The organism is Limnohabitans sp. (assembly GCF_034680285.1).
GTDB lineage: Bacteria > Pseudomonadota > Gammaproteobacteria > Burkholderiales > Burkholderiaceae_C > Limnohabitans_A.
The window spans coordinates 1-55,273 of sequence record NZ_JAXITC010000012.1 but is presented as its reverse complement, the minus strand read 5'-3'; the positions used below and the strand labels follow the sequence as shown (position 1 = coordinate 55,273).

Sequence of the window (55,273 nt, the reverse complement as noted above, 5' to 3'; positions counted from 1 at the left end):
GAAGACACCGCCCGGGTCAACCGCTTGCTGGCCGATTGGGTGCGCACCATGCCCGAGCAGTATTACTGGGTGCACAAACGTTTCAAGACCCGGCCCGAAGGCGATCCCGGCTTTTATTGAGACCTTTCAGGCCTGAGTTGGAGAGCCACTTAGATCAAGGGCGGTTGGAGAAAAGCACGGATCTCCGCCATCACCCGGTCGGGTTGTTCATGCACCACCCAGTGGGTGGCTTTCTCGATGGAGACCCGTTTGAGTTGGGCGATGTGCGTATCCAGTCCCTCGGTCAGGCAGGGCAAGAGTGCCACATCGTCGAGCGCCCACAGCAATAAGGTGGGCACATCGATGCGCAAGGCTTCCTGCGGGATCTGGATGGCGCTGGCCCCAGGATCGCTGGCCGTGGCGGGGCGCAAAGGCGAAGCTCGGTAATAGTTGAGTCCACCCTGTAAGCCGTGTTGCCAGACCTCTCGGTATTTCCCTTGGACATCGGCCGTGAGCCAATCAGGCCTTGGTGCCGAGTCTGGCGTGGCCGTGAGCGACGTGAGTGAGGTGTCTTGACCGGTCAAGAAACCCAATAAGCGCTCGAAGTCGTTGGCCGCCAGCAGCGCTGCAGCCTCGGGTTGCACCAGAAAATTCATGTAAGCGCTGGCTGCTTGCTGTGCCGGGTCGTGTTGCAAGGCTTGGAGCAATGGGCCCGGGTGGGGTGAGTTGATGATGACCAACTGTCGAAGCCGTTCTGGGTGTTGGTTGGCCAAGTTCCAAGCCACGGCGCCTCCCCAGTCATGGGCCACCAGCGCGGCCAATGGCGCATGGCCACATTCAACTTCGATCAAAGCCAAGATGTCTTGCACCAGGTATTTGGCCCGGTAGGCCTTGACGTCGTCGGGCGCACTCGAGCGTTCATAACCCCGCAGGTTGGGCGCTACGCAGCGGTAACTTCCGTTTTCTGGCTGAGAGAAATGTGTCAGTAAAGGGTCCCAAACCCAAGCACCCTCTGGAAAGCCATGTAGAAACAGCAGCACCGGGCGACCGGTTTCGCCGCTGGCTCGGCAGCTCAAGGTGATGCCGTGGGGCAGGTTTTCCTGCCAAGTCTGGATGTCGGTGTTCACAACAAGGGGCTTTCTGGTTCAACGGGGCCCCGTGAGTGCCTCACTCGTCCAGGGCTTCAGGCTCTTCTTCGGAGGTTTGTGCAGTCGGGGTGGCCAACAAAGCGCCTGCTGCCGGGTGGGTCCAGTCCCACAACAATTGGGCCACCTCGTCAACGCCTTGTTTCTTCAAGGCCGAAAAGAGTTTCACCTCGCCGCCGCCCGCTTGCAGTCGCGCAATCGACAAAGCCTTGGCCTGTTCAGCGCGGGTGAGCTTGTCAGCTTTGGTGAGGATGATCAAAAACTTCAGGCCCTCTTCGACACGGGGGCGGATCACTTCCAGCAGGATGTCGTCGAGTTCGGTCAAGCCATGACGCGGGTCGCACATCATGACAATGCCCGTCAAGTTCTCGCGGCTGACCAAATAATTGGCCATGACCTGCTGCCAGCGAAGCTTGTCCATTTTGGCCACAGCGGCGTAGCCATAACCGGGTAAATCAGCCAGCACCGCGTCGGTCACGCCCTGTTTGCCCAGTGCAAACAAGTTGATGTGCTGGGTGCGGCCAGGCTTTTTAGAAGCAAAAGCCAGTTGTTTCTTTTGCGTCAAAGTGTTGATGCAAGTCGATTTGCCCGCATTGGAGCGGCCCACAAAGGCGATCTCCGGCGTGTCCATTTCGGGTAGATGGTGCAATTGGGCCGCGGTGGTCAAAAATCGGGCCGTGTGCATCCAGCCCATGGGTGTGACGGCCGCTGGCACGCCAGACGCCTTGCTGGTGGTGCTGCCTGAGGGGGTGGGGCGCTCGGTCGGATCGGCAAGGGATGGTGCCACTGAAGCGGCCTTGGGGCTGGCGATCGGCTTGGCTGGCTGGGTGACTTTGCGGCTTGCAGACGCACGAACGGGGGGGCGGGAGCTCATAAATCAGGGATACCTTGGGTCGTCAGGAAACTGACGCAGACCTCATTGTAGAATCCCTGGGTTTTGCGCTCCCTTCTTCCAACTATTGGACGACGACCATGAAGTCAATTGTTTCTCTCCTGAAGTCTGCCACTTTGGCTGCCACCACGTCTGTTTTCATGGTGGGTACAGCACTGGCGGCAGGTCCTGCCCCCGCTGCTGCCAAGCCTGATCTGGCCAAAGGCGAAGCCTCTTTCGCCATGTGCGTGGCCTGCCACGCCGCCGACGGCAACTCGACCACACCGGTCAATCCCAAACTGTCTCAGCAACACCCTGAATACCTGGTCAAACAGCTGCAGGAATTCAAGTCAGGCAAACGTGCCAATGCTGTGATGAGCGGCATGGTGGCCGGTCTGAGCGACGATGACATGCGCAACATCGCTTACTGGTTGGCTTCCAAACAAGCCAAGCCAGGCTTTGCCAAAGAAAAAGACACCGTGGCTTTGGGTGAGCGCATTTACCGCGGCGGCATTCCAGATCGCCAGATCGCCGCTTGCGCCAGCTGCCATTCGCCCAACGGTGCAGGCATGCCTTCTCAATACCCCCGTTTGTCGGGTCAACACGCCGACTACACCGCTTCTCAGTTGGTGCAGTTCCGTGAAGGCGTTCGCAAGAACAACCTCCAGATGACCCAAGTTGCGGCCAAAATGAACGACCGCGAAATCAAGGCCGTTTCCGACTACATCGCTGGTTTGCGCTGAAATCAAGCCGGGCCGCCTTGACCTGCTCGTTTCAGGGGGTTTTAAGGCAAAGCACATGCCCATGCGGCACAATTCAGCATCGGCTGATATGACTTGATCCAAGGCCGGTTTTCCCGGCCTTGATCGTTTCTGGCGGGGCTTCTCCTGCTACTTACTGTCCCACTGCCTTTTGGGCCCCTTTCTTGAGCACCCCATGACGACTGTTGCCTCCAGCCATGAATCCGAGCGCGGCTCGCCCCGAGGGCAGGCAGTGATCGAATTGCTGTCGTCCATGCGCTTCGCCATTTCGCTGTTGACGATCATTTGCATCGCCTCCGTCATTGGCACGGTGCTCAAGCAAAACGAACCCGGTGTCAATTACGTCAACCAGTTTGGCCCTTTTTGGGCCGAGTTGTTCACCACCCTCAATCTCAATGCCGTCTACAGCGCTTGGTGGTTTTTGCTGATTTTGGCTTTTTTGGTGCTCAGTACCAGTTTGTGCATTGCCCGCAACGCGCCCAAAATCCTGGTGGACCTGAAGAACTACAAGGAAAACATCCGTGAACAAAGCCTCAAAGCCTTTCACCACAAGGCCGAAGGGCACTTGGGTGAATTGCCCGAGGTGGCTGCCAAACGCTTGGGCGCGCTGCTGGCAACAGGCGGTTGGAAAGTCAAACTGCAAGAGCGCGACACACCGGCCGGCAAGGGTTGGATGCTGGCGGCCAAGGCGGGTGCGGCGAACAAGATCGGGTATATCTTGGCGCACTCTGCCATTGTGTTGGTGTGTGTGGGGGGGCTGCTTGACGGCGATTTGATGGTGCGCGCCCAGATGTGGTTTGGCGGCAAAGAAATTTACAACGGCGGCGGCCTGATTGTGGATGTGCCTGAAAAGCACCGTTTGTCGGAGCGCAACCCGGCCTTTCGTGCCAACTTGCTGGTGGCCGAAGACACCGCATCGGGCACCGCCATTTTGAACCAGTCCAATGGTATCTTGCTGCAAGAGCTGCCTTTTGTGATCGAGCTCAAAAAGTTCATCGTTGAGTACTACTCGACGGGCATGCCCAAGCTGTTTGCCAGCGACATCGTCATCCACGACAAAGCCACAGGCGAGAAAAAAGAAGCCCGTGTGGAAGTGAACCATCCCGCCAGTTTCAAAGGCATCAACATTTACCAGTCCAGCTTTGATGACGGCGGCTCGAGTGTCAAACTCCAAGCCGTGCCGATGTCAGCAGCCACCAAATCGTTCGAGGTGGAGGGCACCATTGGCGGCAGCACCGACCTCACCAATGGCAGTGAAAAAATAAGTTTGGAGTTCACCGGGCTTCGCGTCATCAACGTGGAAAACCTGTCCGGTGGTGAAGGTCCTCAAGCCACAGGCGTGGACGTGCGCAAGGTCGATCTGCGCAGCTCGCTGGAGGCGCGCATGGGGGCGGGGAACAAAACCACCCAGACCAAAAACTTGCACAACGTAGGCCCCAGCGTAAGCTACAAGCTGCGCGATGCGGCAGGGCAGGCCCGTGAGTACAACAACTACATGTTGCCCGTGGATGCAGGCGACGGTGTGCCCGTGTTTCTTTTGGGCATGCGCGAAACGCCCAGTGAGCCTTACCGCTACCTGCGCCCTCCAGCCGACGAAAACGGCGAGTTGACCGGCTTCATCCGATTGCGTGCGGCCCTGGAGACGCCAGCCTTGCGCGAGCGTGCGGTACAGCGCTACGCCCGCAAGGCTGTGGACCCGAAGCGCCCCGAACTGACACAACAATTGGCCGATTCAGCAGAGCGGGCCTTGGGCTTGTTCGCGGGTCAAGAGGAAGTCAAAGGCAAAAAAGTGGCGGGCTTGCAGGCCTTGGCCGACTTTTTGGAAGCCAATGTGCCCGAGGCCGAACGCGCCCGTGCGGGTGAGATGTTTGTGCGCATCCTGAACGGGACTTTGTTGGAGTTGGACACGGTGGCTCGCGAGCAGGCCGCCGCCAAACCTTTGCCCGAAGACAAAATTCAGGGCTTCATGTCGCAAGCGGTGCTGGCTTTGTCCGATGCGCCGCTTTATTCCGCCCCCATGACGTTCCTGCTGAAAGATTTCAAGCAAGTGCAAGCCAGCGTGTTCCAAGTGGCCAGAGCGCCTGGCCAGTCCATCGTGTACCTGGGTTGTGCCCTTTTGATCCTGGGTATTTTTGCAATGCTGTATGTTCGAGACCGTCGCTTGTGGGTCTGGCTCTCACCTCAAGGGGAGGGTGCGCAAGCAACCGTGGCTTTGTCGTCCAACCGCAAGACCATGGACGTAGACCGTGAATTTGAACAACTGACCGCCCGATTGCTGGGCCGCTCCGAGAAAACACCATGACGACTGTGACCTTGAACCCGGGCTATTTTTCGAGCCGCTCGGCTTTGGACTGGGGCTTTGCAATGCTTGCGCTGTTGGGCACCGTATTCGCCTTCACCCGCTACCAGCAGTCGATGGACGTGTACGAGCAAGCCATTTTGATCTGCACGCTGCCTGCCGTCATTTGGTTGGCTTGGTTTTGGCGACCCCTGCGCACATTGATGTTGGTGGTCACAGGCTTGTCGCTTTTGGCGATTTACCTCTACCAAGGTGATCTGGCCCGCTCTGAGCAAGTGTTTTTGCTCAAATATTTCCTGTCCAGCCAGTCGGCCATTTTGTGGATGAGCTTGCTGTTTTTCATCAGCACGGTTTTTTACTGGGCAGGCATGTTCGTTCGTGGACAAGGCGACGCCATGGAGTCTTTGGGCTCGCGCATGGCTTGGGTGGCAGTGGGGTTGGCTTTGATCGGCACGATGGTGCGCTGGTACGAAAGTCACCAGTTGGGGCCTGATATTGGGCACATCCCGGTCAGCAATCTGTACGAAGTCTTCATCATGTTCTGCTGGATGACGGCAGCGTTCTACTTGTATTACGAAGCGCAGTACAAAACCCGTGCTTTGGGTGCGTTTGTGATGTTGGTGGTCAGCGCAGCGGTGGGCTTCTTGCTTTGGTACACGCTGGTGCGCGAGGCGCATGCCATCCAACCCTTGGTGCCTGCCCTCAAGAGCTGGTGGATGAAGATCCATGTGCCGGCCAACTTCATCGGTTACGGCACCTTCGCCTTGGCGGCCATGGTGGCGTTTGCCTACCTGATCAAGCAAACTGCGGGTGAGACCCGTTGGTACAAGCTCGCTCCCTTGTGGTTGTTGGGCATTGTGTTGTGCTTCGAGCCAGTGGTTTTCCGCAAATCGCCGACAGACGGGGGCAGCGGCTATTGGATGGTTTATTTCGGTATTTCGGCGCTGATCGTGGCCGCTATTTTGTGGGGTCGTCGTCGCATTGCCGAGCGCTTGCCGTCGTTCGAAATCCTCGACGATGTGATGTACAAAGCCATCGCCGTGGGTTTTGCCTTTTTCACCATCGCCACCGTCTTGGGGGCCTTGTGGGCAGCTGAGGCTTGGGGTGGCTACTGGAGCTGGGACCCGAAAGAAACCTGGGCTTTGATCGTCTGGCTCAACTACGCCGCTTGGCTGCACATGCGCCTCATGAAGGGCTTGCGCGGCACCGTGGCCGCTTGGTGGGCCTTGATGGGCCTGGCGGTGACCACATTCGCGTTCTTGGGCGTGAACATGTTCTTGAGCGGACTGCACAGCTACGGCACGCTTTGACCGCGATGGGGAGCAGGCTTCGCCTGCCTCCCCTCACTGCTTCCCCGTTCACCTTGGCTTGGATGCGGCCAACTAGAGTGGGGCGTCCGATTGCCCCAGCGCTTGGCCAATCACCCGCAACATCTCTTGGGTGCTGAACGGCTTCCACAGAAAGTGCACCGCGCCTGAATTGTTCACCGCTTGGATTTCGTGGGGTTGGCTCTCGCCACTCATGAAAATCACAGGCATGGTGTTGCCTGAAGCGGTCATTTGGGCATGCAACTCGAGTCCGCTCATGCCTGGCATGCGCACATCCAACAGCATCACATGCGGCGCCTGTGTGGCGGGCGCTTGTAAATAGGCTGCACCACTGTGGTGTGAGTGCACGGTATAACCCCGCCCCTCCAGAACCAGGGTCAGCATCTTTCGAATGTCGTCGTTGTCATCGACCACATGAACCGAGCCTAATTTGTGCATCATGAATTCAACATCTTCCGGTCAGGTTGGAGGCGAGGTTTTGTCAGTGGGCACCAGCCAAAGCGCCACGATGGCGCCCCGGTTGGCTGGCGCGTTCTCCATGGTCGTTTGGCCACCCCAGAGCCTCACCATGTTTTGTGTGAGCAGCAAACCCAGGCCTGAACCCTGGGCTTTGCTGGACACCACGGGACCGGGCAGAGGCTGCAGCAAAGCAGCGGGCCAGCCAGGACCGTTGTCCCGAATTTGAAGTACCACCCCGTCTTTGCCATCTCTTTGGCGGGGGAAAAGCTCAATATGGATGGTCGGTTCATCTTGCCCAGAGGGTGGCGTGTCGCTCAAGGCATCCATGGCGTTTGCCACAAGGTTGAAGACAATCCGCTGCAGCATGACTTCGTTGGCTTGAACACAGCTTCCCGATGGCAGTTGGCAAGACAAGCGAAGGGCAATTCCCCTTTGCTGGGCTGCTCCATGCAAGATGGGAAACACCGTTTCAATGGATGCCAACAGGTTGACGGCATCCATTTGGTCTTGTCCGCGAATCATCAAACGTCGCAGGCTGCTGACCATGTCGCTGGCTTTGCCCGACAGCAGCATCAGGTTGTCAATGCGCGGTTGCAGTTGATTCGGCTCTGGTGAGGGGGTGATCTGATTTTGCAAATCGTACAAACCCAGCTCCAAGGCCTGCAAGGGCTGGCTGATGTCGTGGACCAGCATGGCCGAAAAAGACGACAAACTGCTCAAGGAAGACACCCTGGCATTGAGCATCAACAACTGGTCTCGCTCTTTCACCAAGTTGCGCATGGTTTCACTCTCGGCTTCAGCCTGGCGCTGCCCCTGTTGCGCGTTGGTGGTTTCTGAACTGGTCCTCTCAAGGCAGAAGCCCCAATAACCAAAACAAATCAGGACCATGGCCAAAATCGAGGACAAAGTCACCAGATTACTGACCCAGGAAAACGAGAAAACATTCAGGTAATCCGTTTTCCCCGTCAAGGCGTATTGGTACAAACGGTTGAGGTAGGCACCCGCATGGATCGCAAAAGCCACTTGCATCAACATCAGGCTTTTGCTGTGGTGGATGCGCCGCAGTTGCCAGACCAAAGCCGACAGAACCAAGTTCAAACCAATGAATGTGCAGGAGTAAACCAGCACCCCATTCGGATTCATGTTGCCGGTTTCGTGCAAGCCATGCAGCACCAACACCCAGATCGCGACAGGCACGATCAAGGCAGAGGCTGGCTTGGGCTTGGAGCCCAATTCACGGCGCAGGGCTTCAATCATCATCAACCAAGAAGCGCAAGCGCCTGTCCACGCCAAAATCGTCGAGAGGTATTCAGGTCCCAAAGGCCGTAAAGCGATCGCGCAGATCGACAGGCTGTAAAACGCAATGCTCAAGAACCACAAGCGCGTGGATTCATTGCGACGGCCTGCCAACAACAACCAGGTGCCTAAAGGCAGGGCAATGTGGATGGCAACGACCACTTGGATCAGCAGGCCGACGGCAGGATGCATAGAGGGCTTATTCCTAGGGGGAGGCAGGCCGATTGGGCGAGGGTTTCTGAATCAGTTCAAAATAGCTTCTTGCATTTTCCGCCATCAGCCAAGGTCCAGCATGATCATTCACACAGACAAGTCCGGTTTTCATCACCCCATCGGCAGCGAGATCACTCCAGAATCGGTGTACCAGTCACGGCGCGAGATCGTTCGCTTGATGGCCTCAGGCTCGGCGGGTTTGGCCATGGCCGCATGGGGCATGCGCGATGCGCAGGCTCAAATGGCCCGGCCCGGGCAACTGGCGCCGCTGGCTTCGGTGCCTTCCAAACTGGCCGGGGCCATGGTCTTGGACAAGCCCACGCCCTACAAAGACGCCACCACGTACAACAATTTCTACGAGTTTGGGACCGACAAGTCTGACCCAGCCAAACGGGCCCACACCCTCAAGACCGACCCTTGGAGTGTGGAGATCGAAGGCATGGTCAAGAAACCCGCCCGCGTGAATCTGGAAGACCTGATGAAGTGGGGTGCCATGGAGGATCGCATTTACCGCATGCGCTGCGTTGAGGGCTGGTCGATGGTGATTCCTTGGGTGGGTTATTCCATGGCCGATTTGATCCGTCGTGTGGAACCCCTGCCTGGCGCCAAATTTGTGGAATTCGTGACGCAAGCAGACCCCAAGACCATGCCGGGCTTACGTGGTGGGATGTTGGATTGGCCCTATGTCGAGGCCTTGCGCCTGGACGAAGCCATGCACCCGCTCACCTTGCTGGCTTTTGGCATGTACGGCGAAGCCATGCCCAAACAAAACGGTGCACCCTTGCGTTTGGTGGTGCCCTGGAAATACGGATTCAAGAGCGGTAAAAGCCTGGTCAAGATCCGTTTTACCGACAAGCAACCTGTGTCGTCATGGGAAAAAGCGGCTCCTCAAGAGTACGGCTTTTATTCCAACGTGAATCCGACGGTGGACCACCCGCGTTGGAGTCAGGCCACTGAGCGGCGCATTGGCGAAGATGGTTTGCTGGCCAAGAAGCGCAAGACGCTCATGTTCAACGGTTACGAGGCGCAGGTGGGCCAGTTGTACGCGGGCATGGACCTGAAAAAATTCTTCTGATGTTGTTTCAGGCCAAGGTTCTGGGGGCATGAGGGGGTTGCTGCGTCACCCCGCCGCTTGGTGGGTCTTGTTGCTGCTCGGCTGCGTGCCTTGGGCCTGGCTGCTGGCGCAAACCCTGCAGGACCAGCTCGGGCCCAACCCCGCGGAAGCCTTGATCCGTGCCACTGGCGACTGGACGCTGCGCAGCCTGTGCTTGGTGTTGATGGTGACCCCTTTGCGCACTTGGTTGGGCTGGCCAGAGCTGCTGCGGTTTCGGCGCATGTTGGGCTTGCTGGTGTTTGGCTATGCGAGCCTGCACCTCGTGTGCTACGCCTGGTTTGACATGGGCTTTAACTTGGCCGACACGCTGCAAGACCTTCTCAAGCGCCCCTTCATCTGGTTGGGTTTCAGCGCCTTCGTGATTTTGCTGGCGCTGGCGGCCACCTCTTTCAACCGGGCCGTGCGCTGGCTGGGCGGCAGGCGTTGGCAGCTGTTGCACCGCGGTGTTTATGCGGTGGCCGTGCTCGCCGTGCTGCACTTTTGGTGGATGCGGGCAGGTAAACAGGACTTTGCCGAGGTCCTGGTCTATGCGGGCATCTTGGCGGGTTTGCTGGTCTGGCGCGTGATGCGTTTTGTGCGAAGACCCTGAGCGCACCATCAGGCGCTGTGCAGCCGCTTCACGGGGCCGGCGCGTTTCAGACCAGCTGTTCCAACGCAAAGGTGTCAAACGCCGATTCTCGCTGGCGAATCAGGTGGGCCTTTGTGCCATCGACCAGGATTTCGGCAGCGCGACCCCGGGTGTTGTAGTTGCTGGCCATGCTCATGCAGTAAGCACCTGCTGACAACACGGCCAGTACATCACCCGCTTGCACCAGCAGTTGCCGGTCGCGGCCGATCCAGTCGCCGCTCTCGCACACGGGTCCTACCACGTCGTACACCACACCATCGCCTGCAACAGGCGCAAGTGGCACGATTTGGTGGAAGGCTTGGTACATGGCGGGGCGAGGCAGGTCGTTCATGGCTGCGTCGACGATGCAGAAGTTCTTTTGTTCGCCGGGTTTGAGGTACAGCACTTCGGTCAGGCAAACGCCCGCGTTGCCCACCAAAGAGCGGCCGGGCTCGATCATGATCTGCCGCTGGCCGTAGCCGCGTGCATCCAGTTTGGCCAGCAACTGTGCCCACAGCGCGTCGGCTTCGGGTGGCGTGTCACCGTTGTAATTGATGCCCAAGCCGCCGCCAAAGTCGATGTGGTGAATCGGGATGCCGGCCGCTTCGATCTCGCCCACCAAGTCCAGCACGCGGTCCATGGCATCCAGATAGGGGGTGGTTTCGGTGATTTGCGAGCCGATATGGCAGTCGATGCCCACCACTTTGAGGCCCGGCAGGCTGGCCGCATGGCGGTAAGCGCGCAGGCTGTCTTCATGGGCTATGCCGAATTTATTGCCTTTCAGGCCGGTCGAAATGTAGGGGTGTGTCTTGGCGTCCACGTTGGGGTTCACGCGCAAACTGACGGGGGCTTGCTTGCCCAAGCTGACAGCGACTTCGCTCAGCACGTCCAGTTCGGCTTCGCTTTCCACGTTGAAGCAGCCAATGCCCACTTGCAGGGCTTGCTTCATCTCTGCACGGGTTTTGCCCACGCCCGAAAAAATCACCTTGGCCGGATCAGCGCCAGCGGCCAACACCCGGGCCAGTTCGCCACCCGAGACGGTGTCAAAACCGCAACCCGCTTCGGCAAACACCTGCAGCACCGCCAGGGTGGAGTTGGCTTTCATGGCATAGCAAATTTGCGCTTGGCGTCCGGCGAAACCGCGCTGGTAAGCGGCAAGGGCCGACAGCATGGCCGCTTTGGAATACACAAACAGGGGTGTGCCATGTTCGCGGGCCAGATCCGACAAACGGACGCCTTCCACCATGAGTTGGTGGTCGGTATAAGCGATATGGGGCTGGCCAGGCAGGCCTTGGGCAGTGACGGGTGCGTTCATGGTGGGGTGGTCTTGGGGGCCGCAGGCAGGTTCGAGGGGCTGATGGTCGGAGGCAAAAGGGGGGGTGTTGAAGCGGCTGGCACTTGCGAGGCACCGGCGGGCTGTGATGTGCTGGCGGGCGCGGTTTGAGCCGGCCAAACTTTGAGTGTTTGTGGCAAGGTGGCACGCCCGGCGGACTCAGGCGTGCTCGGCAAAAACAAAGCACCTTTTTGACCGCAAGCGCTCAGCATCGCCGCACCACCGACAAGGGCATGCGCCGTGACTAAAATCTTCAATACCTTCAACATGCAGCGATTGTAATGACCGACCTTGAATTTCTGGACCAAGCTGAACGCCTGCTCGCGGGCGTGGAGATCAGCAGCGATCGCCTCAACGACGACACCGACGCCGATATCGACAACCAGCGCGTGGGCGGCATGGTGACACTCACTTTCCCTAACCGCAGTCAGATCGTCATCAACTTGCAAAAGCCCCTGCACGAAGTGTGGTTGGCGGCGCGGTGTGGCGGCTTTCATTACAAGTTTGACGGTGCGCACTGGATGGACACCAAAGGGCAGGGCGAATTTTGGGAAAGCCTGTCTCGCTATGCGTCTGAGCAGGCTGGGCAAGACTTGACTTTCAAGCTTTGAGACGCTGAAGGATCCTTTGACGGGTTAAGGCTTGGGGCTTTGTGCCCCAACTCAGTTCCTGAACAAGTCCAAAATCCGGTTGCGCTCTTCAGCGGGTGGCACGGCGGCGTTGGTCGATTTGACTGCGCTGTCGTTGCCAGCGCCCAAGCTGCTGATGCCACCACCTTTGGCGTACTCCTCGTACATCCAATCGCCGCTCACATGCACAACGCCTTCGGGCACGGGTGGCTCGGAAATGGGCACACTTCGCAAAGCGGTTTCCATGAAACTGATCCACACCGGCAAACTCAAGCCTCCGCCTGTTTCCCGGTCGCCCAGTTTGCGTGGGGTGTCGTAGCCAATCCAGACCACGGCTGTCAAGTTGGTTTGGTAGCCTGCAAACCAAGCATCCATCGCATCGTTGGTTGTACCAGTTTTGCCGTAAATGTCGGGCCGCTTGAGGGTGCCTTGGGCGCGGGCAGCAGTGCCTGATCGCGTGACTTCTTGCAGCAAACTGGTCATGACAAAAGCGTTCCGTGCTGGGATGGCCGGTGTCTCGCCCAACTGCGCTACAGCAGGGCTGTCGACCAAGACGCGATCCTTGTAGTCGGTGATGCGGGTGATCAGGTGGGGTTGAACCAAGTGCCCGCCGTTCGCAAACACCGAGTAACCCGTCGCCATTTGCATGGGGGTGACCGAGCCCGCGCCCAGCGCCATGGTCAAAAAGGCGGGGTGCTTGTCTTCGTCAAAGCCAAAACGGGTGACCCACTCTTGTGCTGGGCGCGGGCCCACGGCCTGCAAGACGCGAATCGAGACCATGTTTTTCGATTTGGCCAAGCCTGTGCGCAAACTCATGAGCCCGTCAAACTTGCCATCGTAGTTTTTGGGTTCCCAGGGTTGTCCGCCTGTGACACCGCTGTCAAAAAACAAGGGGGCGTCGTTCACCATGGTGGCTGGGGTGAAGCCTTTTTCGAGTGCTGCCGAGTAGATGAAGGGTTTGAAGCTGGAGCCCGGCTGACGCCAAGCCTGCGTCACATGGTTGAATTTGTTCTTGGCAAAGTCAAAGCCGCCGACCAAGGCACGGATGGCACCCGTTTGCGGTGTGATAGCGACCAGCGCACCTTCTACTTCGGGCAGTTGGGTGATCTCCCAAGCGCCTTTGGGCGTTTGCGTGATGCGGATCAAGGCGCCTTTGCGCACCTGCTTGGCCGGGGGAGTCTTGTCGGACAGTCCCGACTGGGCAGGCTTGAGGCCGTCGCCAGAGAGGGTGATTTGTTCGCCGTTTTGACGAATCACCACCACTTTGCGTGGAGAGGCTTCAAGCACCACGGCCGACAACACGTCGCCATTGTCAGGGTGCTCTTCCAAGGCGTCATCGATGGCGTCGTCCATCTTTTTAGGGTCGGCCGGCAGGTCGATGAACTTCTCTGGGCCGCGGTAAATCTGGCGGCGCTCAAAATCCATGATGCCTTGACGCAAGGCTTTGTATGCAGCCATTTGCTCGGTGGACTGGACCGTGGTGTAAACATTCAGGCCACGGGTGTAAGTGTCTTGGCCATACTGGGCAAAGACCATTTGGCGCACGGTTTCTGCCACGTATTCCGCGTGCAGAATTTTTTTGTCGGCCGCCGAGCGCAGCTTGAGCGGCTCGGCCTTGGCAGCCTTGGCCTGGGCCGCCGTGATGTACTGGTTTTCTTCCATCCGCTCAATGATGTAGAGCTGGCGTGAACGGGCGCGTTTGGGATTGCTGATCGGGTTGTAGGCCGAGGGCGCTTTGGGCAGGCCAGCCAACATGGCCGCTTCGGCAACGGTGATGTCTTTCAGTGGTTTGCCAAAGTAAGTTTCTGCGGCTGAGGCAAAACCATAAGCCCGGTTGCCCAAAAAGATCTGGTTCATGTAAATCTCAAGGATCTGATCCTTGGTCAACATGTGCTCGAGCTTGTAGGTCAACAAAATTTCATAAATTTTGCGGGTGTAGGTTTTTTCGGATGACAGGTAAACATTGCGCGCAACCTGCATGGTGATGGTCGACGCGCCTTGGCTTTTCATGCGACCGATATTGGCAATGCCTGCACGCAAAATGCCCAAATAGTCGACGCCGCCGTGTTGGTAAAAGCGGTTGTCTTCGATGGACAGCACCGCATCTTTCATCACTTTCGGGATGTCTTTGATGGGCGTGAGGTTGCGGCGTTCTTCACCAAACTCACCCATCAATTGGCCATCGGCCGTGAACACGCGAAGCGGCAATTTGGGTTTGTAGTCGGCCAAGTCAGAAATGTCTGGCAAGTTTGGATACGCCATGACCATGGCCACACCCACCACCAACAAGATCGCAGCCAATCCCGCGGCGGCCAGGCCCACGGCCCACAAGCCCAGCTTGATGACCCAAGACAAGGGGCTACCTGTTCGGATGGGCGCCGAGGGGCTTTGTTTTTCTGGAGAGGCGTTTTGGTTGGCAGGCATAGGTGGGCTTTGGGGCAGCCAACAAGGCGCAGACTGGTCTCCCATTATAAAAATATCGACTTGCAGTCTTGCGCAAAACAAATTTTAAAATGAATAACTTTGTTTTTAAAAATTGTCGTTCAAGCGGATTCATGTTACAAAACTGCTCTGTCAAGTCGGATCAAGCCACTTTCTGGGAGGCTCAGCATGCACGCATTGGCGCATTGGTGGCAAAGGTGGGCCCAAGGGTCCGTTCGTCACGCATGGGGCATGGCGCCGATGGATGGTGCTTGGCTGTTGGCCGGCTTGGTCCGACAAAGTTCCGCCTTGGTCAAAGTCCACACATTGGCCACATGGCATCCCTTGAGCGAATCCGACATGACCGACCTGAGTGGTTTGAGTCAGCATTTGCGCCAACACAGCCGCTCTCGGGGTGTTGCGCATCAACGACTGAACATGGCTTTGCCCAGGGATTTCGTTCATGAGGGTTTCATCGACTTTCCAATCGAACTGCCAGAAGAAGATTGGCTGTACGAGGTGCAGCTTGACGTGGCGCAAGCTTTGCAATTGCAGCCAGACGAGGTCAATTTTGATTTTGAACCGGCCAAAGAAAGCGACGGCTTGGTGCGGCGGGTGCACTGGGTGGGTTGCGCACAAGCGCAAATGGCAGTGTTCAAAAACTGTGTCCGGGCTGCGGGTTGGCGTTTGGCGGCCGTCGAAATTGAACAACAGGCGGCACAGCGGGGCGTTCGCGCTTTGAAGGGGGGATCGGCCAGCTTGTTGACCCAAGCGCCGCAAGACTGGCAATTCCAATTGGACCGGGTTGCGTCGCGGCCTTCATACGAGTCGCCAGAACCCGCCGATGAATCTGACGACACCATCGCGCAAGCCCTTGAGCAGATCATGCGCACGCCGGGCGGCGCTCGCTTGGTGGCCGCAGGCTTGGCACTGAAGGCTTGGCATTGATGCGCCCGTTCAATTTATTGAGCCATCCTGGCCTGGCACAGCAGCGCAGGGTGTTCCACCGTTGGTGGACCAGTGGGGCGGGTGTGTTGGTGGGCTGTTTGCTGGCTTGGAGCTGGCAGCAATGGCAAATGGCAGAGACGCAGCGGCTTCAACTGGCGCACAGTCAGCTGCAATCGGAGTGGCTTGCCCATACGCGGCAGGCCAAGGACGCAGCGCAGCAACAGTTGCGGCTGCGGATGCAGGTAGAGCAAGCCTTGCATTTGCAGCGAATCGCCATGCACCACCAGGCTTGGATGGCTGTTCATGAGCGGATGCAGGACATGGCCAAGGAAGGATTGAGGCTCTCGCGCTTGAATGCGGATGCCGACCATGTGACGTGGCATGGCGAGTTCAGCCGCTTCGAAGCCATGGCCGCTGCTCGCCAAAGCCTGTCTGAGCAATTGGGTCAAGACCTGGCTCTCAAAGACATGAGCACGGGCCCGGCATCCCAAGTGAGCTTTGTCTGGCAAACCACTTGGCCTGCTCTGCTCGGTGCCCGGCTGACTCATGCTGACCCCTTGGTCAAGGCCAAACCATGAATCACATTTCATTGCCATCAGGTGCATTGGCTTGGCCTCACTTGCAACGATTGGCTGAGCGTGGCATGCGCCGTTGGGGCTATGCCCTGGCTGGATTGGCCATAGGTCTAGGGGGGGTGTGGCTGGCGCAGCCTGAGGTGGGTGAGTCCTACGACTCAGCGCTTCAAGCGCACGCGCGCTTGTCTCAGCAATTGGCCGACCTGCGCTCAAGTGCTGCCGGACCCACACAGGCCAAAGTGGCGATAACAAAAGCTGAGTCGGTGGTCCAAGCGCAGCACCTTTTGAGGCGCTTGCCTGTGTCAACCCGGCCAGAAAGACTTTGGACGGCTTGGCAGCAAACTTTGGCGACACATGGTTTACGGCTGGTGCTTCTGCAGCCAATGCCTTCCATCGGCACTGTAAGGCAAGGCGCTGCATGGGTCAGCCACGCTGCCGCTTGGCGAATTTTGGGGCGCTTCGATGATTGGGTGCGGGTCTGGGCGGCTTGCGCCGAAAGTGGGCCGGTGTGTACCCTCGACCGCATCAACGTGGTGGCCACGCAGCAGCCCGGCGAGGTGCAAATTGATGCGGTGATGCGCGTTTGGATGAGCTCTGCCGAGGGACAAGCGTCAGATGCGCTTGATCTGGCCGATTGGATGGCGGATGTGCAAAAGGGCACGCGTTCAACAGCCCATTCGCGCACAGCCTTGTTTGCACCCAGCCATTTATCTGTGGCGGATCCGAATACACCGCGTGCGGATGGACTTGCTGCCCCCTCACGCACAGAAGGGCTGCCTGCTGCCGGGGCGAGTTTGTCGGCCATGTCGGATGACCCCAAGCAATGGCCTTTGGCACGTATCCGATTGGCTGGCTTATGGCAACAAGGAAACGACCGACAAGCGCTTGTCTCAGCCGGACCACATGCGGTCAGGGTGGTGCTGGGTCAACGCATTTCCTTGGAGGGGCACCGGGTTGCTGCCATCACCGATCACGGGGTGCACTTGCGTTTGGGCAAGGGGCCAACGTTTGAACTCCCTTGGGCTGAAGTGAGTCAAGTAGGTGGGTCGGGTGGTCAGTCGACAAGTGTCTCTGCTGCCCCATCCATCCCCGGCATCCATTCGGGCAATACAACTGGGAGTTCAACCCCATGACAAAAATGACCCACTCGGGCACACAAATTTTCTTGTGGCTGGCTGCTCTCAGCGCATCAGATGGGGTGTTGGGGCAAACCAATGGCCCGCCTTCGTCCCCCGTCTTGACGGTGGTCAACCGGTCAGAACCCCCCAATTCGACTGCCCATGTCAAGCCCATCAGTCTGAATTTCCAAAACATCGACATCAAAGCCTTGTTGCAGGTCTTTGCTGATTTTTCGGGTTTGCATTTGGTGCCCACCGACAGTGTGACGGGTCCTGTCAGTGTGCGTTTGAACGAGGTGCCTTGGCAACAAGCGCTGGACATCGTGCTGCAATCCAAGGGTTTGGTTTCACGCCAAGAAGGTCGCGTGTTGTGGATTTCTCCGCAAGGTGAGTGGGCCTTGCGCGAAAAAAAACAACTGGATGCTCAGGCGGCTTTGGAAGCCGTCAGTCCGATGCAAATGATGTCGTTGCGCTTGCAATACGCCCGCGCCACGGAAGTGGCTCAGCGCCTGCAAGGGGGTGCATCGGGCAGCACCGCTGGGCGTTGGTTGAGTGCCCGCGGCAGTGTCTTGGCCGAACCCCGCACCAACCAACTCTTCATTTTGGACTTGCCTGCGCGTTTACAAGATCTGCAAAAAATGTTGGTGCTGCTGGATGTGCCTGTCAGGCAAATTTTGATCGAGGCAAGAATCGTGGAGGCTGACGACCAATTCGGCCAGTCTCTCGGGGTAAGGCTGGGTGCCGGCCTGGCGATTCCCATGAAGGTGCAGGGGCGATCCAACACTTTGGCTGTGGGCGCCAGTAACCAGTCCGCGGCCGCCGGGACGGTGGCGGGCAATCAAGTCAACCTGCCTGCTGGCAATGCGGGGCAAACGGTCAACACCCCTGCGACCTTTGCGGTTTCGCTGTTCAACGCCGCTGCAGACCGGTTCATCAATGTCGAAATTTCGACCTTGGAAGCTGCAGGGCTGGGTAAGGTGGTGTCTCGCCCCCGGGTGGTGACGGCTGACCAGACCAAGGCACTGATCGAGCAGGGCACTGAGTTGCCTTATTTGACCGCCTCAGGCAACGGTGTGACCGCCATTTCCTTCAGAAAAGCCAACCTCAAGCTGGAGGTGACGCCCCAGATCACGCCCGATGGCTCGGTGGTGTTGGATGTGGATGTGAACCGCGACAGCGTGGGGCAGATCACAGCAGCGGGTTATGCCATCAACACCAAGCATGTGAAAACCCAAGTGCGCGTCGAAGATGGAGGCACGGTGGTGCTGGGCGGCATTTACGAGGAAACCAGTCGGAGTGACGATGCCAAAGTGCCCGGTTTGGGCGAACTACCGGGTTTAGGTTGGTTGTTTAAAAAACGCGACCAAACCCAGCGCAAAAGCGAGTTGCTGATCTTTTTGACGCCCCGGGTGGTCGCGGACGGCCCGGTGAACGTGTCATCCGAGAAAATTGCACCCTAGGCGCCGCGCAGGGTCTCCTGAAAGTGCCGGCAGCAGGTCGAATACACTCATTGCATTCAAAGTGTGGGCCGTTGAAGTGGCGTCCCCAGCTGCTTTTTTCAGTGTGAGATTTCCTTGAGCATCATCTTCGTTGGCCTTCCAGGTTCGGGCAAAACCACCATCGGCAGGCAATTGGCACGCCGGTTGGATGTGCCGTTTGTGGACTCTGACCATGTGATCGAGCACCAATTGGGCTGCTCGATAAGGGAGTTTTTTGCCCGTGAAGGCGAAGACAGCTTTCGGGATGTGGAAGAGCAAGTGCTCGACGAGCTGACCCAGTCACACCATGGGGTGATCGCCACGGGGGGCGGCGCAGTGTTGCGCGAAGCCAATCGCCGCCGTTTGCACGAGCGGGGTCAGGTGGTTTACCTCCGTTCCACCCCCGAAGATGTGTTTCGCCGTGTTCGCCACGACAAAGCCCGCCCCTTGCTGCAGGTGGACGACCCCTTGGACCGTTTACGGACCTTGTTTGAGACGCGAGACCCGCTGTACCGCCAAGCCGCCCATTTTGTGATCGAAACCGGTCGCCCCTCTGCGGCCACTTTGGTCAACATGATCACCATGCAATTGGAACTGGCAGGGCATCTGCCAACCCATGCGCAGGCATCGTCACCGCCTCAACCTCAGCCCTGAGCGCCTACACTTGGGTCTTATGTCCGAGTTCTCCTCCCCCATCCAAACGGTTGCCATTTCGCTGGACGACCGCAGTTACGACATCCAGATCGGCCAAGGCCTGCTGAGCCGCCCTGAAACCTGGGTTGGCCTGCCCAAGGCGCAGACGGCCATGATCGTGACCAACGACACGATCGCCCTGCTATACGAGGCCGCTTTGCGCAGCGCCATCGCCCCGCATTACAAGCAGGTGCACACCGTGGTGTTGCCGGACGGCGAGGCCCACAAAGACTGGCAGACGCTGAATCTGATTTTTGACGCGCTGCTGGGCCAAGGCTGCGACCGCAAGACAGTGTTGTTCGCTTTGGGCGGTGGCGTGGTGGGCGACATGACCGGCTTTGCGGCGGCCAGCTACATGCGCGGCGTGCCCTTTGTGCAGGTGCCGACCACGCTTTTGTCGCAGGTCGACTCATCGGTGGGCGGCAAAACCGCCATCAACCACCCGCTGGGCAAAAACATGATCGGCGCGTTTTACCAGCCGGTGCGCGTGGTCTGTGACTTGAACACCTTGGCCACCTTGCCCCCGCGTGAGCTGAGCGCGGGCTTGGCCGAAGTCATCAAATACGGCCCGATTGCCGACATGGCCTTCCTCAACTGGATCGAGGCGAACATCGATGCGCTCATCGCCCAAGACCCGGCCGCATTGGCGCACGCCGTCAAGCGCAGTTGCGAGATCAAGGCTTGGGTGGTGGGGCAAGACGAACGCGAAGCGGGCCTGCGGGCCATCTTGAATTTTGGCCACACCTTTGGCCATGCCATCGAGGCGGGTTTGGGCTTTGGCGTCTGGTTGCACGGCGAAGCCGTGGGTTGCGGCATGGTCATGGCGGCAGAACTCTCGCAGCGCTTGGGCAAAGTGGACACCGCTTTTGTGGCCCGTTTGCGGGCCTTGATTGCGCGTGCGGGCTTGCCGGTGCGCGGTCCGGTCATTGACGCGGCCGACAACGCGGGCCATTACATCGAGCACATGCGCCTTGATAAAAAAGCCATCGGCGGCGACATCCAGTTTGTGGTGATCGATGGTCCCGGCCAAGCCACCGTGTGTGGTGCGCCCGACGCCATGGTGCGCGAGGTGATCAACGCCTGCTGCGCCTGATGTCCATGTTCGCCGAGACACTGGATTTGTCGGTGCTTTCAAGCCAGGTGCAGACCAGCTTGTCTGCGCTGGCCTGCGACCCGGCGCAAAGCCGGGGCCGTCGGTTTGCCGAACCGGCTGCGCCCACGCGCAACGCTTTCCAGCGCGACCGCGACCGCATTGTGCACTCCACCGCTTTTCGCCGACTGGTTTACAAAACACAGGTGTTCTTGAACCACGAAGGCGACCTGTTTCGCACGCGGCTCACGCACTCTATTGAAGTGGCCCAACTGGGTCGCTCTATCGCCCGGGCGCTGGGGCTTAATGAAGATTTGGTCGAAGCCGTGTCGCTGGCTCATGACTTGGGCCACACCCCTTTCGGACACGCTGGGCAGGACGCGCTGAACGAATGCATGGCCGAGCATGGTGGCTTTGAGCACAACCTGCAAAGTTTGCGTGTGGTGGACAAACTCGAAGAGCGCTACCCCGCGTTCGACGGTCTGAACCTGAGCTTTGAAACCCGCGAGGGTGTGCTGAAACACTGCTCACGTCTGAATGCCGAGCATCTGGAACAGTCCGAACCGGGCGGTGTGGGGCGTCGATTCATCGACCGAACCCAGCCCAGCCTGGAGGCGCAACTGTGCAACCTGGCCGATGCGATCGCCTACAACGCGCACGACATCGACGACGGCGTGCGCTCGGGCCTGATCAGCATCAAGCAATTGCTGCAGGTGGAACTCTTTGCGCACTACCACCGTCAGACGCTGGCCGAGCATCCGCGCTTGTCTGAAAAACCGCGCCGCGTTCTGTACGAAACCATCCGCCGCATGCTGAGCGACCAGGTGTACGACGTGATCGACACCACCCGTCAGGGCGTTGCCCATTCGGGTGTGACGACGCTGGCAGAAGCCCGCCAAGCTGGGCCCCTGGTGGCTTTCAGCGCCGAGATGAAGACACGCAGCACCGAATTGAAGCAGTTTTTGTTCGGGCAGCTCTACCGCCACCCCCAAGTGATGCACACCACCGGACAGGCGCAGCAGGTGGTGCGTGAGTTGTTCGCCGCTTATGTGCACCAACCCTCTGAAATGCCCACCGACTTTGCTGCCAATGATGACCTGCACCGCTCGGTGGCCGACTACATCGCCGGCATGACCGATCGCTTCGCCTTGCGCGAGCACGAACGCCTGACGGGGCGAAAGTTGTTGTGAGCCCAGTGAGCGCCCACCGCGCCGCTTGGCTGGTCGTGCTCGCGGGCGGCGTGGCGGCTTTGCAGGTGGGCAAGTTGCCGCCCGCCTTGCCCGCGCTGCAGGCCGAGCTGGGCCTGACGCTGGTGCAGTCCGGTTTCCTCTTGTCCATGGTGCAATTGGCGGGCCTGAGCCTGGCGGTCTTCATGGGCTTGTGGGCCGATGGCATGGGCTTGAAACGCAGCATGGTGCGCGGTTTGTGCTTGCTGGCACTGGCCAGTGGTTTGGGTGCCTTCGCCACTTCGACCGCCGCTTTACTGGCCCTGCGTGCCATTGAGGGCCTGGGCTTTTTGCTGGTGGCTTTGCCCGCACCGGCTTTGATCCGCCGCCTGGTGCCGCCCGTGCAGCTGCCCGGCATGCTGGGGGTGTGGGGCGCTTACATGCCCACAGGCACAGCACTCGCCCTGCTGGCCGGTCCGTTGTTCATCCCGGCCTGGGGCTGGAGCGCTTGGTGGGGGCTGTTTGCTGCCGTGTCCTTGGCCATGGCTGCGTGGTTGTGGCGCAGCGTGCCCGCTGACCCTGTGGCCCTCACCGCAGCAGCTGGGCAAGGCGCCTGGCAGCGCCTGCGCCGCACCTTGAGCGCCCCCGGCCCCTGGCTCGTGGCACTCACCTTTGGCATGTACTCTGGCCAGTGGCTGGCGGTGGTGGGTTTCTTGCCGTCCATTTACGCCGCCGCTGGCGTGGGTGGTGCGTTGCTGGGCGTGCTCACGGCCTTGGCGGCGGCCGTCAACATCGTGGGCAATATGGCCTCGGGCCGCTTGCTGCAGCGCGGCTGGGCACCCCGCAGCACGCTGTGGCTGGGCTTTGGCGCGATGGCGCTGGGCAGCACCGTGGCCTTTGCGCCCTTCACCGAAAGCCTGCCTTGGTTGCGTTTTGCTGGGGTGTTGCTGTTCTCGGGCATGGGCGGTTTGGTCCCGGGCACGCTGTTCAGCCTGGCGGTGCGTCTGGCCCCGGGCGAGCAACAAGTGGCCACCACGGTGGGCTGGGTGCAGCAGCTCTCGGCCCTGGGACAGTTTGTGGGGCCACCCGTGGTAGCGGCTGTGGCAGCGCGGGCAGGCGGTTGGCAACTCACACCGCTGGTCACGGTGGGGTGCTGTGGGGTGGGGGCGGTGTTGGCTTGGCTGGCTGGGCGCTTGCTGCCACAGGCACAATCTCGCCCATGACCGACATGAACATCCACGAAATTGCCGACACCGTGCGCTGGCTTGAACGCGCCGTAATTGGCCTCAACCTCTGCCCCTTTGCCAAAGCCCCGCACGTCAAGGGCCAAATCCATTACGTGCTGAGCGAGGCCAAGGGCCTCGAAGGCTTGCGCGATGAGCTGATTGAGCAGCTGCAGGCGCTGGCCGCCATGTCCGCCGAAGAGCGCGAAACTGTGCTCTTGATCGTGCCGCAGATGCTGCAGGATTTTCTGGAGTTCAACGACTTCCTGGACGAGGCCGATGCCGTGCTGCAAGAGCTCGATTTGGAGGGTGTTTTTCAGGTGGCCAGTTTCCACCCGCAGTTCCAGTTTGCCGACACCGAGCCGGACGACATCGGTAATTTCACCAACCGCTCGCCTTACCCCACGCTGCACCTGCTGCGCGAGGAAAGCATCGACCGGGCGGTGGAGGCTTTTCCCGAGGCCGAAATGATTTACGAAACCAACATCGAGACCATGGACAAGCTGGGCGTTGAAGGCTGGAAAAAACTGGATGTAGGCCCAAGCCCTTGAAGCTGTAGGAGCGACGCCCCCGTCGCGATAGACCCAGCCTGATCGCCGCGAGGGGGCGGCTCCCACACAAAAACCATGAAGAAAATAACACCTACCGTCGACAGCCAAGCCTTGCCGCCCGAAGTGCGCCCCGGCCAATCGGTCGAGCTGCTCAAAGAGCTGCACATTCTCACGCGAGAAGGCAAGCTCAACCAAGATTCGCGCCGCAAACTCAAGCAGGTCTACCACCTGTTCCAGTTCATCGAAAAGCGGCTCAAAGAGTTACCCGCCAGCGACAGCGGCCCCACACTGGCCGATCACGGCGCTGGCAAGTCGTATCTGGGTTTCATCATCTATGACCTGTTTTTCAAAGTGCTGGGCCAAGGCACGATTTACGGGATCGAAACGCGCAGTGAATTGGTCGAGTCGTCCAAGGCTCTGGCCGAGCGCTTGGGCTTTGAGCGCATGCGCTTTTTGAATGTGAGCGTGGTCGAATCGACGCAAAGTGGTGAACTGCCCGCGCAGATCGACATGGTGACTGCCTTGCACGCCTGCGACACCGCCACCGACGACGCCATCGCTTTTGGCCTGCAAAAGAAAGCCAAGTACATGGTGTTGGTGCCCTGCTGCCAGGCCGAATTGGCCCGAGCGCTCAACCAAAACAAGGCCCTTAATTTGCAGCGCACGCCTTTGGCCGAACTCTGGCGTCACCCCCTGCACACCCGCGAAGTGGGCAGTCAGCTCACCAACGTGCTGCGCTGCTTGTACTTGGAGTCACAAGGCTATGCAGTCACCGTGACCGAGTTGGTTGGCTGGGAACACAGCATGAAAAACGAGCTGATCCTGGCCAAGTACACGGGCCAGAAAAAACGTGCCTCCGGCGAGCGCCTGCTGGCGTTGCTTCAGGAGTTTGGGGTTGAAGCGCTGATGGGGGCGCGTTACCCGCTGGTGTTGAACACTGCAGCGGGATGAAAAGAGGGCCTTTTCTTTCAGTAAGTTAACCCTCTGTTTCGCGCAAGACCGCCTTTATTCCGCTTCGATTTTCGCGTCACGAATCGCTTTGGCCCACTTGGCGGTCTCCAGCCGGTTGCGCTGGGCCAGAGCTTCGGGTGTGCCCGGGGCGGTTTCAAAGCCAATGGCAGAGAACTTGTCTATGATGTCCTTGTCGGTGGCTGCTGTATTGAGGGCTCGGTTCAACCGCGCGATCACATCTGGCGGCGTACCGGCCGGGGCGAACAGGGCAAAGTAGGCGATCAACTCGTAATCCTTGAGGCCGAGCGCTTCGTTGACGGTGGGCAACTCGGGGATGGCCTTGGAGCGTTGCATCGAGGTCACGGCCAGGCCGCGGATCTTGCCCGCCTTGACCTGCGGCAGCATGACCGCAAAGTCGGCCGTGAACAGATTCACCTGCCCGCCGATCAAATCGGTCATGGCGGCGGGGCCGCTTTTATAGGGCACATGGGTCATCTCGATCCCCGCCATGCTTTGCAGCATCTCGGTGGATACGCGCTGGGAGGTGCTGGCGCTGGCAAAGGTCAATTGGGTGGGCTTGGCCTTGGCTGCAGCCACCAACTCGCGCAAGTTCTTGATGGGCACATCGTTGTTGACGGCGACGATCAGAGGGACCGAACCAATGTACCCAATGGGTGCGAAAGCGGTGTCCTGGTCATAGGGCAGCTTTTTCATCAGGCTTTTGAGTGCAGCGTTGGTGCTGTTGGTGCCCACCATGATGGTGTAGCCATCGGGGGCCGATTTGGCCACCGCGTCGGCGCCCAGCATTCCGTTCACGCCTGCACGGTTTTCGATGATGATGGGTTGGCCAAGAACCTCAGACATTTTTTGAGTGAAAGCCCTGCCAATCTGGTCGGTCGCACTGCCAGCTGCAAAAGGCACGATGGCTTTGATGGGCTTGTTGGGGTAAGCCTGTGCCAGCGCTTGGGAGGCCACAAGGCCGAGGCCCAGAGCAGCAGACAACAAAGAGGCGATGCGCAAACGTTTCATGGGTTCTCCAGTGGGTCAAAAAATCATTCAATCACAAATGTGAGCAGGTGCGCACTCAGGCATTTCCCGTGGGCGTCTAATGCCAGCGAGCGGGTCACGCCGCCGCCCAGCGATTGGTGCATGACAAAGTTGAGCGCGCCCAGTTGGGGTAGCACATAGCGTTCGACCGGACCGTGCACGGTGCCAACAAAGTGGGCTTTCACGCGTTCGGCACTCAGGTGTTGTTCCAGCAGGGCAAAGTCTTTTTTGTCGTAGGCAATCACCGACAAGGTGGACCGGTTGCCTTTGTCGCCGGTACGGGTATGGGCGATGTCGCGCAGTTGCATGTCAGTCTCCTTCTGAGTTGAGCAGCACGGTGGTGATGTGCACGTCGCTGCGCGGCATGAGCACTGAGGCAGCGGCAATCACTTCGCGTACTGCGCGTGTGGCACCGCCACCACCGGATGGGCCGTTGGTGTAAAGCGCTTCAACCTCTTGTGCCACATGCTGGGCTTGTTGCAGGGTGGGCACGCGCAGTGCCACTCGGGCTCGTACCTCGGCGGGTTCTGGTGGTGTTGGGCTGGAGGGTCCGAAGATCGCGTTCACGCCGATCAGGTCATAGCGGGCCTCGAACTCGCCGTAACCCGCATCGGCCAGCCGTTGGCGCACCAAGTCCAGCGCCAGCTGGCCTCGCGTCTGTGCACCCGGCCCGGCATAGCTCATCTGGCCTTCGCCAATGAAGCCGTCGCGGTAACCTAGCGTGACCTTGAGCGTGTCAGTGCGCGGATGGCCGCTGCCACCGGTCACCTGAACAAGGTCTGTACCGATTTGCGTCAACTGCACCTGAGTAAAGTCCGCCACCACATCGGGCTGCAGGTAGCGGGCTGGGTTTTCGATTTCGTAGAGTAATTGTTCGGTGCAGGTGGCCACCGTGACGCAGCCACCAGAACCGGCCACTTTGGTGATGACGGCGTCACCCGAGACGCCGACTTCGGCCAGCGGGAAGCCCAGCTGGGCCATGTTGGGCACATCCTTGAAGCCCGGATCGGCAAAGTAGCCCCCCGTGATCTGCGCCGCGCATTCCAGCAAATGCCCGACCAGAACCCCTTTCCCAAGGCGTGTCCAGTCGTCAGCGGCCCAGCCAAAGTGGTGCATCAAGGGTGCCAAAAACAGCGCCGGGTCGGCCACTCGGCCGGTGATGATGACGTGCGCATCGGTTTGCAGCGCCGGCAGCAAGGCTTCGGCACCCAGGTAAGCGCTGGCTGAAATCAGTTCGGCTTGAAAATTGGCCAGGGTTTGCGTGCTCTCCAGAATGGGCAGCGCCAAACCGCTTGAGGTGAGGGTGGCCAGCACATCGTCGCCCAGCACCACCGCTACTTTGAGCTGAGGCAAACCCAATTCACGCGCCACAGCCAACACAGCATGCCCGGCCTGCAGCGGGTTGGCCGCGCCCATGTTGCTGATGATGCGGGTGCCTTGACGGATGCAAGCGGGCAGCACGGCCCGCATGCGGGCCACCAGCATCGGGTCGAAACCCGCAGCCGGGTCTTTGGAGCGCTCCAGCTGCGCCAAGGCAATCGTGCGCTCGGCCAGGCACTCGAACACCAAATAGTCCAACTGCCCCTTTTCGGCCAACTCAAGGGCAGGTGGGATGCGGTCACCCGAATAACCCGCGCCTGCGCCGATGCGAAGTGTTGTCTTGTGCATGCTTCAAGCTTAATGGCGCCCTGACCAACAGCCTGTCACGCTGGAGCTTGAATTAATTGGGGTCAGATCCCAATTAAACTGCACGTCTCATTCAGGAAGTCCCCATGGCCCGCCAACCCCGTCTCACCGTTGCGGCTTACCCGCACCACGTCATCCAGCGCGGCAATGACCGCCAGGCCATCGTGCGCGACGATGCGGACCGCGAGCGTTTGCTAGCGCTGTGGCAAGAGCATGCGCAAACTTTCAAGGTGGCTATCCATGGCTACGTGATCATGGACAACCACTTTCATCTGTTGCTGACACCCGAAACCGACGAGGGTCTGCCGCAGATGATGCAGGCGGTGGGAAGGGCTTATGTGCGCTACTTCAATTTGCGGCACCAGCGCACGGGCACGCTCTGGGAAGGTCGCTACAGGAGCAACCTCATTGAGAGTGAGCGCTATCTTTTGGCTTGCATGGCCTACATCGACTTGAATCCGGTGAGGGCGGGCATGGTGCAGCAGCCCGCCGATTTCAAATGGTCCAGCCACAGGCACTGTATTGGGCAGGTGAGCGCCAAATGGGTGACACCGCACGCCCTGTTTTGGGGCCTGGGCAACACACCATTTGCCCGTGAGGCGGCTTATGCCGAGCTGGTGCAGACGGGCCTGGCGCAGCGCGAAAAAGACCAGCTGACCCAAAGTGCCTTGTCGGGCTGGGCGCTGGGGTCGGCCAATTTTGTCAGTGGTTTGCAGCAAACCACCCAGCGGCGCTTGGTGCCAGGCAAGGCTGGTAGACCTGCCAAAAAGATCCCTGGTTGAATCTGTCCCCAATTAATTAAAAGCCAAGTCAAAAGCGAAATTAATTGGGATCTGACCCCAATTAAAAAGTTTGGCATGGATGCTGCAGTGCACTACACTCTTCGGTCTGCGTGAAAACCCTTAGGAGCGCCCATGACTTCGGCCAGTGCAAAAGAACATTTCCAATCGACCGGTCTGTATGACCCCGCCAACGAGCACGATGCTTGTGGTGTCGGCTTTGTGGCCCACATCAAAGGACACAAGACCCACGCGATCGTGACGCAGGCGCTCAAGATTCTGGAAAACCTGGACCACCGGGGTGCTGTAGGTGCCGATGCGCTCATGGGCGACGGTGCCGGTATCCTGATTCAGCTGCCCGATGCGCTGTACCGCGACGAGATGGCCAAGCAAGGCGTTGCGCTGCCACCCTTTGGCGAATACGGCGTCGGCATGGTCTTCTTGCCCAAAGAGCATGCCTCGCGCATGGCTTGCGAACAAGAACTCGAGCGTGCCGTCAAGGCCGAAGGCCAAGTGGTGCTGGGCTGGCGCGATGTGCCGGTGAACCGCGACATGCCCATGTCGCCCACCGTGCGCGAAAAAGAGCCGATCATGCGTCAGATCTTCATCGGCCGCGGTGCCGATGTGATTGTGCAAGACGCCCTGGAGCGCAAGTTGTACGTGATCCGCAAGACCGCCAGCGCCGCGATTCAGGCCCTGAACTTGACGCACAGCAACGAGTACTACATCCCCAGCATGTCCAGCCGCACCGCGGTCTACAAGGGCTTGCTGCTGGCCGACCAAGTGGGCACTTATTACCTGGACCTGCAAGACGAGCGCTGCGTCTCGGCTTTGGGCCTGGTGCACCAGCGTTTCTCCACCAACACTTTCCCCGAGTGGCCATTGGCTCACCCTTACCGCTATGTGGCGCACAACGGTGAGATCAACACCGTCAAGGGCAACTACAACTGGATGAAGGCCCGCGAAGGCGTGATGTCTTCGCCCGTGCTGGCCAACGATCTGCAAAAGCTCTACCCCATCAGCTTCGCCGGTCAGTCCGACACCGCCACGTTTGACAACTGCCTGGAACTGCTGACGATGGCGGGTTACCCCATCAGTCAGGCCGTGATGATGATGATCCCCGAGCCTTGGGAACAGCACACCACCATGGACGAGCGCCGCAAGGCCTTCTATGAATACCACGCTGCGATGCTCGAACCATGGGACGGCCCAGCCTCGATCGTGTTCACCGACGGCCGCCAGATCGGTGCCACGCTGGACCGCAACGGCCTGCGCCCTTCGCGTTACATCATCACCGACGACGACATGGTCATCATGGGCTCCGAGACCGGTGTGTTGCCGATTCCTGAGAGCAAGATCGTGCGCAAGTGGCGTCTGCAGCCCGGCAAGATGTTCCTGATTGATCTGGAACAAGGTCGCATGATCAACGACGAAGAGTTGAAAGCCGGTTTGGCCAGTGCCAAGCCTTACAAGCAGTGGATCGAAAACCTGCGCATCAAGCTCGATGACGTGGCCGAAGCCCCCGTGGCTCCAGCTTCTGAAGTGGCATTGCTCGACCTGCAACAAGCTTTTGGCACCACGCAAGAAGACATCAAGTTCCTGTTGGCCCCCATGGCCTCTGCCGGTGAAGAAGCCATCGGCTCCATGGGCAACGACAGCCCCCTGGCCGTGTTGTCCGACAAGAACAAGCCGTTGTACAACTACTTCAAGCAGTTGTTCGCGCAAGTGACCAACCCCCCGATCGACCCGATTCGGGAAGCCATCGTGATGTCGTTGGTGTCCTTCATTGGCCCCAAGCCCAACCTGCTGGACATCAACCAAGTCAACCCTCCGATGCGCCTGGAAGTGAGCCAGCCGATCCTAGACTTCGCTGACATGGCCAAGCTGCGCAACATCGACAGCGCGACCAAGGGCAAGTTCAAGAGCGCAACGCTCGACATCACCTACCCCGCCTTGTGGGGACGCGAAGGCGTGGAAGCCAAGCTGGCATCGCTCTGCGCTGAAGCCGTGGATGCCATCAAGGGCGGTCACAACATTCTGATCATCAGCGACCGTGGCGTGAGCGCTACCCAAGTGGCTGTGCCCGCCTTGTTGGCGTTGTCCGCCATCCACCAGCACTTGGTGACGGCTGGCCTGCGCACCACTGCTGGCTTGGTGGTCGAGACGGGCACCGCCCGCGAAGTGCACCACTTTGCCGTGCTGGCCGGTTACGGCGCAGAAGCCGTGCACCCCTACTTGGCCATGGAAACCCTGGCGGCTTTGCACAAAGAGCTGCCCGGCGATTTGTCCGCAGAGAAAGCCATCTACAACTACATCAAGGCGATCGGCAAGGGGCTGTCCAAGATCATGTCCAAGATGGGCGTCTCGACCTACATGTCGTATTGCGGCGCGCAGCTGTTTGAAGCCATCGGCATCAACACCGAAACCATCAACAAGTACTTCACCGGCACCTCCAGCCGTGTGGGCGGCATCGGTGTGTTCGAGATCGCTGAAGAAGCCTTCCGCATGCACACCGCCGCTTTCAGCGACGATCCGATCTTGGCCACCATGCTGGATGCAGGCGGTGAATACGCTTGGCGCGCCCGTGGCGAAGAGCACATGTGGACGCCCGATGCGATTGCCAAGTTGCAGCACTCCACCCGTGCAAACAACTTCAGCACCTACAAGGAATACGCCCAGATCATCAACGACCAGAGCAAGCGCCACATGACGCTGCGCGGTCTGTTTGAATTCAAAATCGACCCGTCCAAAGCCATCCCGCTGGAGCAAGTCGAGCCCGCGGCCGAAATCGTCAAGCGCTTCGCCACTGGCGCGATGTCGCTGGGTTCGATCTCCACCGAAGCGCACGCCACTCTGGCCGTGGCCATGAACCGCATAGGCGGCAAGAGCAACACGGGCGAGGGCGGTGAAGACGCCAACCGTTACCGCAACGAACTCAAGGGCATCCCGATCAAGTTGGGTGATTCTTTGAAGAGCGTGATCGGTGCAGAAAACGTCGAAGTGGACATGCCTTTGGCCGCCGGTGATAGCCTGCGCTCCAAGATCAAGCAAGTGGCTTCTGGCCGCTTTGGTGTGACGGCCGAATACCTGCACAGCGCCGACCAAATCCAGATCAAGATGGCCCAGGGCGCCAAGCCTGGTGAAGGTGGTCAGTTGCCCGGTGGCAAGGTGTCCGACTACATCGGCAAGCTGCGCCACTCGGTGCCCGGTGTCGGTTTGATTTCGCCACCACCACACCACGACATCTATTCCATCGAGGACTTGGCCCAGCTGATCCACGATCTGAAGAACGTGGCCCCGCACAGCGACATCAGCGTCAAGCTCGTGTCCGAAATCGGCGTCGGTACGATTGCTGCCGGCGTGGCCAAGTGCAAGGCCGACCATGTGGTGATCGCGGGCCACGACGGCGGCACGGGCGCATCGCCCTGGTCGTCGGTCAAGCACGCGGGCAGCCCTTGGGAAATCGGCCTGGCCGAAACCCAACAGACCCTGGTGCTCAACGGTTTGCGCGGTCGCATCCGTGTGCAGGCTGATGGACAGATGAAGACCGGCCGTGACGTGGCGATTGGCGCTTTGTTGGGTGCAGACGAGTTCGGCTTCGCCACCGCACCGCTGGTGGTCGAGGGCTGCATCATGATGCGCAAGTGCCACCTGAACACCTGTCCCGTGGGCGTGGCCACACAAGACCCCACACTGCGCAAGAAGTTCACCGGCAAGCCCGAGCATGTCGTGAACTACTTCTTCTTCATCGCTGAAGAAGTGCGTCAGATCATGGCCCAGCTGGGCATTGCCAAGTTTGACGACCTGGTGGGCCGCGCCGACCTGCTCGATATGAAGAGCGGTGTGGAACACTGGAAAGCCAAGGGCTTGGACTTCGGTCGCCTGTTGGCCGTGCCACAGGTCGACTCCACCGTGGCCGTGCGCCATGTGGACACACAAGACCACGGCCTCGAAAAAGCCTTGGACAACGTGCTGATCGCCAAGAGCCGCGCTGCCATCGACAAGGGCGAGAAAGTGCAGTTCATGGAAGTGGCCCGCAACGTGAACCGCTCGGTCGGTGCCATGTTGTCCGGTGCGGTGACCAAAGTGCACCCCGAAGGCTTGCCAGACGACACCCTGCGCATTCAGCTTGAAGGCACAGGCGGTCAGTCATTCGGTGCTTTCTTGGCCAAGGGCATCACGCTGTACCTGATCGGCGAAGCCAACGACTACACCGGCAAAGGTTTGTCGGGTGGTCGTGTGGTGGTGCGCCCGAGCCTCGAGTTCCGCGGCGTGGCCTCGCAAAACATCATCGTGGGCAACACCGTCATGTACGGTGCGACCACCGGTGAAGCCTTCTTTGCTGGCGTGGCCGGCGAGCGCTTTGCGGTGCGTCTGTCCGGCGCCACCGCCGTGGTGGAAGGCACGGGCGACCACGGTTGCGAATACATGACCGGCGGCACCGTCGCGGTCTTGGGTAAGACCGGCCGCAACTTCGGCGCGGGCATGAGCGGCGGTATCGCTTATGTTTACGACGAAGACGGTGAATTTGCTTCACGTTGCAACACGGCCATGGTCAGCATGGAAAAAGTGTTGTCAGCTGCTGAGCAAGAAGCCCAAGTGGACCGCAAGGTCTGGCACCGCGACCAAGCCGACGAAGCGCAACTGAAGAAACTGTTGGAAGACCACCACAAGTGGACCGGCAGCCAGCGCGCCCGCGAGTTGCTGGACAACTGGGCCACGGCCCGCGCCAAGTTCGTGAAGGTGTTCCCGAACGAATACAAACGCGCCCTGGGCGAGATCAACGCACGCAAAGCGGCGAATGCGGCCAAGGCCGCCAAGCCCGTTGCCGCCTGAGCCCCACGTTAAGAAGCTAAGGAAACATCATGGGAAAAATCACAGGTTTCATGGAATTTGAGCGCATCGAAGAGGGCTACAAGCCGGTCACCGAGCGCCTGAAGAACTACGGCGAGTTCGTGATCGGCTTGACACCCGAGCAATCCAAGACCCAGGCCGCACGCTGCATGGATTGCGGCACGCCGTTTTGCAACAACGGCTGCCCCGTCAACAACATCATTCCGGACTTCAACAACCTGGTGTTTGAAGGCGACTGGAAAAATGCGATCGAGGTGCTGCACAGCACCAACAACTTCCCCGAGTTCACCGGCCGCATCTGCCCCGCACCTTGCGAAGCAGCCTGCGTGGTCAACTTCAACGACGACGCCGTGGGCATCAAGTCCATTGAGCACGCGATCATCGACCGCGCTTGGGCCGAAGGCTGGGTCACACCCCGCCCCGCCAAAGTCAAAACCGGCAAAAAAGTGGCAGTGATTGGTGCAGGCCCAGCCGGCTTGGCCGCTGCCCAGCAGCTTGCACGCGTTGGTCACGACGTGACCTTGTTTGAGAAGAACGACCGCGTGGGTGGTTTGTTGCGCTATGGCATCCCAGACTTCAAGATGGAAAAGACGCACATCGACCGCCGCGTCGAGCAGCTCGAAGCCGAAGGCGTGAAGATCCGCACCAGCGTGTTGGTGGGCGAGTGGCCCAAGGATTCCAAGGTCACCAACTGGGCCAAGGAAACCATCAGTGCCGAGCAGTTGAAAAAAGACTTTGACGCCGTGCTGCTCACAGGCGGCTCCGAGCAGTCGCGTGATCTGCCTGTCCCGGGCCGCGACCTGGACGGCATCCATTTCGCGATGGAATTCCTGCCCCAGCAAAACAAGGTCAACGCGGGCGACAAGCTCAAAGGCCAATTGCGCGCTGACGGCAAAAACGTCATCGTGATCGGTGGTGGCGACACCGGCAGCGACTGCGTGGGCACCAGCACCCGCCACGGCGCTGTCAGCGTGACCCAGTTCGAGGTGATGCCCGAGCCACCCGAAAAAGAAGACAAGTTGATGGTCTGGCCTTACTGGCCCATGAAGCTGCGCACCAGCTCCAGCCACGACGAGAGCGCCGAAAAAGGCTTGCTCCAGCGTGAATTTGCCATCTCCACCAAAGAGTTCATGGGCGAAAAAGGCAAGCTCACGGGTCTGAAAACCGTGCACGTCGAGTTCAAAGACGGCAAGATGGTTGAAGTGCCCGGCACCGAGAAGGAATACAAAGCCGACATGGTCTTGCTGGCCATGGGTTTCACCAACCCGGTCGCCACCGTTCTCGACGCCTTTGGCATCGACAAGGACGCCCGTGGCAACGCCAAGGCCAGCACCGACTTCACAGGCGGCTATGCCACCAATGTGAACAAGGTGTTTGCCGCAGGCGACATGCGCCGTGGTCAGTCTCTGGTGGTGTGGGCGATCCGCGAAGGCCGTCAAGCCGCACGTGCTGTGGACGAGTTCTTGATGGGGGTCAGTGACCTGCCGCGATGAGGAACATTTGTTCTAGGTAAAATCCCTAGAATGCTGGGGTGGTCACCAGCCCACCCGAGAACCTCTCCAACCACAAGAGCCGGACCATCCGGCTTTTGTTTTTTCATGACCACCAGCACACCACCGCCACTCGTTGAATTGCGTGACCTGAGTTTCGGGTACGGCGACCGCGTCATTTTGAAGAACCTCAGCTTCAATGTGCCGCGCGGACAAGTCACGGCCCTGATGGGTGTGTCGGGTGGGGGGAAAACCACCGTTTTGCGTTTGATCGGTGGGCAGATACGCGCCAGTGCAGGGCAATTGTTGTTTGATGGGCATGACATCACCCCCATGCGCCAAACCGAGTTGTATGCCGCTCGGCGACGCATGGGCATGCTTTTTCAGTTTGGTGCTTTGTTCACCGACATGAGTGTGTTCGACAACGTGGCATTCCCACTGCGCGAACACACCCATCTGTCCGAAGACCTGATCCGTGACATCGTGCTGATGAAGCTCGATGCGGTGGGTTTGCGAGGAGCGCGTGACCTGAAGCCCTCAGAAATTTCGGGTGGCATGAGTCGCCGTGTGGCTTTGGCCCGCGCCATCGCCCTCGACCCGGACCTGATCATGTACGACGAGCCCTTTGCTGGCCTCGATCCGATTTCACTGGGTACGGCGGCCCGTTTGATCCGCAGACTGAACGACAGCCTGGGCATCACCAGTGTGGTGGTGTCACATGATGTGACCGAGACTTTCGAGATCGCGGACCATGTGGTGATTTTGGCGCACGGTGGTGTGGCGGCCCAGGGCACCCCTGCTGAGCTGAGAGCCAGCACCGACCCCTTGATTTACCAATTTGTGCACGCCTTGAGCGATGGCCCTGTGCCTTTCCATTACCCGGCGCCACCCGCTGAGCGTGACTACGACCGGAGGTCTTCATGATCATCCGTTGGTTGGCCATTTTGGGCGCAGCTACTCGCCAGATGTTGGCCGATTGGGGTTTTGCTGCCCGCTTGTTTTTCAAGCTTTTGGGCATGTCAGGTGCCGCGCTCAAACGCTTTGGCTTGGTCCGTGACCAAATCCATTTCTTGGGCAATTATTCGCTGGCCATCATCATGGTGTCTGGCTTGTTTGTGGGGTTTGTGCTGGGGCTGCAGGGCTACTACACATTGCAGCGTTACGGCTCGGCAGAAGCTTTGGGCCTTTTGGTGGCGCTCACGCTGGTGCGTGAATTGGGCCCTGTGGTGGCAGCTTTGCTTTTTGCCGGGCGGGCAGGGGCCTCGCTCACAGCCGAGATTGGCTTGATGCGGGCAGGTGAGCAACTGACCGCTTTGGAAATGATGGCGGTGGACCCTGTTCAACGCATTTTGGCGCCTCGTTTTTGGGGCGGCATCCTAGCTTTGCCCCTGCTGGCTGCCGTATTCAGTGCGGTCGGTATATTGGGTGGCTATGTGGTGGGCGTGCTGCTCATTGGCGTGGACGCAGGGTCCTTTTGGAGCCAAATGCAGGGAGGTGTCGATGTGTTCAAAGACGTGGGCAACGGCATCATCAAAAGTGTGGTGTTTGGTGTGGCGGTGACCTTCATCGCTTTGCTCCAAGGCTATGTGGCCAAGCCCACCCCAGAAGGTGTGGCCAGTGCCACCACGCGCAGCGTGGTGGTTTCTTCTTTGTCGGTGCTGGGGCTGGATTTCATCCTCACCGCAATGATGTTCAGCGTTTGAGGAGGACGGCATGCAAAATTCAAAAAATGACGTGTGGGTCGGTTTGTTTGTGATGCTCGGGGCTGTTGCGGTGCTTTTTTTGGCGCTCAAGGCGGCCAATTTGCTGACCTGGAGCCTGAACCATGATTACGAAGTGAGCGCCAAGTTTGACAACATCGGTGGGCTCAAGCCCGGCGCAGCGGTCAAAAGCGCTGGCGTGGTGGTGGGGCGTGTCAAGAAAATCGAGTTCGACGGCGAGTCCTTTCAAGCCAAGGTGACCTTGGCCTTGCAAACCGGCTTGGCTTTTCCGCAAGACAGCTCCCTGAAAATTTTGACCAGTGGCTTGCTGGGCGAGCAATACCTTGACGTGTCGCCGGGTGCGGATGAGAAAAACCTGGTCGCGGGCGACAAAATTGGTTCAACCCAATCGGCGGTGATTCTGGAAAACCTGATCAGCCAATTTCTTTACAGCCAGGCGGACAAACCTGCCGCAGGAAGCAGTAAGCCATGAACATCCGTCACCAACGGCTCGGGAAAATCTTGGCGATCGGCTGTGTGCTTTTGTTGCAGGCGTGTGCATCGGTCAAAAATGCCGATGTGCGTGACCCTTGGGAGCCCATGAACCGAAGTGTCTACAACTTCAATGAAGCTTTGGACAACGCCGCCATCAAGCCAGTCGCCAAAGCCTACACTGCTGTTCTACCGAGCCCAGTGCGCACGGGCATTCACAATTTTGTGGGTAATTTGGGCGATGTTTGGACATTGGCCAATACCGCCTTGCAGTTGAAACTGCAGGCCACGGCAGAGACATTCATGCGCATCACCGTCAACACCGTCTTTGGTTTGGGAGGTGTTCTGGATGTGGCCACAGAGATGCGGCTTGAAAAGCGCAAAGAAGATTTTGGGCAGACCCTTGGCTATTGGGGGGTCAAACCCGGTCCCTATGTGGTGCTGCCTGTATTGGGGCCGTCCACTTTGCGAGACGCTTTGGCCACGCCCCTCGACATGCAGGGTGATGTGACTCAGCAGTTCAACGACCAGGCCACTCGCCATGTTTTGACAGTCACCCGGGTCTTGGATGTGCGTTCAAGCTTGTTGGAGTCTTTGGACGTCATCAAGGCAGCAGCCCTTGACCCTTATTCCTTCGTGCGCGACGCGTATTTGCAAAAGCGCGAAAACGATGTGCACGACGGCAATCCGCCTGCCCGATTTGATTATTCAGAGTCTGACGCGCCTTGATGGATGACCTCAAGCCTTCCCTGCTGAACGTTACAGTTGTTCACAAGATGCTGGCGGGATGACCTTATAGTTGATGGCATGAAAACTTCTACCCTGATGTCCCTGAATCGCCGACAAAGCTTGCTGCTGGCCACCTTGGCCCTGACGTCTGCCTTGACGCCTGCATGGGCCGCTGATGAGGCCCCAGATGCGTTCATCAAGCGCATCACCAACGACACCTTGGAGCTCATCAAGGCGGACAAATCATTGCGCAGTGGGGACATGGGCAAACTCATCCAGTTGGTGGATGCCAAGCTGATGCCGCATGTGAATTTTCGTCGCATGACTTCTTTGGCCACAGGCCCTGCTTGGCGCAAAGCCACGCCTGAGCAGCAAAAACGACTGCAAGACGAATTCAAAATTTTGTTGGTCCGCACCTATTCTGGCGCGCTCAGCCAAGTCAGCGACCAGGTGGTGGTGGTCAAACCCCTGCGTGCAGGCCAAGAAGACAAAAACCTGGTGGTCAACACCGAGGTACGGGGCAAGGGCGATCCGATCCAACTGGATTACCGTTTGGAAAAAACCCCGGGTGAAGGCGCTGGTTGGATGATCTTCGACTTGAATGTTCTGGGCGTCTGGTTGATTGAGAATTACCGCACCCAATTCACCAAGGAGATCAATGCCGGGGGCATCGACGCCTTGATCGCCAGCTTGGCACTGCGCAACAAATCCAACGCCAAACCCGCTTAAAGCGCTTTGACATGCCGCCCTTGAAGTTGCCCTCCCGTCTGCTGCACGACCAAGCCAATGCGTGCCTGGCACAGTGGGTGGCGCAACTGCCTGGCCATTTGCCCCCTTCCGTTGGCCTCGATGCTTCTGAGTTGACCGAGTTTGACTCTTCGGGGCTGGCCGTATTGCTGGGCTTGCGGCGGGAGTTGGTGTTGCGGGGCAGCGTTTTGCAAGTGACGGGCATGTCACCGCGTTTGCGCGAATTGGCTGGCCTCTACGGGGTGATTGAACTGCTTCAGCCCATCTGAGGGCGGGGTTTTCAGGTCTTTTTGACCTTATCCCCTTGCTGAACTGCAGGGTCTGTGGGCCAGCACTTAAAATACAAGCCTCTCATGCCTGCGCTCTCATTCCAATCTGTCTCTAAAACCTATCCTGCTCGTCAGGCGGGAACAGCCGCATTCAAAGCACTCGACCAGGTCAGCTTTGATGTGCAAGAGGGCGAGTTTTTTGGTCTTTTGGGCCCCAACGGCGCGGGTAAAACCACCCTGATCAGCACTTTGGCTGGTCTGACGCGCCCCAGCACTGGCCATGTTCAAGTCCATGGCCATGATGTGCAATCCGACTACGCCGCGGCCCGACGCCTCTTGGGCGTGGTGCCGCAAGAGTTGGTATTTGATCCATTTTTCACGGTGCGGGAGTCCCTGCGCATCCAGTCGGGCTATTTCGGTGTCAAGAAAAACGATGCCTGGATCGACGAGCTGTTGGACAGTTTGGGCCTGGCCGACAAGGCCGGATCCAACATGCGCCAACTCTCGGGCGGCATGAAACGCCGTGTACTGGTGGCCCAAGCCCTTGTGCATAAACCGCGTGTCATCGTGCTCGACGAGCCCACTGCCGGCGTCGATGTGGAGCTGCGCCAGACTTTGTGGGCATTCATCGCCAAACTCAACAAGCAAGGCCACACCGTCTTGCTCACCACCCATTACCTCGAAGAGGCTGAGGCCCTGTGTGGCCGAATCGCCATGCTCAAGCGCGGCCAATTGCTGGCGCTCGAGCGCACGTCAGACTTGCTGCGTTCGGCCACCAGCCAAGTGCTGCGTTTCAAGCTCGACGGCGACTTGCCGCCTGCCGTGGCGGCCATTGCCCGCGTCACGGGCCGCATCGTGCAGTTGCCGGTGCACAACGCGGTCGAGATCGAAAACCACTTGGCCACCCTGCGCACCGCGGGCTTGGTGGTGGAAGATGTGGAAATTCGCCAGGCCGACTTGGAAGACGTGTTTCTTGAAGTCATGAACCGCAAACAAACCGCCTCGGGAGCCCTGGCATGACCGGCTGGCAAACCCTGCTCTACAAAGAGGTGCTGCGTTTTTGGAAAGTGGCCTTCCAGACCGTGGGGGCGCCGGTGCTCACCTCGGTGCTGTACATGCTCATCTTTGGCCATGTGCTGGAAGACCATGTCAAGGTCTATGACAACGTGCCCTACACCTCGTTTTTGCTGCCGGGCCTGATGATGATGGGCGTGCTGCAAAACGCTTTTGCCAACAGCTCGTCGAGCCTGGTGCAAAGCAAGATCATGGGCAGCTTGGTGTTTTTGTTGCTCACGCCTTTGTCGCACCGCAGCTGGTTTGTGGCCTATGTGGGCTCTTCGGTGGTGCGCGGGCTGGCCGTGGGCTTGGGCGTGTTTGTCATCACCGGCTGGATGGTCAACATCACCTTCGTCAACCCGTTTTGGATCTTGGCCTTTGCCGTCATGGGCGCGGCTTTGATGGGTGCATTGGGGGTGATTGCTGGGTTGTGGGCTGAGAAGTTCGACCAAATGGCCGCGTTCCAGAATTTCATCATCATGCCCATGACGTTTTTGTCGGGTGTGTTTTATTCCATCCAGTCCTTGCCGCCGTTTTGGCAAAAGCTCAGCCACCTGAACCCGTTTTTCTACATGATCGATGGCTTCCGTTATGGCTTTTTTGGCCAAAGCGATGTCTCGCCTTGGGTCAGTTTGGCGGTGGTGGGCACCGCCTTGGCGCTCATCAGTGCCTTGACCCTTCACCTTTTGCGCATCGGCTACAAAATCCGAAGCTGAAACCCCATGAACGCTGAGCAACTCCAAGCCATCATCGCCGCAGGCCTTTCGTGCACCCACCTCACGGTGGAAGGCGATGGCCGCCACTGGAGCGCCGTGGTCGTGTCCGAAACCTTTGCGGGCATGCGCCCCATTGCCCGGCACCAACGGGTGTACGCCACGCTCGGCCAAAAAATGCACACCGACGAGGTGCACGCCTTGTCGATGAAAACCTACACGCCCGCCGAATGGGCTGCCCAGGCGAAATGAACCGAAGGCCCTCGGGCCAAAACGCACCGACTTGACCCATGGACAAACTGAAAATTCGCGGTGGAAACCGTCTGCAAGGCACGCTTGATGTGTCGGGCGCCAAAAACGCTGCCCTGCCCGAGTTGTGCGCCGCTTTGCTGAGCGCCGAGCCAGTGACGCTGGCCAATGTGCCGCGCCTGCAAGACGTCTCGACCATGCTCAAGCTGATCCGCAACATGGGCGTGACGGCCGAGCACCACGAAGACGGCCGCGTCACGCTGGACGCGGGCGCCTTGAACAACCCCGAAGCGCCCTACGAGTTGGTGAAAACCATGCGGGCCTCGGTGTTGGCGCTCGGCCCCTTGTTGGCCCGCTTTGGCCATGCCAAGGTGTCCCTTCCCGGCGGCTGTGCCATTGGCTCTCGTCCCGTAGACCAGCACATCAAAGGCCTGCAGGCCATGGGTGCGGTCATCACGGTGGACCACGGCTACATGCTGGCCAGCTTGCCCGAGGGCCGCACGCGCCTCAAAGGTGCACGCATCACCACCGACATGGTCACCGTCACCGGCACTGAAAACTTCATGATGGCCGCGGCTTTGGCCGAAGGCGAGACGGTGCTGGAAAACGCCGCCCAGGAGCCCGAGATTCCTGATCTGGCCGAGATGCTGATCAAAATGGGCGCGAAGATCGAAGGCCATGGCACGCGCCGCATCCGTATTCAGGGTGTCGACCGTTTGCACGGCTGCGAGCACCAGGTGGTGGCCGACCGCATCGAAGCGGGCACCTTCTTGTGTGCGGTCGCCGCAACAGGCGGTGATGTGGTGCTGCGCCACGGCCGCGCCGACCATCTCGAAGTTGTGATCGAAAAGCTGCGCGATGCAGGAGCCACCATCGAGGCAGGCGAGGGCTTTATCCGCGTCAAGGCCGATGGCCGCCTGAAGGCCCAGAGTTTTCGCACCACCGAATACCCGGGCTTCCCCACCGACATGCAGGCGCAGTTCATGGCGCTCAACTGCATTGCGCAAGGCGCGAGCAAGGTGACCGAAACGATTTTTGAAAACCGCTTCATGCACGTCAACGAGCTGGTGCGCCTGGGTGCGCACATCCAGATCGACGGCAAAGTCTCGGTGATCGAGGGCGTGGAAAAGTTGTCGGGCGCTACCGTGATGGCCACCGATTTGCGGGCCTCGGCCAGCTTGGTGATTGCCGGCTTGGTGGCCGAAGGCGAAACCATTGTCGACCGCATCTACCACCTGGACCGCGGCTACGACCGCATGGAATTGAAACTGCGCGGCCTGGGGGCCGACATTGAAAGAGTGAAATGATCACGCTCGCCCTGTCCAAAGGACGCATCTTTGACGAAACCCTGCCGCTGCTCAAGGCCGCTGGCATCGAGGTGCTCGAAGACCCCGAAAAATCCCGCAAGCTGATCTTGCCCACCAACCAGGCCAATGTGCGCGTAGTGCTGGTGCGCGCCAGCGACGTGCCCACCTATGTGGAATACGGCGGAGCCGATTTGGGCGTGACCGGTTTGGACACGCTGATCGAGCACGGCGGCCAGGGCCTGTACCAGCCGCTGGACCTGAACATCGCCAAATGCCGCATGAGTGTGGCGGTGCGGGCCGATGACGACTATGCGGCGCTGGTGCGCACGGGTGCCCGCCTGAAAGTGGCGACCAAATACACCACCATTGCCCGCGATTTCTTTGCCACCAAGGGCGTGCACGTCGACCTGATCAAGCTCTACGGCAGCATGGAGCTGGCACCGCTGACCGGCTTGGCTGACGCCATCGTCGATCTGGTTTCAACGGGCAACACGCTCAAGGCCAATCATTTGGTTGAAGTCGAACGCATCATGGACATCAGCTCGCGCTTGGTGGTGAACCAGGCCGCGCTCAAGCTCAAACAAGCGCCGATCCGCGCCATCATCGACGCCTTTGCGGGTGCGGTGAAGAAAGACTGAACCCCATGGACACGTTGGGCCTCCAAGCCAAACCATTGCAACTGAACACGGCAGACGCCGGTTTTGAAGCGGCCTTCGCGGCGCGCCTGCATTGGTCTGCCGACACCGACGCCGCCATCGAGCAGCGCGTGGCCGACATCCTGGCCGATGTGCAAAAGCGTGGCGATGCAGCCTTGCTCGACTACACCCAGCGCTTTGACGGCCTGCAAGCGGCCGACGTGAAGGCGCTGGAGATCACCCAAGCCGAGTTACAAGCCGCGTTGGGCAGCCTGTCTGCCGTGCAGCGCGAAGCCCTGCAAGCTGCCGCTGCCCGAGTGCGCGAATACCACGAAGCGCAGAAAAAAGCGTCTGGCGAAAGCTGGTCTTACCGCGACGAAGACGGCACGCTGCTGGGCCAAAAAGTCACGCCGCTCGACCGTGTGGGCATTTATGTGCCCGGTGGCAAAGCCGCTTATCCGTCTTCGGTGTTGATGAACGCGATTCCGGCCCATGTGGCTGGGGTGCAAGAGATCATCATGGTGGTGCCCACACCGCAAGGCGTGCGCAACCCGCTGGTGCTGGCCGCAGCCTGTGTGGCGGGCGTGAGCCGCGCCTTCACCGTGGGTGGCGCGCAAGCGGTGGGGGCTTTGGCCTACGGCACGGCCACCATCCCCAAGGTGGACAAGATCACCGGCCCGGGAAATGCCTACGTGGCCAGCGCCAAAAAGCGCGTGTTCGGCACCGTGGGCATCGACATGATCGCGGGCCCCTCTGAAATTCTGGTCTTGGCTGATGGCAGTACGCCTGCCGAATGGGTGGCGATGGATTTGTTCAGCCAGGCCGAGCACGACGAGCTGGCGCAAAGCATTTTGTTGTGCCCCGATGCGGCCTACATCGCCGAGGTGCAGGCTGCGATTGACCGCCTGCTGCCCTCTATGCCGCGCCGCGAGATCATTGCCAAGTCGCTCAACGACCGAGGTGCTTTGATCTTGACGCGCAGCATGGAAGAAGCCTGCGCCATCAGCAACCGCATCGCGCCCGAACACCTGGAGGTGTCGAGCAGTGAGCCGCACCGCTGGGAGCCGCTGCTGCGCCACGCAGGCGCGATCTTTTTGGGCGCGTTCACCAGCGAGTCGCTGGGCGACTACTGCGCAGGCCCCAACCACGTGCTGCCCACCAGCGGCACGGCGCGTTTTTCCTCGCCACTGGGTGTGTACGACTTCCAAAAACGCAGCAGCCTGATTGAGGTGAGCGAAGCCGGTGCGCAGCCGCTGGGCCGCATTGCCGCTGAATTGGCTTATGGCGAAGGCCTGCAAGCGCACGCCCGCGCCGCCGAATTGCGCCTGAACCCTGTTCCCCCCATGCGAGAGCCGACATGACCGTGAGCCCCCAACTGATGCAACGAATCCGCCAGGACGTGCAGTCCATGCACGCCTACGCCATCCAGGATTCGGCGGGCATGGTCAAGCTCGACGCGATGGAAAACCCGCACCGCTTGCCTGCAGAGCTTCAAAAGGCTTTAGGCGAGCGTTTGGGCGCATTGGCGCTCAACCGCTACCCCGATGACCGTGTGAATGAACTGCGTCAAGCCTTGGCCCAATATGCAGGCATGCCCGAAGGCTTCGACATCATGCTGGGCAACGGCTCAGACGAGTTGATCTCTTTGCTGGCCATGGCCTGCGATGTTCCTGGTGCCAGTATCCTCTCGCCCTTGCCCGGCTTTGTGATGTACGCCATGAGCGCCCAACTGCAAGGCTTGGCCTTCCACGGCGTGCCGCTCACCGCCGACTTTGAACTCGACGAAGCCGCCATGCTGGCCGCCATTGCTAAGCACAAGCCGTCCATCGTGTACTTGGCCTACCCCAACAACCCCACGGGCAACCTGTGGAACGACGACACGATCGAAAAGATCGTCCTCGCCCAAGGCGCGCAGGGCGGCTTGGTGGTCATGGACGAGGCCTACCAGCCCTTTGCCAGCCGCAGTTATGCAGACCGCATCACGCGCCACTCGCATGTGCTCTTGATGCGCACGCTGTCTAAGTTTGGCTTGGCCGGTGTGCGTTTGGGCTACATGATTGGCCCCAAGGCTTTGGTGGCCGAGGTCGACAAAGTGCGCCCGCCCTACAACATCAGTGTGCTCAACTGCGAGTGCGCATTGTTTGCCTTGGAGCACACCGAGGTGTTTGCTGCGCAAGCCAAAGACCTGCGCGAGCAGCGCACCCGTTTGCTGAAAGAACTGGCCGCCATGCCCGGCGTCAAGCCTTTCCCGAGCGAAGCCAACATGATCCTGGCCCGCGTGCCCGATGCGGCCAAAACCTTTGATGGCTTGAAGTCCCGCGGTGTGCTGATCAAGAACATTTCTAAAATGCACCCATTGCTGGCCAATTGCTTGCGCCTGACGGTGGGCACCGCCGCAGAAAACGACCAACTCCTTGCTGCTCTGAAAGCCTCCTTATGAACCGCACCGCTGCAGTCACCCGCAAGACGGCCGAGACGAACATCCGCGTCGCCATCAACCTCGACGGCACGGGCCAAGCCAAGCTGGCTTCGGGCATCGGTTTTCTGGACCACATGCTGGACCAGATCGCCCGCCACGGCCTGATCGACCTGGACATCGCTTGTGAAGGCGACCTGCACATCGACAGCCACCACACCGTCGAAGACATTGGCATCACCTTGGGCCAGGCCTTTGCGCAAGCCATTGGCGACAAAAAAGGCATCCGCCGTTATGGCCACGCCTACGTGCCGCTGGACGAAGCCCTGAGCCGCGTGGTGGTGGACTTTTCGGGCCGCCCCGGTTTGCACATGGACGTGAACTTCACCTCCGGCTCGCTGGGCTCACTCGACACCCAGCTGGTTTACGAATTTTTCCAGGGCTTCGTGAACCACGCGCTGTGCACACTGCACATCGACAACCTCAAGGGTGTGAATGCGCACCACCAGTGCGAGACGATTTTCAAGGCCTTCGCGCGCGCTGTTCGCGCCGCGCTGGAACTCGATCCGCGCTCCGCAGGTGTGATCCCCTCGACCAAGGGAAGTCTCTGAGCATGAGCGTCAACCGCGTCGCTGTTGTCGATTACGGCATGGGCAACCTGCGCAGCGTGGCGCAGGCGGTGATGCACGCCGCCTCCAGCGTGGACCATGCCGAGGTCACCGTGACGTCTGACCCGCAAGTGGTGCGTGATGCGCACCGCGTGGTCTTGCCGGGGCAGGGCGCCATGCCCGACTGCATGCGCGAATTGCGCGACTCGGGCTTACTCGATGCAGTGCTCGAAGCCGCCGCCAGCAAACCCCTGTTTGGCGTGTGTGTGGGCATGCAGATGCTGCTCGACCACAGCGACGAAGGCAATACGCCGGGCCTGGGTTTGATTCCCGGCCGCGTGGTCAAGTTCGAGCTGGCGGGGCAAATCCAGCCCGACGGCACCCGCTACAAAGTGCCACAAATGGGCTGGAACCAGGTTTGGCAAGCCACGCCTGCGCACCCGCTGTGGCATGGCATTGACGATGGCAGCTGGTATTATTTTGTGCACAGCTTCTATACCCAGGTGGCCAACCCGGCGCACAGCGCGGCCCAGACCGATTACGGCGGCCGCTTTGCTTGCGCCATTGCCCGTGACAATATTTTTGCCACCCAGTTTCACCCCGAAAAAAGCGCGGCCCAAGGTTTGGCCTTGTTCCGCAATTTCCTCCACTGGCAGCCTTGAGAAGTTTTCACTGCCGTTTTTCAGCCCCTCAGCCTTTTTTAATTCGCCATGATTCTGATCCCCGCCATTGACCTCAAAGACGGCCACTGCGTTCGCCTCAAGCAAGGCGATATGGACCAAGCCACGACTTTTGGCGAAGACCCCGCCGCCATGGCGCGCACCTGGCTCGAAAAAGGCGCACGCCGTCTGCACCTGGTGGATCTGAACGGCGCCTTCGCGGGCAAGCCGCAAAACTTCAGCGCCATCAAGTCCATCCTCAAGGCCGTGGGCGACGACATCCCGGTGCAGCTGGGCGGCGGCATCCGCGATCTGGACACGATTGAAAAATACATCGACAGCGGCCTGCGCTACGTCATCATCGGCACCGCCGCCGTCAAGAACCCTGGCTTTCTAAAAGACGCTTGCACTGCCTTTGGCGGCCACATCATTGTGGGCCTGGACGCCAAGGACGGCAAAGTCGCCACCGACGGCTGGAGCAAGCTGACAGGCCACGAAGTGGTGGACTTGGCCAAGAAGTTCGAAGACTGGGGCGTTGAGTCCATCATCTACACCGACATCGGCCGCGACGGCATGCTCAGCGGCATCAACATCGACGCCACCGTCAAGCTGGCCCAAGCCCTCACCATCCCGGTGATCGCCTCGGGCGGCCTGTCCAACATGGCCGACATCGAGCAGCTGTGCGCTGTCGAAGATGAAGGCGTGGAAGGCGTGATTTGTGGCCGCGCCGTTTACTCCGGCGACCTCGACTTTGCGCTGGCGCAAAAGCGCGCTGACGAACTGAACGGTTGAACCTCACAGGAAATGCCAGATGACAGGGCAGGCCACTTGTCGCGACACCGTGTTCGCAGGCCTGCCGGCTTGCGAGTTGGCGTTGCCAGCGGGCGACCGCTTGGTGGTCGCGCTGCACGGCGCGCATGTCCTGTCTTGGGTCTCGGGCGGGCAAGAGCGTCTGTACCTCAGCCCCCAAAGCGTGATGGACGGCCAAGCCGCCATCCGTGGCGGTGTGCCTGTGTGCTTTCCGCAGTTCAACCAACGCGGCCCCATGGCCGACCGTTTGCCCAAACACGGCTTTGCCCGCAATGTGGCTTGGCAGGCTGACGCGCCCGAACTGGGTGCCGAGCATGCCCGCCTCACGCTGCGCCTGAACGACAACATCCAAACCCGCGCCTGGTGGCCTCAAGCCTTTGCCTTGGCGCTGCACATCGACCTGAGCCCGGGTGCCTTGCAACTGGCGCTGGACGTGCACAACACAGACACCCAAACGCTGGCGTTCTCTGGCGCACTGCACACCTATTTGGCCGTGCCCGACGTGACGCAGGCCACGCTGCAGGGCTTGGGCGGTCAGCCCGAGTGGGATTCGCTCACCGACACCCATGCCCCTGCGCCCGACACGATCCGCTTTGCCGCCGAGTTTGACCGCGTCTACGAAGCCGGGCCACAGCCCATGACGCTGAACGATACATTGCACATCAGCCAAAGCCCGAGCTGGGCCAACACCGTGGTCTGGAACCCCGCGCAAGACCTGTGCAAGCGCCTGGCCGACATGTCCGAAGACGGCTGGCGGCACATGTTGTGCGTCGAAGCAGCCCAGGTGTATGCACCCATCACCTTGCCTGCGGGCGGGCGCTGGACAGGATGGCAGCGCTTGCAAGTGCTGAAACCCTAAAAAACCCTGAACCCATTCAACCAGAGAAGTCTCCATGCTCGCCAAACGCATCATCCCTTGCCTCGACGTGACCGGCGGTCGCGTGGTCAAGGGCGTCAACTTTGTTGAACTGCGCGACGCCGGAGACCCGGTCGAAATCGCGGCCCGCTACAACGAGCAAGGCGCTGACGAACTCACGTTCTTGGACATCACCGCCACCAGCGATGGGCGCGACGTGATCCTGCACATCATCGAAGCCGTGGCCAGCCAGGTCTTCATTCCGCTCACCGTGGGCGGTGGCGTGCGCACCGTGGAAGACGTGCGTCGCTTGCTCAACGCAGGCGCTGACAAGACCAGCTTTAACTCAGCGGCGATCGCCAACCCGCAAGTCATCCGCGAAGCATCGGCCAAATACGGTGCGCAATGCATCGTCGTTGCCATCGATGCCAAGCGCCGCAGCGCCGAAGACGAACAGCGCATTGGCACCAACGGTTTGGCCATGGGCCCCGGCTGGGACGTATACAGCCACGGCGGCCGCAAAAACGTGGGCCTGGACGCGGTGGCCTGGGCCACCCAAATGGCCGAGTACGGCGCGGGCGAAATCCTGCTGACCAGCATGGACCGCGACGGCACCAAAAGCGGCTTTGACCTGCAATTGACCCGCGCCGTCAGCGACGCGGTGAGCGTGCCCGTGATCGCATCCGGCGGCGTAGGCAACCTGGACCACTTGGCCGACGGCGTGAGCATCGGCGGCGCGGATGCCGTGCTGGCGGCGAGCATCTTCCACTACGGTGAATACACTGTCCAACAAGCCAAAGCGCGGATGCGCGAACGCGGCATTCAGGTTAGGCTGTGAACATGAACTGGCTCGATCAAATCAAATGGGACGACAAAGGCCTGGTGCCTGTGATCGCCCAAGAAAAAGACACTGGCGACGTGATGATGTTCGCCTGGATGAACCGCGAGGCCTTGCAAAAGACGGCCGAGCTGAAAAGGGCGGTGTATTTCAGCCGTTCGCGCAACAAGCTGTGGTTCAAGGGCGAGGAGTCGGGCCATGTGCAGACGGTGCACGACATCCGCATCGACTGCGACAACGACGTGGTCTTGCTCAAAATCACCCAGCTGGGGCATGAACCCGGCATTGCCTGCCACACGGGCCGCCACAGCTGCTTTTTCCAGAGCTTGCAGCCCGAAGGCTGGCAGGCTGTTGATCCGGTCCTTAAAGACCCTGAAACCATTTACAAGTGAGCGCTCCAAAGCTTATGAGCAACCAAGACATTCTTGACCGCCTTGCGGCCGTGGTCGAAAGCCGCAAACCCGCCAACGGCGGTGACCCCGAAAAAAGCTATGTGGCCCGCCTGCTGCACAAAGGGCCCGACGCCTTTTTGAAGAAGATTGGCGAAGAAGCCACCGAAACCGTGATGGCCGCCAAAGACGTGGACCATGGCGGGGATAAAGCCAAGCTGGTGGGTGAGGTGGCCGACCTGTGGTTCCACAGCATGATCGCGCTGGCGCACTACGGCCTGACGCCTGCCGACGTGGTCAACGAGCTGGCCCGCCGCGAAGGCCTGAGCGGCCTGGAAGAGAAAGCCCTGCGCAAAGTGCAAGAGCGTGAGCGTTTGGGCGAATAAATTGCACGCCTAGGCGAATGAGCCATGAACGACCAATCCATTGACGACAGCACCCACAGCATCAGCTGGGTCAGCTACATCCTCCACCTGATCGTGGCGGTGAGTGCCGTCATTCCCGGGGCGCAGATGGGCCCGGCCTTGCTGGTGGTGGCCATCATCATCGACTTGGTCAAAAAAGGCGATGCGCAGGACTGGGAGCGCACCCATTTCAGCTACCGCATTCGGACGGTGATCTGGGCGGCTTTGTTGTACCTGGTGACTGCGCCGCTCTGGTTTTTCTTTGTTTTCCCGGGCTGGTTGGCTTGGGTGGCGATTTCCATCTGGTTTCTGTACCGCATCGTGCAAGGCATGGTGCGCCTGAACGGGCAGCGCCCGGTGACTGACTGACATTTTTTGAATTTGAAACCTATCGAGCCATGACCGACGACAACTGTATTTTTTGCAAAATCATCGCGGGCAAAATCCCCTCGCGCAAAGTCCATGAAGACGACCATGTGTTCGCCTTCCACGACATCGCGCCCTGGGCGCCCATTCATTTCCTGATCATTCCCAAGCTGCACATCCCGTCCATGATGCATCTGGCCCCTGAGCATGCTGCCTTGATGGGCCACATGATGACCCTGGCCCCCAAGCTGGCCGCGCAAGAGGGTTGCAACCCTTACCCGGATGGCGGTTTCCGCATCGTGGTCAACAACGGGAGCGAGGGCGGACAAGAGGTTCACCACCTGCACATGCACGTCATGGGCGGTCCGCGGCCTTGGTTGCGGGGTTGAGACCGGGTCTTTTTCCTTCAAATCCTTCCTTCCTCAGGGACGATCCGATTTTGGATGTCGATCCCCTTAGAATCCTTGCATTAACAGGAGAGTTTCATGGGTACTTTTTCCATTTGGCACTGGTTGATCGTTTTGTTGATCGTGGTCATGGTGTTCGGCACCAAAAAGCTCAAAAACATGGGCTCTGACTTGGGTGGTGCGGTCAAAGGCTTCAAAGACGGTATGAAAGATGGTGGCGCCAAGCCCGAAGATGGCGCTGCGCCCGTGGCCGGTCAGGTGACCGCTTCGACGCCCGCCCAAGCCGAAAAGACCACCATCGACGTTGAAGCCAAGACCAAGTCTTGAACTTTTGAACGATTGAACGCTGCACTGTGCTGGATTTAAGTTTTTCGAAAATGGCCCTCATCGGGGTGGTGGCGTTGATCGTCATCGGCCCCGAAAAGTTGCCCAAGGTCGCCCGAACGCTCGGTGCCCTGATCGGCAAAGCGCAGCGGTACGTTTCTGACGTCAAAGCCGAGGTCAACCGGTCCATGGACCTGGAAGAGCTCAAAAAGATGAAAGAGACCATGGAGACGGCGGCCCGCGATGTCGAGCAAACCGTTCAAACCACGGCTTCTGACTTTGAAAAAGACTGGGCTGACACCACGGCTGGGCTGAACAGTGATTTGCCCGCCATCGAGCCACCGCCGCCTTACTATGTGCGCCCAGACAAAAACTGGCGTTTGAAGCGTGGCGCCATGCCTCAGTGGTACAAAGCCCGCTCAGGTGTGCGCACCAAAGCGCTTTCGGGCGCCGCACGCGTAGCCCGTTATCGGCCAAAGCCCCTCAATTCTCATTGACGCTGGCGCACCTTGGGTGCTCACTGTCCAACCGACCCCGCCATGTCCGATACCCCCTCCCAGCCCGACGACGAACTCAAAGGTTCTGAGCAACCTTTTGTGGCGCACCTGATCGAGTTGCGCGACCGCTTGGTACGGGCCGTGATTGCTGTGGCTGTGGCTGCAGCAGTTTTGGCCATCTACCCGGGGCCTGGTAACTTGTACGACATTTTGGCTGCGCCCTTGGTGGTGCATTTGCCCAAAGGTGCCACTTTGATCGCCACGTCGGTCATTTCGCCGTTCATGGTGCCCCTCAAGATTTTGTTGATGAGCGCGTTCCTCATCGCTTTGCCCGTGGTTTTGTACCAAGTTTGGGCCTTCATTGCCCCGGGCCTCTACAGCCACGAGAAAAAGCTGGTCATGCCGTTGGTGGTGTCCAGCACCTTGCTGTTTTTCATCGGGGTGGCGTTTTGTTACTTCTTTGTGTTCGGGCAGGTGTTCAGCTTCATTCAGAGCTTTGCCCCCAAAAGCATCACGGCTGCGCCTGATATCGAGGCCTATCTGAGCTTTGTACTGTCGATGTTCCTGGCCTTTGGTTTGGCCTTTGAAGTGCCAGTGGCTGTCGTGGTGTTGGCCCGTATGGGTGTGGTCAGCGTGCAAAAGCTCAAAGACTTTCGGGGCTACTTTGTGGTGCTGGCCTTTGTGATCGCTGCCGTGGTCACGCCACCCGATGTGGTGTCTCAACTGGCGCTGGCGATTCCCATGTGCTTGTTGTACGAATTGGGCATTTGGGCTGCGCAGATTTTCATCAAGCACACTCAGGCGCCGCAAGAGCCCGATACTGCGGCCTGAGTAGTCAGAATAACTTTCAAAAAAAGAGGCCCGCGGGCCTCTTTCTTGTGTGAGGTTCGGTCGCCTTTTCTGGCGTGAATTACCGGCGCTGTTTGTTGACTGCAGGGCGCTCAGCAGGTGTCAAGCGAAGGTTGACCTCGCCTTGGCGACGCCAAATGTTCACCTCTGCGGGGGCACCAGGTTTCAAACTGGCCACTTGGGTCAACAACTCGGCCACATTGCGCACAGGTTGCCCAGCCACCTTGACGATCACATCGCCTGGGCGGATGCCAGCACTGGCTGCCGGGCCATTTTTCAGGACCCCTGTGATGACCACGCCCGATGGCAGGCCTTGCCCAGCTGCAGGCAGTTGGAAGGTCTGGGCCAGCTCGGCAGACAGGTCTTGAGGCTCCACCCCAATCCAGCCCCGAATTACTTTGCCGTTTTTCAGCAAATCTTGCATGACCTGCTGAGCCGTGGAGATGGGAATGGCAAAACCAATGCCCATGTTGCCGCCCGAGCGGGAGTAGATGGCCGTGTTGATGCCCATCAGATGGCCATTCACATCGATCAACGCACCGCCCGAGTTGCCCGGGTTGATGGCGGCATCGGTCTGGATGAAGTTTTCAAAGGTATTGATGCCAAGTTGGCTTCGGCCCAAGGCACTGACAATGCCAGAAGTCACGGTTTGGCCGACGCCAAAAGGATTGCCAATGGCCAACACGACATCGCCCACCTGCAAATTTTGGGTTTGCCCCAAAACAATCACGGGCAGTTTGTCGAGCGTGATTTTCAACAAAGCCAAGTCGGTTTCCGGATCGGTGCCGATGACTTTGGCGACGGCTTTGCGCCCATCAGCCAGCACCACTTCGATGTCGTCGGCATCTTCGATGACGTGGTTGTTGGTCAAGATGTGACCTTCCGGGCTCACAATGACCCCACTGCCCAGACCTGCCGGATTTTGTTCGTCTTGATCACCATGAAAGAACCGGAACCAAGGGTCTTGGCTTTGAGGTCGGTTGCTGTTCGATTTGCTGGTGTTGATGCTGACCACAGCGGGAGAAGCTTGGCGAGCCGGCGCACTCAGGCTGCCTGCCGGGCGATTCAGGTCAGATCCGACCGGGGCTTGCAGCAAGGTCATGCCATCGGTCGAGCGTTTGGCACTGCGCAGCCATTCAGGCTGCAAAGTGGCCACCACGAACCAGATGGCGACCAACACGGTGACCCACTGCGAAAATAAAAGCCAATAACGTTTCATGTTGGGCATTGTCCTTGATTCGGGCCCGTCCAGCATGACACGGCCTGCGCCACAATAGCCAGATCAGACAGAAAGCTTTCGCCAATGACCGACGCCAAAATTTTGGGCCAAGCCTTTGACGCTTTGCTCCAGTCAGATAAGTTCCGTGATTACGGCCCCAACGGCTTGCAAGTGGAGGGCGACCGCGACGTCCAATTGTTGGTCAGCGGTGTCACCGCCAGCCGTGCCTTGATCGAAGCGGCCATTGCTGCAAATGCTGACGCCATCGTGGTCCATCATGGTTTGTTTTGGCGCGGCCAAGATGGGCGTGTGACAGGCTGGATGCGCGAGCGTCTGCGCTTGTTGTTGGCGCACGGCATTCACCTTTTTGCTTACCACTTACCCCTGGACGCTCATCCCGAACTGGGCAACAACGCCCAACTGGCAAGGGTGCTGGGCTTGCAAGCCGATGGCCGCTTTGGCGAACAAGAGTTGGGTTTCGTGGGCGCTGGCGTGCAGGCATGGTCTGACCCGCAGGCCTTGGCCAACCATGTGGCGGCGCAGTTGGGACGGTCTGTGACCTGTGTGGGCGGCAGTGATCGTCCCGTGCGGCGTGTGGCGTGGTGTACGGGTGGGGCGCAAAGTTATTTTGAGGCGGCGATTGCCCAAGGCGTGGATGCGTTCATCACGGGTGAAATTTCGGAACCTCAAGCCCATTTGGCGCGAGAAACTGGCGTGGCATTTTTGGCGTGTGGTCACCATGCCACCGAGCGCTATGGTGCACCCGCTTTGGCCACCCATGTGGCGCAAAACCTCGGTTTGCAGCACCTTTTCATCGAAATCGATAACCCGGCCTGAAGTCTCTGCGACCGCTTGTTGAAATCCCACCGAATGACATCAAAATCTTTTTTGCCAACACCCTTGATGACCCGGCCCATCGCCATCACCCCGGGCGATCCTTGCGGCATTGGCCCTGAAATCGTGGCCCGCGCTTGGTGCCAAGCGCCTGAGCTGACGCAAGGCTGTTTTGTCGCGGGCGATGTGGGCCTGATGCGCCGAGCGATGGCGTTGGTGCAAACGGTGTCCGCTTACCCAGTGTGTGAAATTGAGACCCCTGCAGACGCTTTGCGAGTGCCTCCGCGTTGCTTGCCTGTGTTGCAGGTGGTGCCTGTGGCCCCTGTGTTGCCTTGGGGGTGCATCGACGCCCGTGCGGGGCAATTGGCCGGTGATACGGTGTTGTGGGCCACTCGTGCTGCATTGCGCGGTGATGTGGCGGCTTTGGTCACAGCCCCCTTGCACAAAGAGGCCTTGCACGCAGCCGGCGCGCCTTACAACCAATACCCCGGTCACACCGAGTTGCTGCAGGCCGAGTCGGCGCTGCACATGGGTGTGCTGCTTGACCAGATGCCCGTGCGCATGATGCTGGCCAACGACGAGTTGCGCACCGTGCTGGTGAGCATCCATGTGTCCTTGCGCCAAGCGCTGGAGGCAATCACTTTAGAGCGGGTCTTGCAAACCCTGCGCATCACCGATGCTGCGTTGACGCCAGTCCTGGGCCGCAGACCGCGCATGGCCGTGGCAGGCGTGAACCCCCATGCAGGCGAGGGCGGCTTGTTTGGCCGCGAGGAAATCGACATCGTGCAGCCCTGTTTGGCCATAGCCCAGCAAGAAGGTTTGGATGTGCACGGTCCCTATGCGCCCGACACAGTGTTCATGCGGGCGCGCCAACAAGCCGATGGTCGCCGAGAATTCGATGTGGTGATCGCCATGTACCACGACCAAGGGCTGATCCCGGTCAAATACTTGGGCGTGGAACAAGGGGTCAATGTGACGCTGGGGTTGCCACTGATCCGAACCAGTCCGGACCATGGCACCGCCATGGATGTCGCGGGCCAAGGCATTGCGAATGCCAGCAGCCTGATTCAGGCCATTGGCATGGCCCGGCACATGGTCAGTGGGATGCACTGACCGGTCTCTGCCTTAGCCCTTGTTGCGCAGGCTGTCGCGGATTTCGCGCAACAGCAAAACGTCTTCGGGGGTGATCGGGGCTGCCGGAGTTTCAGCAGGGGCTTTCGCGGCACTCAAGCGGTTCATTTGCCGGATCATCAAAAAGATGATGAACGCCAAAATGATGAAGTTCAAAGCCACTGTGATGAAGTTGCCGTAAGCAAAAACAGCCCCCAGTTTTTTGGCTTCAACCAGCGAGAGCCCCGCATTTTGTCCAGCCAAGGCCCAGTAGTAGTTGGAAAAGTCCAAGCCGCCAAAAGCACGGCTTATCAACGGCATGATCAGATCACCCACCAACGAATCGACGATCTTGCCAAAAGCACTTCCAATGATCACGCCCACGGCCAAGTCGATGACATTTCCCTTTACTGCAAAAGATTTGAATTCGCCCAAAAAAGAAATATCAGTAACTCCAAAATGAAAATTTGAACGCCGATTGTGTACCAACAAAGGCAAGCCAGGGGTCTTGTAAGACGTTTGTCTGTTTCACTCCGCTACAATCGCGGGTTGACCCTGATAACGACTCGCTAGAGGATTCCCATGAGTGACACCCCAGTCGACAGCAGCAAGCGGACCTGGCTGATTGCCTCCACTTGCGCAGGTGCCGTAGGCGCTGGCTTTGTGGCCACCCCCTTCGTCAGCAG

General features: G+C 59.4%; 59 protein-coding genes and 1 pseudogene (1 of these 60 cut by a window edge). 48 read left to right on the top strand and 12 right to left on the bottom strand.

The features are described 5' to 3' along the window. Positions 1-120: the 3' end of a lipid A biosynthesis acyltransferase gene (locus SWE17_RS11010; protein ID WP_322993143.1), read on the top strand. Its footprint begins 747 nt before the window's first position; only the last 120 of its 867 coding nucleotides appear in the window; the start codon falls outside the window, past its left edge; it ends in the stop codon at positions 118-120. Between the two features lie 29 nt (positions 121-149). Here the strand turns inward: SWE17_RS11010 and SWE17_RS11005 are convergent, their stop codons facing one another. Then, positions 150-1,106 (bottom strand): alpha/beta hydrolase, encoded by a 957-nt coding sequence (locus SWE17_RS11005; protein ID WP_322993142.1) that lies wholly within the window; start codon positions 1,104-1,106, stop codon positions 150-152. Between the two features lie 40 nt (positions 1,107-1,146). Further along, positions 1,147-1,998 (bottom strand): ribosome biogenesis GTP-binding protein YihA/YsxC, encoded by an 852-nt coding sequence (gene yihA / locus SWE17_RS11000; RefSeq protein ID WP_416235010.1) that lies wholly within the window; start codon positions 1,996-1,998, stop codon positions 1,147-1,149. Positions 1,999-2,096: 98 nt separating this feature from the next. On the opposite strand from yihA, the gene SWE17_RS10995 reads away from it, so the two are divergent. From SWE17_RS10995 to ccsB, 3 genes are all read left to right on the top strand, one after another. After that, positions 2,097-2,738, top strand: coding sequence for a c-type cytochrome (locus SWE17_RS10995; RefSeq protein WP_322993141.1), 642 nt, complete (start codon positions 2,097-2,099; stop codon positions 2,736-2,738). A 193-nt stretch (positions 2,739-2,931) separates the two neighbouring features. After that, positions 2,932-5,058, top strand: coding sequence for a cytochrome c biogenesis protein ResB (locus tag SWE17_RS10990; RefSeq protein WP_322993140.1), 2,127 nt, complete (start codon positions 2,932-2,934; stop codon positions 5,056-5,058). Continuing rightward, positions 5,055-6,365 carry a c-type cytochrome biogenesis protein CcsB gene (ccsB, locus tag SWE17_RS10985; RefSeq protein ID WP_322993139.1) on the top strand — a complete coding sequence of 437 codons (1,311 nt, stop codon included), beginning with the start codon at positions 5,055-5,057 and terminating at the stop codon, positions 6,363-6,365. The genes SWE17_RS10990 and ccsB overlap by 4 nt, the downstream gene beginning before the upstream one ends. Positions 6,366-6,437: 72 nt before the next feature. Here the strand turns inward: ccsB and SWE17_RS10980 are convergent, their stop codons facing one another. Further along, complete coding sequence (locus tag SWE17_RS10980) at positions 6,438-6,824, bottom strand: response regulator transcription factor (protein WP_322993138.1); 387 nt, start codon at positions 6,822-6,824, stop codon at positions 6,438-6,440. Between the two features lie 18 nt (positions 6,825-6,842). After that, a complete protein-coding gene (locus tag SWE17_RS10975; RefSeq protein WP_322993137.1) occupies positions 6,843-8,330 on the bottom strand; it encodes a sensor histidine kinase in 1,488 nt (495 codons plus the stop codon). A gap of 100 nt (positions 8,331-8,430) precedes the next feature. On the opposite strand from SWE17_RS10975, the gene msrP reads away from it, so the two are divergent. Further along, positions 8,431-9,426: a protein-methionine-sulfoxide reductase catalytic subunit MsrP gene (gene msrP, locus SWE17_RS10970; RefSeq protein ID WP_322993136.1), complete on the top strand. Its 996-nt coding sequence runs from the start codon at positions 8,431-8,433 to the stop codon at positions 9,424-9,426. Between the two features lie 28 nt (positions 9,427-9,454). Beyond that, positions 9,455-10,054, top strand: a complete 600-nt coding sequence (locus tag SWE17_RS10965) for a protein-methionine-sulfoxide reductase heme-binding subunit MsrQ (RefSeq protein WP_322993135.1) — start codon at positions 9,455-9,457, stop codon at positions 10,052-10,054. Positions 10,055-10,100: 46 nt separating this feature from the next. Here SWE17_RS10965 and lysA read toward each other — a convergent pair whose 3' ends face one another. Continuing rightward, positions 10,101-11,387 carry a diaminopimelate decarboxylase gene (gene lysA / locus SWE17_RS10960; RefSeq protein WP_322993134.1) on the bottom strand — a complete coding sequence of 429 codons (1,287 nt, stop codon included), beginning with the start codon at positions 11,385-11,387 and terminating at the stop codon, positions 10,101-10,103. Continuing rightward, on the bottom strand, positions 11,384-11,674 hold the full coding sequence (gene lptM, locus SWE17_RS10955) for an LPS translocon maturation chaperone LptM (RefSeq protein WP_322993133.1): 291 nt from the start codon (positions 11,672-11,674) through the stop codon (positions 11,384-11,386). Before lptM ends, lysA begins: the two co-directional genes overlap by 4 nt. Before the next feature lie 12 nt (positions 11,675-11,686). Here lptM and cyaY point away from each other — a divergent pair, with 12 nt between their 5' ends. Then, positions 11,687-12,016, top strand: coding sequence for an iron donor protein CyaY (gene cyaY, locus SWE17_RS10950; protein WP_322993132.1), 330 nt, complete (start codon positions 11,687-11,689; stop codon positions 12,014-12,016). A gap of 51 nt (positions 12,017-12,067) precedes the next feature. Here cyaY and SWE17_RS10945 read toward each other — a convergent pair whose 3' ends face one another. Then, positions 12,068-14,458, bottom strand: a complete 2,391-nt coding sequence (locus SWE17_RS10945) for a penicillin-binding protein 1A (RefSeq protein ID WP_322993131.1) — start codon at positions 14,456-14,458, stop codon at positions 12,068-12,070. 186 nt (positions 14,459-14,644) lie between these two features. On the opposite strand from SWE17_RS10945, the gene SWE17_RS10940 reads away from it, so the two are divergent. The 10 genes from SWE17_RS10940 to SWE17_RS10895 all read left to right on the top strand — a co-directional run bounded on the left by SWE17_RS10940 (position 14,645) and on the right by SWE17_RS10895 (position 24,248). Then, the gene (locus tag SWE17_RS10940; protein WP_322993130.1) at positions 14,645-15,403 is read left to right on the top strand and encodes a hypothetical protein; all 759 of its coding nucleotides are present in this window, start codon (positions 14,645-14,647) and stop codon (positions 15,401-15,403) included. After that, positions 15,403-15,981 (top strand): hypothetical protein, encoded by a 579-nt coding sequence (locus SWE17_RS10935; protein WP_322993129.1) that lies wholly within the window; start codon positions 15,403-15,405, stop codon positions 15,979-15,981. Before SWE17_RS10940 ends, SWE17_RS10935 begins: the two co-directional genes overlap by 1 nt. After that, positions 15,978-17,111: a hypothetical protein gene (locus SWE17_RS10930; protein WP_322993128.1), complete on the top strand. Its 1,134-nt coding sequence runs from the start codon at positions 15,978-15,980 to the stop codon at positions 17,109-17,111. Before SWE17_RS10935 ends, SWE17_RS10930 begins: the two co-directional genes overlap by 4 nt. Continuing rightward, on the top strand, positions 17,108-18,556 hold the full coding sequence (locus SWE17_RS10925; RefSeq protein WP_322993127.1) for a type IV pilus secretin PilQ: 1,449 nt from the start codon (positions 17,108-17,110) through the stop codon (positions 18,554-18,556). Before SWE17_RS10930 ends, SWE17_RS10925 begins: the two co-directional genes overlap by 4 nt. 114 nt (positions 18,557-18,670) lie before the next feature. Next, positions 18,671-19,228: a shikimate kinase gene (locus SWE17_RS10920; RefSeq protein ID WP_322993126.1), complete on the top strand. Its 558-nt coding sequence runs from the start codon at positions 18,671-18,673 to the stop codon at positions 19,226-19,228. Positions 19,229-19,247: 19 nt separating this feature from the next. After that, positions 19,248-20,360 (top strand): 3-dehydroquinate synthase, encoded by a 1,113-nt coding sequence (gene aroB / locus SWE17_RS10915; RefSeq protein ID WP_322993125.1) that lies wholly within the window; start codon positions 19,248-19,250, stop codon positions 20,358-20,360. Positions 20,361-20,365: 5 nt separating this feature from the next. Further along, positions 20,366-21,547 carry a deoxyguanosinetriphosphate triphosphohydrolase gene (locus SWE17_RS10910; protein WP_416235012.1) on the top strand — a complete coding sequence of 394 codons (1,182 nt, stop codon included), beginning with the start codon at positions 20,366-20,368 and terminating at the stop codon, positions 21,545-21,547. Further along, positions 21,544-22,746: a CynX/NimT family MFS transporter gene (locus tag SWE17_RS10905; RefSeq protein WP_322993123.1), complete on the top strand. Its 1,203-nt coding sequence runs from the start codon at positions 21,544-21,546 to the stop codon at positions 22,744-22,746. The genes SWE17_RS10910 and SWE17_RS10905 overlap by 4 nt, the downstream gene beginning before the upstream one ends. Then, the gene (locus tag SWE17_RS10900; RefSeq protein WP_322993122.1) at positions 22,743-23,297 is read left to right on the top strand and encodes a DUF1415 domain-containing protein; all 555 of its coding nucleotides are present in this window, start codon (positions 22,743-22,745) and stop codon (positions 23,295-23,297) included. Before SWE17_RS10905 ends, SWE17_RS10900 begins: the two co-directional genes overlap by 4 nt. 75 nt (positions 23,298-23,372) lie before the next feature. Next, positions 23,373-24,248, top strand: coding sequence for an SAM-dependent methyltransferase (locus SWE17_RS10895; RefSeq protein ID WP_322993121.1), 876 nt, complete (start codon positions 23,373-23,375; stop codon positions 24,246-24,248). 54 nt (positions 24,249-24,302) lie between these two features. On the opposite strand, the gene SWE17_RS10890 is transcribed toward SWE17_RS10895, so the two are convergent. From SWE17_RS10890 to SWE17_RS10880, 3 genes are read right to left on the bottom strand one after another with little or no spacing between them, the layout of a single operon-like run. After that, positions 24,303-25,277: a tripartite tricarboxylate transporter substrate binding protein gene (locus SWE17_RS10890; protein WP_322993120.1), complete on the bottom strand. Its 975-nt coding sequence runs from the start codon at positions 25,275-25,277 to the stop codon at positions 24,303-24,305. Positions 25,278-25,300: 23 nt separating this feature from the next. Next, positions 25,301-25,603: a hypothetical protein gene (locus SWE17_RS10885; protein ID WP_322993119.1), complete on the bottom strand. Its 303-nt coding sequence runs from the start codon at positions 25,601-25,603 to the stop codon at positions 25,301-25,303. Position 25,604: 1 nt separating this feature from the next. Then, entirely contained in the window at positions 25,605-26,963 is a 1,359-nt protein-coding gene (locus tag SWE17_RS10880) for an acyclic terpene utilization AtuA family protein (RefSeq protein WP_322993118.1), read from the bottom strand. 104 nt (positions 26,964-27,067) lie between these two features. Here SWE17_RS10880 and SWE17_RS10875 point away from each other — a divergent pair, with 104 nt between their 5' ends. The 28 genes from SWE17_RS10875 (at position 27,068) to tatC (ending at position 51,406) form a co-directional block, all read left to right on the top strand. Further along, the gene (locus tag SWE17_RS10875; protein ID WP_322993117.1) at positions 27,068-27,763 is read left to right on the top strand and encodes a transposase; all 696 of its coding nucleotides are present in this window, start codon (positions 27,068-27,070) and stop codon (positions 27,761-27,763) included. A gap of 132 nt (positions 27,764-27,895) precedes the next feature. Then, positions 27,896-32,596, top strand: a complete 4,701-nt coding sequence (locus SWE17_RS10870) for a glutamate synthase-related protein (RefSeq protein ID WP_322993116.1) — start codon at positions 27,896-27,898, stop codon at positions 32,594-32,596. Between the two features lie 29 nt (positions 32,597-32,625). After that, positions 32,626-34,107 (top strand): glutamate synthase subunit beta, encoded by a 1,482-nt coding sequence (locus SWE17_RS10865; protein ID WP_322993115.1) that lies wholly within the window; start codon positions 32,626-32,628, stop codon positions 34,105-34,107. Between the two features lie 105 nt (positions 34,108-34,212). Beyond that, positions 34,213-35,028 (top strand): ABC transporter ATP-binding protein, encoded by an 816-nt coding sequence (locus SWE17_RS10860; RefSeq protein ID WP_322993114.1) that lies wholly within the window; start codon positions 34,213-34,215, stop codon positions 35,026-35,028. Continuing rightward, positions 35,025-35,807, top strand: a complete 783-nt coding sequence (gene mlaE / locus SWE17_RS10855; protein WP_322993113.1) for a lipid asymmetry maintenance ABC transporter permease subunit MlaE — start codon at positions 35,025-35,027, stop codon at positions 35,805-35,807. The genes SWE17_RS10860 and mlaE overlap by 4 nt, the downstream gene beginning before the upstream one ends. Before the next feature lie 10 nt (positions 35,808-35,817). Beyond that, on the top strand, positions 35,818-36,297 hold the full coding sequence (mlaD, locus tag SWE17_RS10850) for an outer membrane lipid asymmetry maintenance protein MlaD (RefSeq protein ID WP_322993112.1): 480 nt from the start codon (positions 35,818-35,820) through the stop codon (positions 36,295-36,297). Then, positions 36,294-37,025, top strand: coding sequence for a VacJ family lipoprotein (locus SWE17_RS10845; RefSeq protein WP_322993111.1), 732 nt, complete (start codon positions 36,294-36,296; stop codon positions 37,023-37,025). Before mlaD ends, SWE17_RS10845 begins: the two co-directional genes overlap by 4 nt. Positions 37,026-37,103: 78 nt before the next feature. Beyond that, a complete protein-coding gene (locus SWE17_RS10840; protein WP_322993110.1) occupies positions 37,104-37,754 on the top strand; it encodes an ABC transporter substrate-binding protein in 651 nt (216 codons plus the stop codon). A gap of 11 nt (positions 37,755-37,765) precedes the next feature. After that, a complete protein-coding gene (locus tag SWE17_RS10835) occupies positions 37,766-38,041 on the top strand; it encodes an STAS domain-containing protein (protein ID WP_322993109.1) in 276 nt (91 codons plus the stop codon). Positions 38,042-38,125: 84 nt separating this feature from the next. Next, the gene (locus tag SWE17_RS10830; RefSeq protein ID WP_322993108.1) at positions 38,126-39,061 is read left to right on the top strand and encodes an ABC transporter ATP-binding protein; all 936 of its coding nucleotides are present in this window, start codon (positions 38,126-38,128) and stop codon (positions 39,059-39,061) included. Beyond that, the gene (locus tag SWE17_RS10825; protein ID WP_322993107.1) at positions 39,058-39,813 is read left to right on the top strand and encodes an ABC transporter permease; all 756 of its coding nucleotides are present in this window, start codon (positions 39,058-39,060) and stop codon (positions 39,811-39,813) included. Before SWE17_RS10830 ends, SWE17_RS10825 begins: the two co-directional genes overlap by 4 nt. A 6-nt stretch (positions 39,814-39,819) precedes the next feature. Further along, entirely contained in the window at positions 39,820-40,062 is a 243-nt protein-coding gene (locus SWE17_RS10820) for a BolA family protein (protein ID WP_322993106.1), read from the top strand. Positions 40,063-40,100: 38 nt separating this feature from the next. After that, positions 40,101-41,366 carry a UDP-N-acetylglucosamine 1-carboxyvinyltransferase gene (murA, locus tag SWE17_RS10815; RefSeq protein WP_322993105.1) on the top strand — a complete coding sequence of 422 codons (1,266 nt, stop codon included), beginning with the start codon at positions 40,101-40,103 and terminating at the stop codon, positions 41,364-41,366. Beyond that, positions 41,363-42,004 (top strand): ATP phosphoribosyltransferase, encoded by a 642-nt coding sequence (gene hisG, locus SWE17_RS10810; RefSeq protein WP_062406349.1) that lies wholly within the window; start codon positions 41,363-41,365, stop codon positions 42,002-42,004. Before murA ends, hisG begins: the two co-directional genes overlap by 4 nt. 5 nt (positions 42,005-42,009) lie before the next feature. Continuing rightward, a complete protein-coding gene (gene hisD, locus SWE17_RS10805; RefSeq protein ID WP_322993104.1) occupies positions 42,010-43,362 on the top strand; it encodes a histidinol dehydrogenase in 1,353 nt (450 codons plus the stop codon). After that, positions 43,359-44,441 carry a histidinol-phosphate transaminase gene (gene hisC / locus SWE17_RS10800; protein ID WP_322993103.1) on the top strand — a complete coding sequence of 361 codons (1,083 nt, stop codon included), beginning with the start codon at positions 43,359-43,361 and terminating at the stop codon, positions 44,439-44,441. The genes hisD and hisC overlap by 4 nt, the downstream gene beginning before the upstream one ends. Next, positions 44,438-45,028 carry an imidazoleglycerol-phosphate dehydratase HisB gene (gene hisB / locus SWE17_RS10795; RefSeq protein ID WP_322993102.1) on the top strand — a complete coding sequence of 197 codons (591 nt, stop codon included), beginning with the start codon at positions 44,438-44,440 and terminating at the stop codon, positions 45,026-45,028. Before hisC ends, hisB begins: the two co-directional genes overlap by 4 nt. Positions 45,029-45,030: 2 nt before the next feature. Further along, complete coding sequence (gene hisH, locus SWE17_RS10790) at positions 45,031-45,687, top strand: imidazole glycerol phosphate synthase subunit HisH (RefSeq protein WP_322993101.1); 657 nt, start codon at positions 45,031-45,033, stop codon at positions 45,685-45,687. 48 nt (positions 45,688-45,735) lie between these two features. Continuing rightward, positions 45,736-46,476, top strand: a complete 741-nt coding sequence (hisA, locus tag SWE17_RS10785) for a 1-(5-phosphoribosyl)-5-[(5-phosphoribosylamino)methylideneamino]imidazole-4-carboxamide isomerase (protein ID WP_322993100.1) — start codon at positions 45,736-45,738, stop codon at positions 46,474-46,476. Between the two features lie 49 nt (positions 46,477-46,525). Then, positions 46,526-47,353, top strand: a complete 828-nt coding sequence (locus SWE17_RS10780) for a D-hexose-6-phosphate mutarotase (RefSeq protein WP_322993099.1) — start codon at positions 46,526-46,528, stop codon at positions 47,351-47,353. 34 nt (positions 47,354-47,387) lie between these two features. Further along, positions 47,388-48,188, top strand: coding sequence for an imidazole glycerol phosphate synthase subunit HisF (gene hisF, locus SWE17_RS10775; protein ID WP_322993098.1), 801 nt, complete (start codon positions 47,388-47,390; stop codon positions 48,186-48,188). Positions 48,189-48,190: 2 nt separating this feature from the next. Continuing rightward, on the top strand, positions 48,191-48,580 hold the full coding sequence (hisI, locus tag SWE17_RS10770; RefSeq protein WP_322993097.1) for a phosphoribosyl-AMP cyclohydrolase: 390 nt from the start codon (positions 48,191-48,193) through the stop codon (positions 48,578-48,580). A 14-nt stretch (positions 48,581-48,594) separates the two neighbouring features. Further along, positions 48,595-48,963 carry a phosphoribosyl-ATP diphosphatase gene (locus SWE17_RS10765; protein WP_322993096.1) on the top strand — a complete coding sequence of 123 codons (369 nt, stop codon included), beginning with the start codon at positions 48,595-48,597 and terminating at the stop codon, positions 48,961-48,963. Between the two features lie 24 nt (positions 48,964-48,987). Continuing rightward, the gene (locus tag SWE17_RS10760; protein WP_322993095.1) at positions 48,988-49,350 is read left to right on the top strand and encodes a hypothetical protein; all 363 of its coding nucleotides are present in this window, start codon (positions 48,988-48,990) and stop codon (positions 49,348-49,350) included. A 29-nt stretch (positions 49,351-49,379) separates the two neighbouring features. After that, on the top strand, positions 49,380-49,736 hold the full coding sequence (locus SWE17_RS10755; RefSeq protein ID WP_322993094.1) for a histidine triad nucleotide-binding protein: 357 nt from the start codon (positions 49,380-49,382) through the stop codon (positions 49,734-49,736). Between the two features lie 96 nt (positions 49,737-49,832). Beyond that, entirely contained in the window at positions 49,833-50,081 is a 249-nt protein-coding gene (gene tatA / locus SWE17_RS10750; protein ID WP_322993093.1) for a Sec-independent protein translocase subunit TatA, read from the top strand. Between the two features lie 26 nt (positions 50,082-50,107). After that, complete coding sequence (tatB, locus tag SWE17_RS10745) at positions 50,108-50,575, top strand: Sec-independent protein translocase protein TatB (protein WP_100119308.1); 468 nt, start codon at positions 50,108-50,110, stop codon at positions 50,573-50,575. 42 nt (positions 50,576-50,617) lie between these two features. Then, positions 50,618-51,406 (top strand): twin-arginine translocase subunit TatC, encoded by a 789-nt coding sequence (gene tatC, locus SWE17_RS10740; protein WP_322993092.1) that lies wholly within the window; start codon positions 50,618-50,620, stop codon positions 51,404-51,406. 79 nt (positions 51,407-51,485) lie between these two features. Here the strand turns inward: tatC and SWE17_RS10735 are convergent, their stop codons facing one another. After that, positions 51,486-52,643, bottom strand: coding sequence for a S1C family serine protease (locus SWE17_RS10735; RefSeq protein ID WP_322993091.1), 1,158 nt, complete (start codon positions 52,641-52,643; stop codon positions 51,486-51,488). Positions 52,644-52,727: 84 nt separating this feature from the next. On the opposite strand from SWE17_RS10735, the gene SWE17_RS10730 reads away from it, so the two are divergent. Together SWE17_RS10730 and pdxA are read left to right on the top strand one after the other, a co-directional pair. Beyond that, complete coding sequence (locus SWE17_RS10730; RefSeq protein ID WP_322993090.1) at positions 52,728-53,480, top strand: Nif3-like dinuclear metal center hexameric protein; 753 nt, start codon at positions 52,728-52,730, stop codon at positions 53,478-53,480. A gap of 33 nt (positions 53,481-53,513) precedes the next feature. Further along, a complete protein-coding gene (gene pdxA, locus SWE17_RS10725; RefSeq protein WP_322993089.1) occupies positions 53,514-54,590 on the top strand; it encodes a 4-hydroxythreonine-4-phosphate dehydrogenase PdxA in 1,077 nt (358 codons plus the stop codon). A gap of 12 nt (positions 54,591-54,602) precedes the next feature. Here pdxA and mscL read toward each other — a convergent pair whose 3' ends face one another. Further along, positions 54,603-55,031, bottom strand: a complete 429-nt coding sequence (gene mscL, locus SWE17_RS10720) for a large conductance mechanosensitive channel protein MscL (protein WP_322993201.1) — start codon at positions 55,029-55,031, stop codon at positions 54,603-54,605. Between the two features lie 138 nt (positions 55,032-55,169). On the opposite strand from mscL, the pseudogene SWE17_RS10715 reads away from it, so the two are divergent. Next, a pseudogene (locus tag SWE17_RS10715) lies at positions 55,170-55,273 on the top strand (ubiquinol-cytochrome c reductase iron-sulfur subunit); the annotation flags it as partial.

Coding starts and splice junctions, on each gene's coding strand:
- SWE17_RS10830 (WP_322993108.1), top strand. CDS start 38,126: ATGCCTGCGCTCTCATTCCAATCTGTCTCTAAAACCTATCCTGCTCGT.
- SWE17_RS10980 (WP_322993138.1), bottom strand. CDS start 6,824: ATGATGCACAAATTAGGCTCGGTTCATGTGGTCGATGACAACGACGAC.
- ccsB (WP_322993139.1), top strand. CDS start 5,055: ATGACGACTGTGACCTTGAACCCGGGCTATTTTTCGAGCCGCTCGGCT.
- SWE17_RS10935 (WP_322993129.1), top strand. CDS start 15,403: ATGCGCCCGTTCAATTTATTGAGCCATCCTGGCCTGGCACAGCAGCGC.
- SWE17_RS10860 (WP_322993114.1), top strand. CDS start 34,213: ATGACCACCAGCACACCACCGCCACTCGTTGAATTGCGTGACCTGAGT.
- hisG (WP_062406349.1), top strand. CDS start 41,363: ATGATCACGCTCGCCCTGTCCAAAGGACGCATCTTTGACGAAACCCTG.
- SWE17_RS10975 (WP_322993137.1), bottom strand. CDS start 8,330: ATGCATCCTGCCGTCGGCCTGCTGATCCAAGTGGTCGTTGCCATCCAC.
- SWE17_RS10875 (WP_322993117.1), top strand. CDS start 27,068: ATGGCCCGCCAACCCCGTCTCACCGTTGCGGCTTACCCGCACCACGTC.
- SWE17_RS10910 (WP_416235012.1), top strand. CDS start 20,366: ATGTTCGCCGAGACACTGGATTTGTCGGTGCTTTCAAGCCAGGTGCAG.
- msrP (WP_322993136.1), top strand. CDS start 8,431: ATGATCATTCACACAGACAAGTCCGGTTTTCATCACCCCATCGGCAGC.
- hisC (WP_322993103.1), top strand. CDS start 43,359: ATGACCGTGAGCCCCCAACTGATGCAACGAATCCGCCAGGACGTGCAG.
- mlaD (WP_322993112.1), top strand. CDS start 35,818: ATGCAAAATTCAAAAAATGACGTGTGGGTCGGTTTGTTTGTGATGCTC.
- murA (WP_322993105.1), top strand. CDS start 40,101: ATGGACAAACTGAAAATTCGCGGTGGAAACCGTCTGCAAGGCACGCTT.
- hisA (WP_322993100.1), top strand. CDS start 45,736: ATGATTCTGATCCCCGCCATTGACCTCAAAGACGGCCACTGCGTTCGC.
- lysA (WP_322993134.1), bottom strand. CDS start 11,387: ATGAACGCACCCGTCACTGCCCAAGGCCTGCCTGGCCAGCCCCATATC.
- SWE17_RS10880 (WP_322993118.1), bottom strand. CDS start 26,963: ATGCACAAGACAACACTTCGCATCGGCGCAGGCGCGGGTTATTCGGGT.
- hisF (WP_322993098.1), top strand. CDS start 47,388: ATGCTCGCCAAACGCATCATCCCTTGCCTCGACGTGACCGGCGGTCGC.
- SWE17_RS10870 (WP_322993116.1), top strand. CDS start 27,896: ATGACTTCGGCCAGTGCAAAAGAACATTTCCAATCGACCGGTCTGTAT.
- SWE17_RS10845 (WP_322993111.1), top strand. CDS start 36,294: ATGAACATCCGTCACCAACGGCTCGGGAAAATCTTGGCGATCGGCTGT.
- SWE17_RS10885 (WP_322993119.1), bottom strand. CDS start 25,603: ATGCAACTGCGCGACATCGCCCATACCCGTACCGGCGACAAAGGCAAC.
- mlaE (WP_322993113.1), top strand. CDS start 35,025: ATGATCATCCGTTGGTTGGCCATTTTGGGCGCAGCTACTCGCCAGATG.
- SWE17_RS10890 (WP_322993120.1), bottom strand. CDS start 25,277: ATGAAACGTTTGCGCATCGCCTCTTTGTTGTCTGCTGCTCTGGGCCTC.
- hisD (WP_322993104.1), top strand. CDS start 42,010: ATGGACACGTTGGGCCTCCAAGCCAAACCATTGCAACTGAACACGGCA.
- tatA (WP_322993093.1), top strand. CDS start 49,833: ATGGGTACTTTTTCCATTTGGCACTGGTTGATCGTTTTGTTGATCGTG.
- SWE17_RS10730 (WP_322993090.1), top strand. CDS start 52,728: ATGACCGACGCCAAAATTTTGGGCCAAGCCTTTGACGCTTTGCTCCAG.
- SWE17_RS10965 (WP_322993135.1), top strand. CDS start 9,455: ATGAGGGGGTTGCTGCGTCACCCCGCCGCTTGGTGGGTCTTGTTGCTG.
- SWE17_RS10925 (WP_322993127.1), top strand. CDS start 17,108: ATGACAAAAATGACCCACTCGGGCACACAAATTTTCTTGTGGCTGGCT.
- SWE17_RS10735 (WP_322993091.1), bottom strand. CDS start 52,643: ATGAAACGTTATTGGCTTTTATTTTCGCAGTGGGTCACCGTGTTGGTC.
- tatC (WP_322993092.1), top strand. CDS start 50,618: ATGTCCGATACCCCCTCCCAGCCCGACGACGAACTCAAAGGTTCTGAG.
- SWE17_RS10945 (WP_322993131.1), bottom strand. CDS start 14,458: ATGCCTGCCAACCAAAACGCCTCTCCAGAAAAACAAAGCCCCTCGGCG.
- hisI (WP_322993097.1), top strand. CDS start 48,191: ATGAACTGGCTCGATCAAATCAAATGGGACGACAAAGGCCTGGTGCCT.
- SWE17_RS10990 (WP_322993140.1), top strand. CDS start 2,932: ATGACGACTGTTGCCTCCAGCCATGAATCCGAGCGCGGCTCGCCCCGA.
- SWE17_RS10995 (WP_322993141.1), top strand. CDS start 2,097: ATGAAGTCAATTGTTTCTCTCCTGAAGTCTGCCACTTTGGCTGCCACC.
- SWE17_RS10760 (WP_322993095.1), top strand. CDS start 48,988: ATGAACGACCAATCCATTGACGACAGCACCCACAGCATCAGCTGGGTC.
- hisB (WP_322993102.1), top strand. CDS start 44,438: ATGAACCGCACCGCTGCAGTCACCCGCAAGACGGCCGAGACGAACATC.
- SWE17_RS10895 (WP_322993121.1), top strand. CDS start 23,373: ATGAAGAAAATAACACCTACCGTCGACAGCCAAGCCTTGCCGCCCGAA.
- SWE17_RS10865 (WP_322993115.1), top strand. CDS start 32,626: ATGGGAAAAATCACAGGTTTCATGGAATTTGAGCGCATCGAAGAGGGC.
- pdxA (WP_322993089.1), top strand. CDS start 53,514: ATGACATCAAAATCTTTTTTGCCAACACCCTTGATGACCCGGCCCATC.
- SWE17_RS10755 (WP_322993094.1), top strand. CDS start 49,380: ATGACCGACGACAACTGTATTTTTTGCAAAATCATCGCGGGCAAAATC.
- SWE17_RS10820 (WP_322993106.1), top strand. CDS start 39,820: ATGAACGCTGAGCAACTCCAAGCCATCATCGCCGCAGGCCTTTCGTGC.
- SWE17_RS10840 (WP_322993110.1), top strand. CDS start 37,104: ATGAAAACTTCTACCCTGATGTCCCTGAATCGCCGACAAAGCTTGCTG.
- aroB (WP_322993125.1), top strand. CDS start 19,248: ATGTCCGAGTTCTCCTCCCCCATCCAAACGGTTGCCATTTCGCTGGAC.
- SWE17_RS10765 (WP_322993096.1), top strand. CDS start 48,595: ATGAGCAACCAAGACATTCTTGACCGCCTTGCGGCCGTGGTCGAAAGC.
- SWE17_RS10940 (WP_322993130.1), top strand. CDS start 14,645: ATGCACGCATTGGCGCATTGGTGGCAAAGGTGGGCCCAAGGGTCCGTT.
- SWE17_RS10825 (WP_322993107.1), top strand. CDS start 39,058: ATGACCGGCTGGCAAACCCTGCTCTACAAAGAGGTGCTGCGTTTTTGG.
- SWE17_RS10930 (WP_322993128.1), top strand. CDS start 15,978: ATGAATCACATTTCATTGCCATCAGGTGCATTGGCTTGGCCTCACTTG.
- lptM (WP_322993133.1), bottom strand. CDS start 11,674: ATGTTGAAGGTATTGAAGATTTTAGTCACGGCGCATGCCCTTGTCGGT.
- SWE17_RS10900 (WP_322993122.1), top strand. CDS start 22,743: ATGACCGACATGAACATCCACGAAATTGCCGACACCGTGCGCTGGCTT.
- hisH (WP_322993101.1), top strand. CDS start 45,031: ATGAGCGTCAACCGCGTCGCTGTTGTCGATTACGGCATGGGCAACCTG.
- cyaY (WP_322993132.1), top strand. CDS start 11,687: ATGACCGACCTTGAATTTCTGGACCAAGCTGAACGCCTGCTCGCGGGC.
- yihA (WP_416235010.1), bottom strand. CDS start 1,998: ATGAGCTCCCGCCCCCCCGTTCGTGCGTCTGCAAGCCGCAAAGTCACC.
- SWE17_RS10835 (WP_322993109.1), top strand. CDS start 37,766: ATGCCGCCCTTGAAGTTGCCCTCCCGTCTGCTGCACGACCAAGCCAAT.